Source organism: Azomonas agilis (assembly GCF_007830255.1).
In the GTDB taxonomy this organism is placed as follows: Bacteria; Pseudomonadota; Gammaproteobacteria; order Pseudomonadales; family Pseudomonadaceae; genus Azomonas; species Azomonas agilis.
The window spans coordinates 1-57671 of the sequence record NZ_VLKG01000004.1; the positions used below are offsets into that span (position 1 = coordinate 1).

52 protein-coding genes (1 of these 52 running past the window's edge) are annotated in these 57671 nt (G+C 47.3%); 23 read left to right on the plus strand and 29 right to left on the minus strand.

All coding sequences use genetic code 11. From position 1 onward, the window contains the following. A partial coding sequence (locus LX59_RS15590) for a hypothetical protein (RefSeq protein WP_211354829.1) occupies positions 1-293 on the plus strand: 293 nt, incomplete at its 5' end. Between the two features lie 29 nt (positions 294-322). On the opposite strand, the gene phaR is transcribed toward LX59_RS15590, so the two are convergent. Further along, positions 323-829: a polyhydroxyalkanoate synthesis repressor PhaR gene (gene phaR / locus LX59_RS06340; RefSeq protein WP_144571014.1), complete on the minus strand. Its 507-nt coding sequence runs from the start codon at positions 827-829 to the stop codon at positions 323-325. A 141-nt stretch (positions 830-970) separates the two neighbouring features. Between phaR and phbB the strand changes: the two genes are divergently transcribed. From phbB to LX59_RS06370, 6 genes are all read left to right on the plus strand, one after another. Next, positions 971-1711: an acetoacetyl-CoA reductase gene (phbB, locus tag LX59_RS06345; protein ID WP_144571015.1), complete on the plus strand. Its 741-nt coding sequence runs from the start codon at positions 971-973 to the stop codon at positions 1709-1711. A 95-nt stretch (positions 1712-1806) separates the two neighbouring features. Next, positions 1807-3510 (plus strand): class I poly(R)-hydroxyalkanoic acid synthase, encoded by a 1704-nt coding sequence (gene phaC / locus LX59_RS06350; protein WP_144571016.1) that lies wholly within the window; start codon positions 1807-1809, stop codon positions 3508-3510. A 26-nt stretch (positions 3511-3536) separates the two neighbouring features. Then, positions 3537-4607 (plus strand): HlyD family secretion protein, encoded by a 1071-nt coding sequence (locus LX59_RS06355; RefSeq protein ID WP_144571017.1) that lies wholly within the window; start codon positions 3537-3539, stop codon positions 4605-4607. Further along, a complete protein-coding gene (rbbA, locus tag LX59_RS06360) occupies positions 4604-7339 on the plus strand; it encodes a ribosome-associated ATPase/putative transporter RbbA (protein ID WP_144571018.1) in 2736 nt (911 codons plus the stop codon). The genes LX59_RS06355 and rbbA overlap by 4 nt, the downstream gene beginning before the upstream one ends. Position 7340: 1 nt before the next feature. Next, positions 7341-8462, plus strand: coding sequence for an ABC transporter permease (locus LX59_RS06365; protein ID WP_144571019.1), 1122 nt, complete (start codon positions 7341-7343; stop codon positions 8460-8462). 31 nt (positions 8463-8493) lie between these two features. After that, a complete protein-coding gene (locus LX59_RS06370; protein WP_144571020.1) occupies positions 8494-8685 on the plus strand; it encodes a hypothetical protein in 192 nt (63 codons plus the stop codon). Positions 8686-8725: 40 nt separating this feature from the next. Here the strand turns inward: LX59_RS06370 and LX59_RS06375 are convergent, their stop codons facing one another. After that, the gene (locus LX59_RS06375) at positions 8726-10381 is read right to left on the minus strand and encodes a Na+/H+ antiporter (RefSeq protein WP_144571021.1); all 1656 of its coding nucleotides are present in this window, start codon (positions 10379-10381) and stop codon (positions 8726-8728) included. Between the two features lie 284 nt (positions 10382-10665). Between LX59_RS06375 and LX59_RS06380 the strand changes: the two genes are divergently transcribed. Then, a complete protein-coding gene (locus tag LX59_RS06380; RefSeq protein ID WP_144571022.1) occupies positions 10666-10971 on the plus strand; it encodes a hypothetical protein in 306 nt (101 codons plus the stop codon). Between the two features lie 65 nt (positions 10972-11036). Here LX59_RS06380 and sohB read toward each other — a convergent pair whose 3' ends face one another. Continuing rightward, on the minus strand, positions 11037-12047 hold the full coding sequence (sohB, locus tag LX59_RS06385; RefSeq protein WP_144571023.1) for a protease SohB: 1011 nt from the start codon (positions 12045-12047) through the stop codon (positions 11037-11039). A 1-nt stretch (position 12048) separates the two neighbouring features. Between sohB and LX59_RS06390 the strand changes: the two genes are divergently transcribed. Continuing rightward, positions 12049-13851, plus strand: coding sequence for a transglycosylase SLT domain-containing protein (locus LX59_RS06390; protein ID WP_246118695.1), 1803 nt, complete (start codon positions 12049-12051; stop codon positions 13849-13851). Positions 13852-13913: 62 nt separating this feature from the next. Further along, positions 13914-14594, plus strand: coding sequence for a glutathione S-transferase family protein (locus LX59_RS06395; RefSeq protein WP_144571024.1), 681 nt, complete (start codon positions 13914-13916; stop codon positions 14592-14594). Here LX59_RS06395 and LX59_RS06400 read toward each other — a convergent pair. Next, on the minus strand, positions 14591-15490 hold the full coding sequence (locus LX59_RS06400; protein WP_144571025.1) for an ATP-binding protein: 900 nt from the start codon (positions 15488-15490) through the stop codon (positions 14591-14593). The genes LX59_RS06395 and LX59_RS06400 overlap by 4 nt on opposite strands. 119 nt (positions 15491-15609) lie before the next feature. On the opposite strand from LX59_RS06400, the gene LX59_RS06405 reads away from it, so the two are divergent. Next, positions 15610-16203, plus strand: coding sequence for an RNA polymerase sigma factor (locus LX59_RS06405; RefSeq protein WP_144571026.1), 594 nt, complete (start codon positions 15610-15612; stop codon positions 16201-16203). Further along, a complete protein-coding gene (locus LX59_RS06410; protein ID WP_144571027.1) occupies positions 16200-17207 on the plus strand; it encodes a FecR family protein in 1008 nt (335 codons plus the stop codon). The genes LX59_RS06405 and LX59_RS06410 overlap by 4 nt, the downstream gene beginning before the upstream one ends. An 11-nt stretch (positions 17208-17218) precedes the next feature. Here LX59_RS06410 and LX59_RS06415 read toward each other — a convergent pair whose 3' ends face one another. From LX59_RS06415 to LX59_RS06425, 3 genes are read right to left on the minus strand one after another with little or no spacing between them, the layout of a single operon-like run. Next, positions 17219-17767 carry a DsbA family protein gene (locus tag LX59_RS06415; protein ID WP_144571253.1) on the minus strand — a complete coding sequence of 183 codons (549 nt, stop codon included), beginning with the start codon at positions 17765-17767 and terminating at the stop codon, positions 17219-17221. A 45-nt stretch (positions 17768-17812) separates the two neighbouring features. After that, the gene (locus tag LX59_RS06420; protein ID WP_144571028.1) at positions 17813-18106 is read right to left on the minus strand and encodes a BolA family protein; all 294 of its coding nucleotides are present in this window, start codon (positions 18104-18106) and stop codon (positions 17813-17815) included. A gap of 12 nt (positions 18107-18118) precedes the next feature. After that, the gene (locus tag LX59_RS06425; RefSeq protein ID WP_144571029.1) at positions 18119-18619 is read right to left on the minus strand and encodes a DUF2059 domain-containing protein; all 501 of its coding nucleotides are present in this window, start codon (positions 18617-18619) and stop codon (positions 18119-18121) included. Positions 18620-18718: 99 nt separating this feature from the next. Between LX59_RS06425 and LX59_RS06430 the strand changes: the two genes are divergently transcribed. Continuing rightward, on the plus strand, positions 18719-20113 hold the full coding sequence (locus tag LX59_RS06430; protein ID WP_144571030.1) for a class II fumarate hydratase: 1395 nt from the start codon (positions 18719-18721) through the stop codon (positions 20111-20113). Positions 20114-20181: 68 nt separating this feature from the next. On the opposite strand, the gene LX59_RS06435 is transcribed toward LX59_RS06430, so the two are convergent. The 14 genes from LX59_RS06435 to LX59_RS06500 form a co-directional block, all read right to left on the minus strand. Then, entirely contained in the window at positions 20182-20886 is a 705-nt protein-coding gene (locus LX59_RS06435; RefSeq protein ID WP_170234341.1) for an SGNH/GDSL hydrolase family protein, read from the minus strand. Between the two features lie 29 nt (positions 20887-20915). After that, positions 20916-22085 (minus strand): OpgC family protein, encoded by a 1170-nt coding sequence (locus LX59_RS06440; RefSeq protein ID WP_144571032.1) that lies wholly within the window; start codon positions 22083-22085, stop codon positions 20916-20918. 79 nt (positions 22086-22164) lie between these two features. Continuing rightward, the gene (gene hemJ, locus LX59_RS06445) at positions 22165-22593 is read right to left on the minus strand and encodes a protoporphyrinogen oxidase HemJ (RefSeq protein ID WP_144571033.1); all 429 of its coding nucleotides are present in this window, start codon (positions 22591-22593) and stop codon (positions 22165-22167) included. A gap of 73 nt (positions 22594-22666) precedes the next feature. Then, positions 22667-24154 (minus strand): polyphosphate:AMP phosphotransferase, encoded by a 1488-nt coding sequence (gene pap, locus LX59_RS06450; protein ID WP_144571034.1) that lies wholly within the window; start codon positions 24152-24154, stop codon positions 22667-22669. Positions 24155-24762: 608 nt separating this feature from the next. Continuing rightward, positions 24763-26142, minus strand: coding sequence for a siroheme synthase CysG (cysG, locus tag LX59_RS06455; protein WP_144571035.1), 1380 nt, complete (start codon positions 26140-26142; stop codon positions 24763-24765). Positions 26143-26144: 2 nt separating this feature from the next. Then, positions 26145-27425: a serine--tRNA ligase gene (serS, locus tag LX59_RS06460; protein ID WP_144571036.1), complete on the minus strand. Its 1281-nt coding sequence runs from the start codon at positions 27423-27425 to the stop codon at positions 26145-26147. Positions 27426-27605: 180 nt separating this feature from the next. Next, positions 27606-29828: a catalase/peroxidase HPI gene (gene katG, locus LX59_RS06465; RefSeq protein ID WP_144571037.1), complete on the minus strand. Its 2223-nt coding sequence runs from the start codon at positions 29826-29828 to the stop codon at positions 27606-27608. Positions 29829-30045: 217 nt separating this feature from the next. Then, positions 30046-30597: a gamma-glutamylcyclotransferase family protein gene (locus tag LX59_RS06470; RefSeq protein ID WP_144571038.1), complete on the minus strand. Its 552-nt coding sequence runs from the start codon at positions 30595-30597 to the stop codon at positions 30046-30048. 41 nt (positions 30598-30638) lie between these two features. Next, positions 30639-31382 (minus strand): Fe-only nitrogenase accessory protein AnfO, encoded by a 744-nt coding sequence (anfO, locus tag LX59_RS06475; RefSeq protein WP_144571039.1) that lies wholly within the window; start codon positions 31380-31382, stop codon positions 30639-30641. 158 nt (positions 31383-31540) lie between these two features. After that, positions 31541-32929 (minus strand): Fe-only nitrogenase subunit beta, encoded by a 1389-nt coding sequence (anfK, locus tag LX59_RS06480; protein ID WP_144571040.1) that lies wholly within the window; start codon positions 32927-32929, stop codon positions 31541-31543. Between the two features lie 14 nt (positions 32930-32943). Then, positions 32944-33345 (minus strand): Fe-only nitrogenase subunit delta, encoded by a 402-nt coding sequence (gene anfG / locus LX59_RS06485; RefSeq protein ID WP_144571041.1) that lies wholly within the window; start codon positions 33343-33345, stop codon positions 32944-32946. 22 nt (positions 33346-33367) lie between these two features. Further along, the gene (gene anfD / locus LX59_RS06490; protein ID WP_144571042.1) at positions 33368-34924 is read right to left on the minus strand and encodes a nitrogenase iron-iron protein, alpha chain; all 1557 of its coding nucleotides are present in this window, start codon (positions 34922-34924) and stop codon (positions 33368-33370) included. Positions 34925-34965: 41 nt separating this feature from the next. After that, positions 34966-35793: a nitrogenase iron protein gene (nifH, locus tag LX59_RS06495; RefSeq protein WP_144571043.1), complete on the minus strand. Its 828-nt coding sequence runs from the start codon at positions 35791-35793 to the stop codon at positions 34966-34968. A gap of 562 nt (positions 35794-36355) precedes the next feature. After that, positions 36356-37969 carry a sigma-54 interaction domain-containing protein gene (locus LX59_RS06500; protein ID WP_144571044.1) on the minus strand — a complete coding sequence of 538 codons (1614 nt, stop codon included), beginning with the start codon at positions 37967-37969 and terminating at the stop codon, positions 36356-36358. A 326-nt stretch (positions 37970-38295) separates the two neighbouring features. Between LX59_RS06500 and LX59_RS06505 the strand changes: the two genes are divergently transcribed. From LX59_RS06505 to fabI, 7 genes are all read left to right on the plus strand, one after another. After that, positions 38296-38577: a NifU family protein gene (locus LX59_RS06505; protein ID WP_144571045.1), complete on the plus strand. Its 282-nt coding sequence runs from the start codon at positions 38296-38298 to the stop codon at positions 38575-38577. Between the two features lie 25 nt (positions 38578-38602). Then, entirely contained in the window at positions 38603-39274 is a 672-nt protein-coding gene (locus LX59_RS06510) for a pyridoxamine 5'-phosphate oxidase family protein (protein WP_144571046.1), read from the plus strand. A gap of 286 nt (positions 39275-39560) precedes the next feature. After that, a complete protein-coding gene (locus LX59_RS06515) occupies positions 39561-41345 on the plus strand; it encodes an extracellular solute-binding protein (RefSeq protein WP_144571254.1) in 1785 nt (594 codons plus the stop codon). Position 41346: 1 nt separating this feature from the next. Beyond that, complete coding sequence (locus LX59_RS06520; RefSeq protein ID WP_144571047.1) at positions 41347-42411, plus strand: microcin C ABC transporter permease YejB; 1065 nt, start codon at positions 41347-41349, stop codon at positions 42409-42411. A gap of 2 nt (positions 42412-42413) precedes the next feature. Beyond that, positions 42414-43433, plus strand: a complete 1020-nt coding sequence (locus tag LX59_RS06525) for an ABC transporter permease (RefSeq protein WP_144571048.1) — start codon at positions 42414-42416, stop codon at positions 43431-43433. Between the two features lies 1 nt (position 43434). After that, on the plus strand, positions 43435-45078 hold the full coding sequence (locus LX59_RS06530) for an ABC transporter ATP-binding protein (protein WP_144571049.1): 1644 nt from the start codon (positions 43435-43437) through the stop codon (positions 45076-45078). Continuing rightward, positions 45065-45856: an enoyl-ACP reductase FabI gene (fabI, locus tag LX59_RS06535; protein WP_144571050.1), complete on the plus strand. Its 792-nt coding sequence runs from the start codon at positions 45065-45067 to the stop codon at positions 45854-45856. Before LX59_RS06530 ends, fabI begins: the two co-directional genes overlap by 14 nt. A gap of 77 nt (positions 45857-45933) precedes the next feature. Here the strand turns inward: fabI and LX59_RS06540 are convergent, their stop codons facing one another. The 6 genes from LX59_RS06540 to tig all read right to left on the minus strand — a co-directional run bounded on the left by LX59_RS06540 (position 45934) and on the right by tig (position 54499). Then, positions 45934-48054 (minus strand): SurA N-terminal domain-containing protein, encoded by a 2121-nt coding sequence (locus LX59_RS06540; RefSeq protein ID WP_144571255.1) that lies wholly within the window; start codon positions 48052-48054, stop codon positions 45934-45936. 120 nt (positions 48055-48174) lie between these two features. After that, positions 48175-48447, minus strand: coding sequence for an HU family DNA-binding protein (locus LX59_RS06545; protein WP_144571051.1), 273 nt, complete (start codon positions 48445-48447; stop codon positions 48175-48177). A 115-nt stretch (positions 48448-48562) separates the two neighbouring features. Then, positions 48563-50959, minus strand: coding sequence for an endopeptidase La (lon, locus tag LX59_RS06550; RefSeq protein ID WP_144571052.1), 2397 nt, complete (start codon positions 50957-50959; stop codon positions 48563-48565). A 123-nt stretch (positions 50960-51082) separates the two neighbouring features. Further along, positions 51083-52369 (minus strand): ATP-dependent Clp protease ATP-binding subunit ClpX, encoded by a 1287-nt coding sequence (gene clpX, locus LX59_RS06555; protein ID WP_144571053.1) that lies wholly within the window; start codon positions 52367-52369, stop codon positions 51083-51085. 88 nt (positions 52370-52457) lie between these two features. Further along, complete coding sequence (gene clpP, locus LX59_RS06560) at positions 52458-53078, minus strand: ATP-dependent Clp endopeptidase proteolytic subunit ClpP (protein ID WP_144571256.1); 621 nt, start codon at positions 53076-53078, stop codon at positions 52458-52460. Positions 53079-53188: 110 nt separating this feature from the next. Next, complete coding sequence (tig, locus tag LX59_RS06565; protein WP_144571054.1) at positions 53189-54499, minus strand: trigger factor; 1311 nt, start codon at positions 54497-54499, stop codon at positions 53189-53191. A gap of 249 nt (positions 54500-54748) precedes the next feature. On the opposite strand from tig, the gene LX59_RS06570 reads away from it, so the two are divergent. Beyond that, the gene (locus LX59_RS06570; RefSeq protein ID WP_144571055.1) at positions 54749-55246 is read left to right on the plus strand and encodes a peptidylprolyl isomerase; all 498 of its coding nucleotides are present in this window, start codon (positions 54749-54751) and stop codon (positions 55244-55246) included. Next, a complete protein-coding gene (lpxH, locus tag LX59_RS06575; protein ID WP_144571056.1) occupies positions 55246-55971 on the plus strand; it encodes a UDP-2,3-diacylglucosamine diphosphatase in 726 nt (241 codons plus the stop codon). Before LX59_RS06570 ends, lpxH begins: the two co-directional genes overlap by 1 nt. Before the next feature lie 7 nt (positions 55972-55978). Here lpxH and LX59_RS06580 read toward each other — a convergent pair whose 3' ends face one another. Both LX59_RS06580 and LX59_RS06585 read right to left on the minus strand, forming a co-directional pair. Continuing rightward, positions 55979-56581 carry a MiaE family protein gene (locus LX59_RS06580; RefSeq protein WP_144571057.1) on the minus strand — a complete coding sequence of 201 codons (603 nt, stop codon included), beginning with the start codon at positions 56579-56581 and terminating at the stop codon, positions 55979-55981. 76 nt (positions 56582-56657) lie between these two features. After that, positions 56658-57125 (minus strand): DUF1289 domain-containing protein, encoded by a 468-nt coding sequence (locus tag LX59_RS06585; RefSeq protein ID WP_144571058.1) that lies wholly within the window; start codon positions 57123-57125, stop codon positions 56658-56660. A gap of 408 nt (positions 57126-57533) precedes the next feature. On the opposite strand from LX59_RS06585, the gene acnB reads away from it, so the two are divergent. Further along, positions 57534-57671, plus strand: the 5' end (the start) of a protein-coding gene (gene acnB / locus LX59_RS06590) for a bifunctional aconitate hydratase 2/2-methylisocitrate dehydratase (RefSeq protein ID WP_144571059.1). It continues 2472 nt past the right edge of the window; only the first 138 of its 2610 coding nucleotides appear in the window; its start codon is at positions 57534-57536; its stop codon lies beyond the right edge, outside the window.

Below are 57671 nucleotides of genomic sequence, written 5' to 3' on the forward strand. Positions count from 1 at the left end.
CCGAAGCGACCGAAGCGACCGAAGCGACCGAAGCGACCGAAGCGACCGAAGCGACCGAAGCGACCGAAGCGACCGAAGCGACCGAAGCGACCGAACAGCCTGAGGACTTGGAAAAACCACTGTCAAGTATTGTTGCTGGTGACCAAAACACACCGATTGAGGCCGCTGCAACACCTCAAGCTAATACTTCAGCGAAGCTGAATGCTCGTAAAACACCCCGAACACCTACAACTCGCAGGTCTCGGACTCGAGCTAAGCCTCTAACAACTCCACCTTCGGATTCAGATATCTAGTCACACAGGGGCTGATAAACAGCCCCTTCTCATTTATCGGACGATTTATTATCGTTATTAAAGGTAGGAAATAACCCAAACAACCGATGTGTATTCAAATACAACTGCTTGGACTGCTCCATATAACGACTGAGTAAATCGCCCATCAGAGGGGTTTGAGTGCGCAAAAAATCAGCCCACGCCTGAGTAGAGTGCAATCCACTTTTGCTCTGAATGTCTAACAGGGTCTGGATGCTGTGCTCTAAGTAACGACTCCAAACGCCCTGCCAAGGCCCATAACAGCGGATAATATTTTTCAGCATATCGCTAGAAAAAATAGGCTCTCCCGTACCACTTTCAGCTTCTTGAATAACTTGTAACAACACAGAACGGGTTAAATCCTCTCCGGTTTTAGCATCAAGGATTTGAAAAGTGACATCATCAACAACCAATTGGCGCACATCAGCCAAAGTAATATGCGCACTTAGTTGAGTGTCATATAGGCGGCGATTAGGGTATTTCTTGATTAAACGAATTGAGCTGGGCATCTCAGACATGCACGGGGTTTCCAAAGAATACTTCAGTACCTGCATCCTAACAGATGCCGAAGTGACACAAATCAAATAAGGGTCATGGTCTATCCTTATTCTGAGCAAAGATTTAAATTCACCTGAATCAAAAAAGGGAGTGTATCTAGCATGGCAAAGCGTATTGCAGTCGTTACCGGAGGTATGGGCGGGATTGGGACTAGCATCAGCCAACGCCTGTACCGCGATGGATTTGTAGTAGTGGTTGGCTGTACGGGTAACAGCACCATTGAGGATCAATGGCTAGAGGATCAATTGAAGCTGGGCTATGAATTCCGAGCAATGCCCTGTGATATCACTGACTGGGATCAAACCGTGCAAGCCTTCGCCAAGGTAGCTGCCGAAGTGGGCCCCATTGATGTACTGGTCAATAACGCGGGTATTACTCGCGACAGCACCTTCCGTAAAATGACCTTGGATCAATGGCAAGCGGTCATTAATACCAACCTAAGTAGCCTGTTCAACACTACCAAACAAGTGGTTGACTCCATGCTGGAGCGTAACTGGGGACGGATCATCAACATCTCTTCCGTCAACGGTCAACGCGGCCAGTTCGGCCAAGCCAACTATGCAGCAGCTAAAGCGGGCGTACATGGACTCACCATGTCTTTAGCTAGGGAGTTCGCCAGTAAAGGTATTACGGTTAATACCATCTCCCCCGGTTACATCCGTACCAGCATGACCTCAGCCATTAAAGAAGAGGTACTGGAAAAAATCGTTTCAGGTATTCCTGTGGGCCGCTTAGGACTGCCGGAAGAAATCGCCTCTATGGTTGCTTGGCTAGCTTCAGAAGAAGCTGCCTACGCCACAGGTGCTGACTTCTCAGTAAACGGTGGTCTCAATATGGCTTAAAGCCAATCACGACAGACACTACGACTGGTCATAGGATAAACCTGTGGCCAGTCTTGCTGAGCTAGATTTCCCCTTTCCTCTACGAAGATCTTGCAATGGATAGTGCCTCCCCTTTTCCTGCTTTGCTCGCCAACCCTATGCCTCTAGTCATTCGTTCCACACTGGAACAACTGCGTTTTTGGGTTCGAATGAACCCTTGGTTTAAAGACAGCTACCGTGATAGCTGGTTTGAGGTTGAAACCTCCGTTTTAGAAGACCTGCAAACAGAATACAACCGAGAATGGGGGCAAATTAGCGTACGCAGTATGACGCTACAACCCTTCTCATTCAGCGATCGGCGGTTTGCTGATAAAACTTGGAGCCAGCCTTTTTACGGCAGTATTGCCGCGCTCTACCTACTGAACGCACAGACGCTGACAAAACTGTTTGGAGTGCTTTCCATTGACGACCACAGGTCATATCGACGACTGCGCTTTATTTTGGAACAGACTATTGCAGCCTGTGCGCCCAGCAATTTCTTAAACCTAAACCCTGAAGCTCAACATCGCTTGGTAGAAACTCAGGGCGCTAGCTTATTTACTGGATTGATGCATTTAGCCAGTGATATGCAAGAAGGCAAATTGCGCCAATGTGACAAAGGTGACTATGAAGTAGGCGTAACCTTAGCGACTACTCCGGGCGCGGTGGTGTATCAAAACCCAATATTTCAACTAATTCAATACACACCAACCACTGAGCAGCAGTTCAAAAAACCAATATTGATCGTGCCGCCTGCGATTAACAAATTTTACATTTTGGATCTGCAACCCAAAAACTCCATGATCCGCTATTTGGTGGCTCAGGGACATCCTGTGTTTGTCATATCATGGCGTAATGCTGATGAAAGTATTGCCAATGCCTCTTGGGACGATTATTTAGAACAGGGCATTATCGAAGCCATCCGTGTCACTAAAGACATCAGCGGCAGTGACCAGATTAATGCTGTGGGTTACTGCGTTGGCGGTACACTACTCTGCACCGGACTGGCCGTTTTAGCTGCCCGCAATGACTATCCGGCTGCCAGCCTTACCTTGCTCGCCACCCTACTGGACTTTGAAGAAACGGGTGAGATCAGCATCTTTATCGACGAAGAATTGGTTAGCTACCGTGAGCGAACCATCGGTGGGCAAGAAGGTGGCCCTATCGGTGTATTCCGTGGTGAAGATATGGCTAATACCTTCTCGTTACTGCGCCCTAACGAGCTTTGGTGGAATTACAGCGTCGATAAATACCTAAAAGGTATGAAACCGCGCTCGCTGGACATGCTGTTTTGGAACAATGACAGCACCAACCTCCCCGGCCCCTTTTACTGCTATTACCTACGGCACACCTACCTGCAAAACGACCTGAAAAAAGGTGTTCTAAAATGTTGTGGTGAACGGGTAGATTTGAGCAAGCTTAAAATGCCGGTCTACCTACTGGGTACGCGAGAGGATCACATCGTACCCTGGGGCAGCGCTTTCGCTAACAGCCACTTGCTTTCAGGCCCCGTCCACTTTGTGCTAGGTGCATCAGGGCATATTGCAGGTGTGGTTAACCCTCCAGCTCAAAACAAACGCAGCTATTGGACGGCTGAGCAGATGGAGGATACCCCAGAGCAATGGCTGGCTAAAGCTACAGAGCATCCCGGAAGCTGGTGGCCGGACTGGATGACTTGGTTAAGTAACCTAGATGCAGAGCAACAGCCCAGTGTTACGCAATTAGGCACCCCAGAGTACCCCGTCTTGGAAGCTGCACCCGGCCAATACGTTAAAAGCTGAACCTATTAAGTTGTGAAGGATTGCCCATGACCCTTAGATCTTGGCTTAAGGCCGCAGGGATTAGCCTAGCTATAGCTACTGCCCTTGGTTTTAGCCTGTGGCAAAAATTACAGCCTGATCCCTTGGGAGATCACTTTGCTAAGGGAAATGGGCGCATTGAAGCCACTGAAATCGACATCGCCACCAAGCTAGCGGGTCGTTTAGTAGAAGTTCTGGTGGATGAAGGCGACTTTGTACAACCGGGACAGATTTTAGCCCGTATGGACACAGACACCCTGACTGCCCAGTTAAACCAAGCCAAAGCCCAAGTACGCCAAGCCGAAACAGCTATTCTCACCGCCCAAGCCAAGGTGGCACAGCGAACCAGTGAGTTAGCCGCTGCTGAGGCAACGATCCAGCAGCGTCAAGCAGAACTTAATGCGGCAGAGAAACGGTTTAAACGCACGGCTTCGTTAGTTAAAGATCAAGCTATGTCACGTCAACAATACGACGATGATTTAGCCAATCGACTCAGTGCCCAAGCCGCTCATACCTCTGCTAAAGCTCAAGCGTTATCAGCTCAAGCCGCCATAGAGGCTGCCCGTTCGGAAGTCACCGAGGCTCAAGCTAATCTGGAAGCCGCTAAAGCTAGCGTACAGCGCTTTCAAGTCGATATTGATGATAGCCAGTTGAAAACCCATAGGGTTGCTCGTGTGCAATACCGAGTGACTGAGGTTGGAGAGGTATTAGGCGCAGGCGGAAAAGTCCTGAATTTAGTGGATCTAACCGATGTGTACATGACCTTCTTTTTGCCCACTCAGCAGGCAGGTCGAGTGGCTCTGGGTGCAGAAGCTCATTTGATTTTAGATGCTGCCCCCCAGTATGTTATTCCGGCCCGAATCAGCTATGTGGCTAGTATTGCCCAGTTCACACCTAAAACAGTCGAAACAGCCAGTGAGCGGGAAAAGCTTATGTTCCGCATCAAGGCGCGCATTGACCCACAGCTATTAAAAAAACATCTGGAACAAGTTAAGACCGGCCTACCTGGTACTGCCTATGTAAAGTTAGATGCCCAGACAGACTGGCCTGAGCATCTACGCGCTAACGTCCAGCTATGAAGTCATCCATTGTTGCCAGTTTGCAACAAGTCAGCCTAGAGTACGGAGAAACTCAAGCTCTACGTGACCTCAGCTTAGAAATTCCTGCTTACTGCATGGCGGGTTTAATCGGCCCCGATGGTGTCGGAAAATCCAGTTTAATGGCACTCCTAGCGGGTGCGCGCAAGATTCAAACGGGCTCAGTTCAGGTACTAGGCGGGGATATGGCGGATGCCCAACACCGCCAGCAAGTCTGCCCACGCATTGCCTATATGCCACAAGGATTGGGAAAAAACCTCTACCCTACGCTCACTGTTTTTGAAAACTTAGAGTTTTTTGGCCGCCTGTTTGGGCAAGATAAACAAGAACGCGCCGCACGTATTGCTGATCTGGTACAGAGCACGGGCCTAGCGCCTTTTACAGAACGACCTGCGGGTAAATTATCCGGCGGAATGAAGCAAAAGCTCGGTTTGTGTTGCGCCCTGATCCATGATCCTGACTTGCTTATTCTGGATGAGCCCACTACCGGCGTTGATCCGCTTTCCCGTAATCAGTTTTGGGAGCTGATCGGGCGTATTCGCCAAAATCGTCCACAAATGAGCGTATTGGTAGCCACCGCCTATATGGATGAAGCCCAACGCTTTGATTGGCTAGCGGCGATGGATGAAGGCCAACTACTGGCCTGCGACAGTCCTGAAAATCTACTTAAGCAAACCCACTGTGACACCTTAGAACAAGCTTTTATTCAATTACTGCCCGAACATAAACGGGCTCAACATGAGGTTCTATCCATTCCTCCCCATAGCTCCGATGGGGTGGTGGCCATCGAAGCACGTCAATTAACCCGATGCTTTGGCGACTTTGTGGCGGTTGATCATGTGGACTTTCGCATCGAGCGTGGAGAGATCTTTGGATTTCTAGGCTCCAATGGTTGTGGAAAATCCACCACCATGAAAATGCTAACGGGCCTACTCCCCTTTAGTGCAGGAGAGGCTTTTTTATTTGGCCACCCGATTGATCCCCATGACTTAAGCATTCGCCATCGCGTGGGCTATATGTCGCAGGCGTTTTCTCTGTACACCGAATTAAGTGTGCGACAAAACTTGGAACTGCACGCTCGGCTATTCCATATTCCCAAAGCCCAGCGTGATCAACGCATCGAAGAAATGCTAACGCGCTTTGATCTACATAGCGTCGAGCATATTTTACCCTCCAACCTCCCCTTGGGTGTGCGCCAACGCTTATCCTTAGCAGTCGCCGTTATCCATCGACCAGAGATCCTCATTCTCGACGAACCCACCTCAGGCGTAGACCCTATAGCCCGAGATAATTTTTGGGAACTTCTGGTGCAAATGTCCCGCGAAGAAAGGGTCACTATTTTTATCTCAACCCACTTTATGAATGAAGCAATGCGTTGTGATCGAATATCACTAATGCATGCAGGTAGCGTGTTAGATAGCGATAGTCCGAAAAACTTAATGAAAAAACGTGGATTATCCTCACTTGAAGATACTTTTATCGCTTACTTGGAAGATGTGCAAACGAACGAAGAGTCAAAATCTACAGAGCCCATTAGTTTGACAGTAGAAAATGCAGTAAAACACAACCTAAAATCCTCCAAATATAAATCTTTCAGTTTACAACGCCTCTTAAGTTATAGCTTAAGAGAAGGGATGGAGTTACGCCGCGACCCAGTACGTGCCTTACTTGCTTTAGCAGGAACCATGTTACTGATGTTCATTATGGGATACGGTATTAATATGGACGTTGAAAACTTAACATTTGCAGCTTGGGATCAAGATCAAACTACCGCCAGCCAAAAATATTTATTAAATATATCCGGGTCTCGTTATTTTATTGAGAAAAAGCCCATTTATAGCTACCAAGATATGGAGCAAAGACTACGCAGTGGCGAAATAAGTATGGCAATAGAAATCCCACCAAACTTTGGTCGAGACTTAAAGCGTGGGGCAACACCTAAAATTGGTATATGGGTTGATGGAGCCATGCCTACTCGTGCAGAAACCATCAAAGGCTATGTGCAGGGAATTCACAGTTTATATCTTAGTGAATTAGCTCGTGAATCAGGAGTAACTAACCAAATGGGCTTGGTTGATATAGCCCTACGCTACCGCTATAACCCAGATGTACAAAGTATACCGGCTATGGTTCCTGCGATGATTCCCATATTACTTATGATGATTCCAGCCATGCTTACTGCCTTAGGCGTAGTACGAGAAAAAGAACTAGGGTCAATTACCAATTTTTATGTAACTCCAGTAACTCGTTTAGAGTTTTTATTAGGGAAACAGATTCCCTATATCTTGTTAGGAATGTTTAATTTTTGCCTATTAGTTGCATTGGCTGTTTATATATTTGGAGTACCTGTTAAAGGCAGTTTACTTGCGCTAACTTTTGGAGCACTGCTGTACGTTATTTGTTCTACAGGTTTAGGCTTGCTGATGTCATCTGTACTGAATTCACAGATTGCAGCTATTTTTGGTACTGCTATTGCCACATTACTACCTGCTTTGCAGTTCTCTGGACTTTTGTATCCTGTCTCCTCATTAGAGGGGGCTGGCGCTTTCATGGGGCAAATTTATCCCACCACGCACTTTATGATCATTAGCAGAGGTGTATTTTCTAAAGCCTTGGATTTTTCTGAGCTTTATTCTTATTTTATTCCTATGTTACTGGCTATTCCCATACTGACCCTATTGAGTGTAATAGGCTTGCCCAAACAGGAGCGCTAGTATGCTCCTGCAAAAAACAAGCAACATTATCCAACTGGGATTAAAAGAATTACGCAGTCTATATCAAGACCCTGCGATGCTACTGCTTATTTTATATTCATTTACTGTAGGAATTTATGCCAGTGCCCATAGCATCCCAGAAACACCCTACCGAGCAACATTAGCCGTCATTGATGAAGACCAATCTACCGCGTCTAATCGAATTATTGATGCTTTCCAAATGCCCTATTTTTTAAAGCCAGAGCACATCGGTTTAGATGAGATGGATCATGGCTTGGACTCTGGGCTTTATACCTTCACCCTAAATATTCCACCTAAATTTCAACAGGATTTGTTAGCAGGACGTACACCCAGTATTCAATTGAATGTTGATGCTACCCAAGTGAGTCAAGCCTTTACTGGAGCTGGATATATACAACAAATTATTAATACTCAGACCAGTGAGTTTATTGCTCGCTACCGCAACATTGAGTCCTCCTCAATTGAAGCAGTAGTACGTATGGAGTACAACCCCAACCTAATTTCAGCTTGGTTTGGTGCTGTCAATGAAGTAATTAATCAAATAACTATGCTGTCCATCATATTGACTGGAGCAGCGGTCATTCGCGAACGAGAGCATGGAACCATTGAGCATTTACTGGTAATGCCTTTAACACCAGTGGAGATTATGCTGGCTAAAGTTTGGTCTATGGGATTGATTGTTTTAGTAGCAGCTATATTTAGTTTATTCCTTGTGGTGCATATTTGGTTAAACGTACCTTTATATGGTTCTATAACCTTATTCATATTTGGCACTACTTTATTACTGTTTACCACTACATCAATGGGTATTTTTTTAGGCACAGTAGCACGCTCTATGCCTCAACTGGGTCTACTGATTATATTATTGCTTATTCCATTACAAATATTATCTGGTGGAAAAACCCCGCGAGAAAGTATGCCTGAGCTTATTCAGCATATTATGCTGATTGCCCCCACAACACACTTCGTCATACTCGGGCAAAGCATTCTATTTCGAGGAGCCGGTATATCTACCGTATGGCCACAGCTAGTTGCTTTAGCCGGTATCGGTAGCCTATTCTTTTTTAGTGCATTATCAAGGTTACGCAAATCCTTGCAATAACATTATCAAAATATCCAAAAGTGAGAAAACTATGAGTTGGATAACTAAATTGCTTAACTTAAGCAAGCCTAAAAAAATCATGCTTGCAATATTGGCAGCCCTTATGATTTTCAATGATATTGGGCGCATTATTTCCATGCTCACTGACTTAGCTTTACTCAGCGCTTTTATTTTTATTTTGGCTAAAGGATTGGCCGAGGTAGAGCAAAAAAATAATCCTTAAAAATAAGCGACTCTAAATGAGTCGCTTATTTTATGCATAATCAGCGTATATTTTGTGCTTCCATTAAATCAATTTTTCTAATTAACTTACGTGCCAACTGCTCATCCAGCTCCTTAGTTCGAGCCATTCTAAAAAGCTCGGCACGCTCAGCTCGTAACCCAATTAAGCGTAACTGTTGTTCTATTTCCTCCAAAGCTCTTGGTGTCATAGGACCATCCACTGGCGCTATTTGGCTATTAATTCTATGCCGGTAGACATCAGTTACTCGTGCTGCTGCTTCAATATATAAACTAGCATCAGGCAGAGTCTCACTCATTTTATACTGGGCATTTTCAATAGCACGAATAGCTGCTTCTGCTGATTTATTTCGTGCTAAGTCCTCAGTTTGCTCTTCTTCAGGTTCTGACGGAATAAATAATCCACGAACTAATAGAGGAACGCCAATACTAGCTACTATAAGTGAAACAATGATCACTCCAGCGGCCAAAAAAATTACTAAATCACGTGCAGGGAAAGGATATCCTGCACTAATGAATAATGGTAAAGTTAATACACCTGCCAAACTAATGGCACCACGCACACCCGCTACTGAAGTCACTGCAGCAATATGGATAGCATTGCCTATTCTAAAGTTATTGGCATCTTTCCCAGTAAAAATGGTGAATCTTAACGAAATAAAAACCCAAATAAAGCGCAAAGCGCCTAAGGCCAAATTAATAACCAAAATATAATAGAGTAACAATAACCAAAAACCATCATCTTGGGGCTGCCCTGCCTCTCCTAAAATCTCACTTAAATTTGCTACAATTCCTGGGAGTTGCTCTCCCAGTAAAACAAACATTAATCCATTTAGAGCAAACTGTAACATATCCCAAACAGCAGTACGTCGAACTCTTGTTAGGGCTAAAGCCTGACCTGATAGTTCGCTATACCCCATAGTAATTCCAGAAGCCACAGCCGCTAAAATACCCGAGCAATGCAAGTGTTCAGCTGCAAGATAAACAATAAATGGAAGTAATAGGCTAATCAGAATCTGAGCAGAAACCTCTTCTCCAAAGCGCTTTGAAACCCATATTTTGGCTTTGGTAATAATTAGAGTAATAGTAACGCCAATGGCTACTCCACCAAGAGATAGCTTTAAAAAATCAACGACTGCATCAGAGAGAACAAAGCTACCGGTCAATACTGAGGCAATCGCAAAACGTAAACACACCAAACCTGATGCATCGTTTAATAGAGATTCACCTTCCAAAATATGCATTAAGCGCTTAGGTATGGGGATACGCGAAGCAATAGCAGACACAGCCACAGGATCGGTAGGTGAAATTACTGCCGCTAACGCAAAAGCTACTCCTAAAGGAATACTAGGAATAAGCCAATGAATAAAATAACCAGCACCAATAACTGTGAACACCACTAACCCGATGGCTAAGGATAAAATGATACCTCGATCACGAAACAAGCCTTCTTTAGGAATTCTCCAACCGTCTAAAAACAAAAGTGGCGGTAGAAATAATAAGAAAAATACTTGAGGATCTAACTCTAGGCGCCATTCAGCTACCATGCTGATACTGGCCCCTAAGGCAATTTGTATCAAAGGTACTGGAATTTGTAGCCGGAAAGGCAGCATTCGCACTATGATGCTGCTAAACAACACAGCGACAAACATGATTAAGATTAGAGAAAAGGTTTGCATGCAGGCCTCTGAAAACCCAAGTTAAGCCGGTTGAATACTCTCATACCCTTGTTAATAAAATCTGCTTAATGGTTGTACTTTATTAGGATTCAGTGTTGCCACTCCTACCTCTTGACAAACCAAAAAATTATTGCATGGATACCGGAAATCGTTTTTGAATAAGTGTATTTCGATGAAATGTTGACCTATCTCATATTCTATCGGAACACAGGGGTCGCCCTATCTAAAGCTTAGGCGTAGGATTGCAGCTAGAAAGATTGATTAACTGGTGGAAGTAGCTACAGATGAAACAACAAGTTACCCGACTCTCCCCTCATCAAAACGGCAAAGTATTCGCTATCCTGATGGCTAACACTGCGTTGGTTGTTTTCGTACCCATGTTGCTCATCGCATCTATGTTTGCCCCTGAAGAGAATACTCCTCATCCTTTAATGGTGTTTTTAATTCCGATTCTCTACTTAGTAATGGGTTATATTGCAGTAGCAGCAGCTTGCGTACTCTATAACATCATGTGTCGGTTCATTGGTGGTGTAGAATTCGAATCTAATGCTGTATCTGATAAGCACGATCATTTGAAAGAAAATAGCTAATATTTTAAGAGTCTATGTATAATAACCCCATACAGCATTGACTGTTATGGGGTTATTTTTTTCAATCACCAAAAGCGTTGTTCATTAATTTTAGACAAAACCTTAGTTAAGGATTGCTCCAAAGTATTAGCTACTAACATAGATATTTTTTGTGTAATTGGTTTTTTCTCAACATAACTTACCTGAAACACGTCAGCCTCTTTAGAACGCTGCAATAAATACTCATCACTGGTTTTTAGCTCATCAACAAGTCCATGATTTAAGGCTTGGCTGCCTAGCCAAACTTCTCCTGTTGCTATTTTATCAATTAGCAAATTAGGGCGATGGCTAACTACAAACTCTTTAAATAACTGATGAGTGGTATCCAAATCTTCCTGAAATTTTTCTCTACCTTTTTGAGTGTTTTCTCCAAAAACAGTCAGTGTTCTTTTATACTCACCAGCAGTAAATAACTCAAAATCAATATCGTTCTTTTTCAACAGCTTGTGTACATTAGGTAGTTGAGCAACTACGCCAATAGAGCCTAGGATTGCAAAAGGTGCTGAAATTATCTTATTTCCGATACAAGCCATCATGTATCCACCACTAGCGGCTACTTTATCGACACAGATAGTTAGCGGAATTCCTGCTTGCCGAATACGTATCAATTGAGAGGCTGCTAGTCCGTAAGCATGAACCATTCCTCCAGCACTTTCTAACCTAACGACCACCTCATCATTGGAAGTTGCACTGCTTAATAATGCACTAATACAGTGTCTTAATTCTTGTACAGCGGATGCTTTGATATCCCCATTAAAATCCAGAACAAAAACCCTTGTATTAATTGTTTGTTTTCTATCTGTTTTTTCTTCTTTAGTTGTTTTTTTAAGCTCTTTTTTAGTCAGCATAGCACTTCGTAGCTGGAGTTCTAGGTTTTTGTAACTCTCATTTAATTTGAGTACTTTTAATTTTCCCTGCTCTCTACTACTTTGCGTATTTTTTAGAGCGGATGCTGCGATCAATATGATTAGGATACAAGCTAAGACTGTTAAGACTTTGGCCAAAAAAATAGCATACTCGTAGGATAAGGATTCCATTGTGACGGGGATCTCATTTCAGTGGATGAGAGGGCTCAGGCTTAGTTTTACAGTTTGTTTTGTTTCGTTCAATGGTTTACAACCCTATAATTATGCGAATAGTAATTTAATAATTTTATTGCTTGACCCATATAAAGCTTGCTTATTAGAATTCATTCCATTTTTAATTTTAGGTCTAGGAATATCATCAACCATGCCGCCAGCTCCTCCTCGATCGTCCTTGTCTACTGGAAAATGCTTTGTGCTGTTAGCTGGTTTTTTACTACTTGCGGGCTGCCAAAGTCGATCAGTTCAGCCAGACCCGGACACTAGAGTTTCCCATAAGACTACTCGATCAATGCCCGCTTATTGGACCGAGCATTCTCCTAGCCCTATTGCTCATCGAGATATTTGGGAACGCACACGCGCAGGCTTCCAACTTCAGCATTTAACAACTGCTAACGCTCGTGTCAGCCAACATCGGCAGCGCTTTTTAAACAATCCTGCTTCACTAAAAACGATCACTAAACGCAGCGCTCCTTACATTCACTACATCGTAGAGCGGCTAGAAGAACAGAATATGCCGCTTGAGCTGGCACTACTTCCTGTTATCGAAAGCTCTTACAATCCTTTTGCGTACTCCTCTGCGCGGGCTGCAGGTCTTTGGCAGTTTATTCCTTCGACCGGAGAGTATTACAACTTACGCCAAACGCGATGGTACGATGGCCGTCGCGACATAACCGCCTCCACCAATGCAGCCCTGCGTTATTTAAGCTATTTACACGACTTTTTTAATGGAGACTGGTTACTGGCGTTAGCTGCCTATAATGCGGGTGAGGGCACGGTAGGTCGTGCAATTGAGGCTAACCAGAGAAAGGGGTTACCCACAGATTATTGGAGCTTACCACTGCCTCAAGAAACCCGTGATTATGTCCCTAAATTATTGGCCGTTTCTCAGTTAGTAATGTCTCCTCAGAATTATGGAGTTAGTCTTACTCCCGTTCCGAACAAACCCCATTTTGAAATTGTACGTCTTGATCGTCGTTTGAACTTGGCTCAAGCCGCTCGTTTAGCGGATCTGGATGAACAAGAGCTTTATCAGCTAAATCCAGCTTTTACGCAAGGTGGTATCAATAAAGATGGCCCGAAACACTTATTAATTCCTACCGATAAAGTAGATACTCTGGTATCTAAACTGGCTTCACTCTCAGAGCAAGATCCCATTGCTTATCAAGATGCTGACGAAATTCCAGAACCTACATTAAGTTGGGATATTCCTAAGCGTCCGATTAATCGCTATAGCACCAACCAACAAGTTAATGCGGTTAATCGTGCCATTGAGCAAGAAATACGCTCTACTCAAATTCTGAATGCAGTACCAGGTAGACGCATTGAGCATGTTCTAAATCCTATCGCAAGCAGACCTAGTGCCGTTATAGTCAGTAACGTGGTCAATGACGCGGGAGGTAGTGGCAAATCTAAGACTCATAAAGTTAAGGGCGGCGAAACACTGCACCGCATTGCCACAACCTATGGTCTTGATATCAACGAGCTTAAGCGTTGGAATAAACTGCCCAATAACAATATAAAACCGGGACAAGTACTCAGTTTACAGGCTCCAAACACCACGACTGCTCAGGCTAGTAAAGGAAAACAGGCTAGCGCATCTGTAGCACCTGCAACACTATACCGCGTGAAAAAGGGCGACTCTATCCAGCAAATTGCCAAGCGCTTCAATGTACAGCCTAAAACCCTAAAAAGCTGGAATCCAGGTAGCCAAGATTTAAAACCCGGCCAAATGCTCACTCTATATTTACCACGTTAAATCAAACCTTCTGCTCCAGAATGCTATGCTGAACTAAATTCAGCAGCATTCTGGAGTTTTTCATGTCCTCTCAAGCAACGCTATATGGCGCACCTCTATCACCTTTTGTACGTAAAACTCAGGTGTGCTTACATGAAAAGGGCTTAGATTATCAACTAGAAATCGTCATGCCCTTTAACACCCCAGACGGGTATCAGGATATTAGCCCCTTAAAGCGAATTCCCGGATTTCGGGATGAGCAGGTGTCTTTAGCAGACTCCAGTGTTATTTGTCAGTATTTGGAAGACCAATATCCGCAAACCCCTCGGTTATACGGTACTAATGCTCAAGAGTCTGCGAAGATACGCTGGTTTGAAAAGTATGCCGATTACGAGTTAGCGCCTTTAACTACCTTTTGTATTTTCGTCAATAGACTGCTTCGCCCTGCCCGAGGTGAGCCTTGTGATGAGCAGGCTATAGAGCTGGCCTTAACTCAAAAGCTTCCCCCACACTTTGATTATCTGGAGCAGCAGTTAGGCACACGCAATTATCTGGTTGGCTCAACCCTGAGCATGGCTGATATTGCCCTTAGCTGCCAACTCATCAGTTTAGAATATGCAGGTGAATCTTTAGATGCCAATTGCTGGCCCGCTTTAGACGCACTCCATGCACGCACTAAAGTTCACCCATCCTTTAGTAAAGTGCTCAGCAGCGAGCAAGCAATCTTGGAAGGCCTGTATGCTGCTGTAGGTAAAAAAGGCTAAACACCCTTCTGCTCCGATAGTTTTACACCAACCCAGTGGCGGGCGAACTGATAGGCACAGCGTCCGCTACGATTACCGCGCCCCAAAGCCCAACGGAGCGCCTCTTTTTCGTCCGAATCATTCCAAATCCAATTCAGGCTAGAGGCTTTGGCTAATTGATTTACCCAGTGGCGCACTGCATCCAAATACTGGTCTTGGCTAAAGGAATAAAAAGATAGCCATAAACCGAAACGATCAGATAGAGCTATCTTGTCCTCAACCGCTTCATTAGGATGCAACTCTCCTTCTACCATCTGCCAATGATCGTTGTCTGAGCTTTTTTCTGGCACCAAATGACGACGGTTTGAAGTGGCATACAGCAGTAAATTATCAGGAGCTTGTTCTAAAGATCCGTCTAAAACGGATTTCAAAACACGATAATCGCCCTCTCCTGCTTCAAAAGATAGATCGTCACAAAAGACAATAAAACGCCAACGTGCATTGTCTTGCCCTAAGGAAGCTACTAAGCGCGGTAAATCGGTTAAAGCATCCCGCTCAATTTCAATCAGGCGCAGTCCCTGAACAGCAAAACGGGCAAGTAAAGCACGAACAAGAGAAGATTTTCCTGTACCTCGCGCTCCCCAGAGTAAAGCGTGGTTAGCAGGAAAACCTTGGATAAACTGTTGCGTATTTGCGGTCAAAATACTGCGTTGACGTTCAATGCCTAACAAATCTTCCAACTCCAAAGCTAAATTAACGCTTAGAGGAGCCAGATAACCACCCTGAGCATCAGGTTGCCAACGAGCGGCTAAAACCTGTGACCAATCGGGTGTACCGTGCTTTTTAGGCAAGAGTGGTTCCAAACGTTCAAGCACGTGTTGGGCTTTTTGCAAAAAAAGGCTTAACTCAGCACTCATAAGGTGTCTTCCTGATCTCGTCTGGGTAAACACACTAGCTGGTTGGAGTATTGGGTATATATGATAAGTATTATCATCTGATAGCATTCCGACTCCGACTGCTTTATCGCGTCTATCCTATGCCCGAGTCTCAATCTCCTACCGCTCCTAGTGCGGACAACAACGGCGAACATTCTACCCCGTCAGAGGAGGATTTCTTGCGCATTTTTATGGCTCGTCGGCAACAAATGGAAGCGTTGGTACAACGCCGAGTACGTTGTAAAGCAACCGCAGCAGATCTGATTCAAGACTTGTTTTTGCGCTTTTGGAAGCGTCCCAAACAACCTATAGAAGCCTTGGACAGCTATTTAATGCGTAGTGCTCGTAATCTGGCCATAGATCATCTGCGGGCAGAACAAGCACGGCTAAGATCATTAGATCATTTAGAACATCTGTATGACCTTCCAGAAACAAGCTCCATTGATCATGCTTTACAGGCACGCGAAGAACTGCAATATATAGAACGTGCACTACAGGCCTTGCCAGAGCGGACTCGGCAAATCTTTTTGCTTAACCGTGTTCATGGTTGTACTTATGCAGATATTGCATACAGTATGAACCTATCCCAAAGTGCCGTAGAAAAACATATGATGCGCGCCTTAAATGCTTGTAAGGCTTGTCTGGAACAGCAGTATTCGGACTTTGCTGCTCCATCAGGGAATCCTCGTTCATGAACTCATCGCTTTCTTCTCCCGCTTCCGATCTATCTTGCTCAGAACAAGAGGCTTGGCGTTGGGTAATGCAACACCACAAAGGCTCGAAGGTTCTATTGGATCAGGATGAGGCATTTTTAGATTGGTTAGCGGCAAATCCTCAACATCCTCATCTATACGCTAAAGCAGAAACTGTATGGTATATGACAGCCATTCCAGCTCATTCTTTGGCTCAAAAGGATGTTGCTCTTTTAGGGCTGATTAAAAAAACGCATAGGGTAGCAAATCAAGGTCGTAGGTTTCGCTATGCTAGCTTTGCCTTAGCCAGTGCAGCCAGTATTTTGTTGATGTTGTGGGTTGGATTGAGTGGGAATCCAGAGAATTGGTTGGATGATTGGCAAGCTAATTATTTAACTGAAAACAAATTATACGAAGTATCTTTATCAGATGGTTCCCATTTAACCTTGGATGCTGATACGGCTTTGGTGGCTTATGTAGATGCTCAGCAACGCCGTCTAAAATTATTACGTGGCGCTGTCTGGCTACGAGTTAAATCTAATCCAAACCTACCCTTTATTGTGGAAACTCATCAAGGTGAGGTTCGGGTTTTAGGCACTGATTTTGAAGTTCGCCAAGAGGGTGAGCAAATCCGTGTAACCTTGGCTCAAGGGAAAGTCAGCGTACAAGGATATGCAGAACACCAAGCAGCCATTACGTTGCATCCGGGACAGCAAACACTTTTAAAGCACAGGATGGCCAGTCTACCTTATAACGTCGATGTAGAAGCTGTAAAAAGCTGGCAGATGGGCTGGCTTAGCTTTTATCAAGTCCCTTTAAAAGAGGTGATTAAACGCCTCAGCCCTTATTACCCCGGCCGTATTTTGTTATTAAATCAGTCATTGGCTGAACGTCAGGTATCAGGCACCTTCCCCAGCCAAAACCCTCAAGCAGCTTTGGAAGCATTGCAAGCCGTTTTAGGCTTTCAAAAACAAGAGTTTCTAGGGCATTTGATGGTATTGCACTGATATGACTGAACTCATTTATTCTGCACCAGCCAACGCTTGAGTAAGGGTTCAAGCTGCTCTAAAGGCTGATAACCGTTGGTCAGAAGAGCCAATTGTCCCTTAGCTTCAGCCAGTAGTGTTGGGAAACCCGCAATGCCTAAATTCTCAACCCAGTGGAAGTCATCTAAGGTCGCGTTACGCATTTCCTCACTGTCAAACAGTTGCGCAAACTGCGCTGCTTCCAAACCTACGCGCTCAGCCAACTTAACCAACAGGTTAGGGCGCATGATATCCATACCCTTTGAATGAAAGCCTTGTTGTAGCTGAATCACAAAAGGCAATACTTTGCTTGGATCCAAAGAGCGAGCACTGACGATGGCTCGGCATGGTGGCTCATTATCATAGATGGTCAGCTCAATAGAACCTGTTCCCTTCTCACCTTCATGACGCAAACCACCTGCAACAATCTGTAGAGACATACCTTCTGCCTCCGCAATCTCGGCTAGCCTTTGCAATACCGGCATAAACGCAAAGCACCAGGAGCACAGTGGGTCCATAACATAAATTAAACGACGGGCCAGCATGTGAATCTCCTAAAACAGACAACAAGGCAAAGAAAAATAACCCTAATGGCTTCCAGCACACACTGGGGATTCAGGAGCTGAGCTACGAGCGCTCCACTCCTCCAAAGTGTAAGCATGGATAGCTAGGGCATGTATTTTTGACATCCAATGCCCCAAAGCTGCGTACACAACCCTATGCCTCTGCACAGGGTTTAGACCAACAAACTTAGGGCTAACCAGTGTCAATTTATAATGGGACTCATGGCCATTGGCGTGGCCATCGCTTTCATCGACCAGATCAATATACTGTGGGTTAAGCGCCTGTAGTGCCGAGAGCAGATGTTCACGCCGAGACATAATGTTTCTCCGTTACTTTTTCTTAGGACTCAGCTCAAGCACCATCTCATCTAGCAACTTATTAACCTCGGGGGCAATACCCTCCAAGCGGCTTTGGGCCATTTGTGCTGAACGATGATTTAATTCAGGCAAGCGTGCCAACATCTTGCGCCCCAAATCAGACTGGTAGAAATCCACCATTTGTTTTAGTTCTGACTCGGTGAACTCGTCCATGTACAACTTAACCAGACTGGGCTTTAACTGATCCCAACCAATGGCTTTATCCAAGGTAGCATTCGCTTTAGCCTGATAGCGCTCTAACACAACACGCTGATTATTGGCCGCCTTCGCTTCCGCAAAACCTTTAGCAAACATCTGCTGCACTTGGGCATATACTGGAGTAGCAAGATGCTGTGCATTGGTCAAGGTTAATAAACGCTCTGCATTGGCCGCATGGTTAGCAGCATCAGCCTTCACTTGCACACTAAACAGAACTACCAATACAGCAATAAGACTCTGCTGGATAACACGCATAACAAAACCCTAGGGGACAAAGACTGCATTGTGCGCTTACCCCTTGTTAGGCTCAAGGTGAATACGGAGCCTAGATACCCCGACTGAAGGAGAATAATCATGGTCCGCATTGAAAGCGACAGTCTCGGTACGGTGGAAGTCTCAGAATATGCTTACTGGGGAGCACAAACCCAGCGCTCGTTGAGTAACTTTGTTATTGGTGATCAATGCATGCCTTTGGAGGTCATCCACGCCCTAGTACTGATCAAAAAATCAGCCGCTCGCATCAATGCCCGCTTAGGACTCATCCCTCCACAGGTGGCTCAATTGATTGAGCAAACCACAGATGAAATTCTAACGGGCCAACATGACACTCAATTTCCACTCCTAGTTTGGCAAACCGGTAGTGGTACTCAAACGAATATGAACGTAAATGAGGTGATTGCAGGTCGCGCTAACGAGATAGTGACTGGCGAACGCGGGGGTAAAAAACCGGTACACCCCAATGACCATGTAAATTTTGCTCAAAGCTCAAATGACTGCTTCCCCACTGCGATGCATATCGCAGCCGTGAGAGCTATACATCATCACTTACTGCCCACATTGGCTGAATTGATAGAAGGTTTAGATGCCAAGGCCACGCAGTATAAACACCAGCTAAAAACAGGCCGCACCCACTTGATGGATGCAACCCCCATTACCTTTGGCCAAGAGCTGTCGGCCTTTGTCAGCCAACTGAAGGGATCTGAACAAGCCATTCAACGAGCACTCACTCCAGTCTATGAGTTAGCTCAAGGAGGCACTGCTGTGGGTACAGGGCTTAATGCCCCTCTTGGTTTCGGGGAAGCCATCGCCCACGAGCTGGCCATGCTTACCGGTCTCCCCTTTACTTCCGCGCCTAACAAGTTTGCAGCTCTAGCAGGACACGAACCGCTGGTTAATCTATCAGGAGCGTTAAAAGCGCTAGCAACTACTCTGATGAAGTTGGCAAATGACCTACGGTTACTGGGTTCTGGCCCGCGCGCAGGATTTGCTGAAATCCGCTTACCTGCTAATGAGCCAGGTAGCTCCATTATGCCGGGTAAAGTGAACCCAACCCAGTGTGAAGCCCTATCTATGGTGGCCTGCCAAATTATGGGAAATGATGCAGCGCTTAGCTTTGCGGCAAGCCTAGGCCAGCTTCAACTCAACGTCTTCAAGCCCGTTATTATTTACAACTTACTGCAGTCCATCCGACTGCTAGCGGACAGTTGTCACAATTTTAACCTGCATTGCATTGAGGGAATGGAGCCTGATCCTAAAAAAATGGAGGAATATCTGGAGCGCGGCTTAATGCTGGTCACCGCACTCAATCCTCACATTGGCTACGACAAATCCGCCGAGATTGCCAAAAAAGCCTACGTTGAACACCTAACATTGCGAGAGGCAGCCCTACAGTTAGGATACCTAAGCGAACAGCAGTTTGATCAATGGGTGCGGCCTGAAAAAATGCTTGAAGCGGGACAATCTGGTTAACCCATGCTGTGTGCTGTTACCAACACGGCTGAGCCAAAAGCTCAGCCGTTAATAAACATCCCAAGACTTTAGTGGTTGTTTTTTAGCAGACCGTTAGAAATTAGTACTGCTAAACACTGATTATGTTTCTCGGTTAAACGTAGCATGTCTGGGCCTGCAAATTCCGGTAAGGCAAAATCGCCTGATAAAGCCATAGCTTTCATCAGCTCATAGCGTGGAATAATGGGGACATTCATACGCTGCGCCAAACTAAGCAGCATTGATCTATACTGCTGATAGTGCGGATAGCGCTCTTGACGTGGAAACCAAGGCAAGTCCATCAAAGCTACATCAATACCTGCAGCCTTAGCTTGCTCTATGCCCTTTCGTAATACTCTGGCCAAACGGTCTCGCCCGGTATTGACCAACATATCCATAACCACCGTATCCCAAATCAATAAAGTAGGACGCTCCTCTAAAACATCTTCATCCAAACGCTGGAGCATATCGTAAGCAGTCTGCCCACCAATCCCCTTATTCACCACCACAACTTTATAAGTAGGCAAAGCATCTTGTAGCTCCTGAGCAAGCGCGGCTGGATAGCTGCCATCGTTTGAGTCCGGCCCAGCCCCTTCAGTAGTCGAAGACCCTAAAACCACAATTTTTAGTGCATTGTGTTCTCTAAACTCACGCGCTGTAGTAGGAAATGAAGGCTTAAAGGTTTCCTCTGCTTTTCCTAACCAATTACGACACTCATAAGCAAAATCAACATCGCCTGACTCAGCCGCAACCACTGCACCACTAAAAAAAACTGATGCTAATACTAAGGCTTGGACAGCACAGGAGCTAAGGGCAAAGTACGACGCGCCCCTCCCAACCCTGGCAGTGATTGATACCATGACAGAAAGGCTCCTAACCCAAACAATAAGGTGCCGCCAGTTATACAAATAATAAGCTGCATCTCAAGACTATAAGCGGTTTCTGCCATCAAAATCTGGCCCATAATGGATAAAACCGTTCCAACACAGAAAACGGCCAAAGAATGTCGCCCCATGCTGGCTAAACCTCGGCAGACCCAAGAGCGTAAAAACAAAGCGTGGCTTGATATCAAGCTACAAAAAATCCAAACTAACGCTAAAAGATGGACAATTCGCACCACGGATTGATTCATTTTATCATTACTTAAATGAATAACATCAACCCAGTGCTCAAACAACGGCCAATTTAAAGAGCCCATTGTGTAGGTTTTAATAAACCCCAATCCTAATACTACAAGTATGGCAAGCGCTGTTAATAATCGGGATTTAATTAATATATATCCTTGATCCATAGCATGGCCGATCAAAACCCCAAAAGTAAAAACCAACTGCCAAGCCAAAGGATTAAAGAACCAGCCACCTCCAAAACGATCAGGAAAATTAAGGCTCCAATGTACTGCTGCTTGCCAAATGCTTAAAGAAACCAACAACCCAAAAATAGGATGAATACGAACTAACCAATAAACCAATGGAAATACAGCAAGTAGCACTATGTATAAAGGTATGATATTCAAAAAGCTGGGCTGATAGACTAAAGTCAAAACATCTAATAATGCACTGACAGGATCAATCAGAAACGGCTGAATGTTGATTACCTCAACATAAAGGGGGTTTTGTGTTTTGCTAATAGCAAAGAATATAACCCCGCAAGCGATTAAAAACACCATTAAGTGCGCAACATACAAAGTCCAGACCCGTGCAACAATCCGTAAAACACCTACAGCTAATCCACGCTGATTAATAAGACGACCGTAAGCCAATACCGCAGACACTCCTGCCAAAAGCACAAAAACCTCTGATGAATCTGAGAATCCAAAATAATAAGGTGTATATTGAGATATAATATTGCCCGGCATATGGTTAATAAATATAATTAACAATATCAAACCACGAACCACATCAATTCGTAAATCCCTAGCAGGTTTATTAACAGTAGCTTCCGGCAGGCTTTTCATAAAATACACACTATTAAATAAAAAATCGAAACCTTAAATTAACCAGCCTAACAGCCCTAATCAGGCTGGTCTTAAGATATTAAAACGGCTTAACCACCACCAAAATAACTATAACCAATAAAAACAATACGGGCACTTCATTAAACCAACGATAAAAAATATGCCCTTGTGTATTATTTTCTTGTGCAAACTTTTTGACCATCTGCCCACATATAAAGTGATACCCTAATAACAATGCGACTAAAAGCAGCTTTATATGCAACCAAACCCCCATCGAAAAAAAAGCAGGGTTTATTTTCACAATAGCCAAACCAAAGACTAGGGTAGCGATCATAGAAGGCATCATAATCCCCCTATATAACTTGCGCTCCATAATGCAAAAACGCTCACGGCTTGGCTTATCTTCAGCCATCGCGTGGTACACGAATAAACGAGGTAAATAAAAAAGCCCAGCAAACCAGCACACCATGGCAATAATGTGTAATGCTTTTAACCAAAGGTACAGCATATCAGAATCCTTATACATTCATCTGTAATAAACCAGGCACAAAGAATGCCTTGATTTGGTTTTTTCTGCTGTATTAATCCTTTTCAAAAGCCTTCTCTAAGGCATCATTTAAAGCCCGCAGTACCTTTACACGCGCAAAGCGCTTATCGTTAGCCTCAACCAAAATCCAAGGCACTTTATCGGTACTGGTTCGCTCTACCATATCTTCTACGGCATCAATGTAAGCGTCCCATTTTTCTCGATTACGCCAATCATCTTCGGTAATCTTAAAACGCTTAAAGGGAATTTCCTCCCGCTTTTTAAAGCGTTGATACTGTGTATCTTGGTCGATAGCCAACCAAAACTTAAGCAAGACTACCCCTGATCGGGTCAAACTCTCTTCAAAATCGTTGATTTCACTGTAAGCACGCAGCCAGTCTGCCGGGTCGATTAACTCCTCAACACGCTCTACCAAAACGCGCCCATACCAAGAGCGATCAAAGATGCTAAAGCGGCCGAGTGGCGGAATATGCCGCCAAAAACGCCACAAATAGGGTTGAGCTCGTTCTTCATCCGTTGGGGCACCAATAGGGACAATGCGATATTGACGCGGATCTAAAGCAGCCGCGACTCGTCTGATAGCACTTCCTTTACCCGCAGCGTCATTGCCTTCAAAAGCAGCTACCAACGCATGTTTCTTCATTCGTTTATCACGCATTAAGGATGCTAAACGAGCTTGTTCTGCTGCCAAGAGTTGGTTGTATAAACTTTTTTCTAAACTCTGCGTTAAATTGAGGCTATCAAGTAAGCGTTTTTGGTTCAGGCTAGAGACTAAGGGAGCTGTATGTGGCTGAGGTACGCGCCTTTGCTGGGTCTTTAAAGCCGCTTGTAGGCCATCTAACAAAATCCTACCCACTGATAGGCTGCGGTAATAATGATCTACCCCCTCGATCACATACCAAGGTGCGAAATCTCGGCTAGAACGTTGTACAACCCGTGCCCCATGTCGTACAAACCTATCGTAGATTTTTGACTGTTTCCAATCCAGCGGACTAATACGCCAACTGTGCAGAGGATCGTCTTTTAACTCTTTCAAGCGTGCATTCATCTGCCGCTTGGAGAGATGAAACCAAAATTTGAAAATCAGAGCGCCTTCATCACACAGCATCTGCTCCATAACCATGGAGCGATCAATGAGTTGATCCAACTCTGTATTATCAATATTGCCTTCAACTCGATTGTGGAGCATCTGGCTATACCAGTTACCGAAAAAAATCCCCATGCGGCCTTTGGGAGGTAACTGTCGCCAATAACGCCATGCGGGTGGGCGTGCTAACTCTTCATCGGTTGGCCAATCAAAGGTACTTACTTGAATTAAGCGAGGATCCATCCACTCATGCAGTAGCTTAACCGTCTCGCCCTTACCTGCCCCCTCAACACCATTAATGAGGATCAGAACCGGAAATCGAGCCTGTTGTTTTAATTCGTACTGCGCCTCTAATAAAGCCTCACGCAAGACGGGAACCTGCGTTTCAAAAATATGCTTATCAATGGCATGGCCTAACTCAGCAGACTCAAACATTAAAAACTCCTCAGAAGCCAAGGTATGACCCTCGACTAGCACACAAGGTTCAGTGTGCCACCTTAATGCAGAAATCAACCTAAGCACCAGCCTGGCGATCTAGCACGGGAATTTAATCACAGATTAATGAGTAAGCTGTAAGCGGCCTGCTTAGAACACACCAGCAGAACTAAGCTCTGAGGAAGAAATGGCTTTCTGACTTTCAAGCAGAAAAATAGGCTTCATAAAAGACAATAGGGCGGAGAAACTCCGCCCTATACTTCCATGTTCCCTTTATATCCTACAGTCAATCCTGACCACTCCAAATCCTTTATGGAGTCCTGATACAGTGAACTTTCCTGTTCACCCGGTTATCCCTGACCACGTTTTTAATAATAAAGATTTTATATGTCTCTGCAATGACAGAGATCACAGTTTTAAGGTTTGGCCAAAAGGCCCTAGCATCAATACATAAAATAATTAATCATATAAAACAATAACATAGATAAAAAGCCAATCCGTTTCCGACACAGCAATCAGCATTTTACCTACAAAAAATGTAGGGTTTTACCTACAAAAAAGAGCGTATTTATGTAGTTATAGATACAATAAAAGACATCTATTTAACATCACTTGCCTTGAAACCATGCCAGCTTGCTACGCAACTGAACCACTTCACCAATAATCAATAGAGTGGGAGCCTTAACAGGGTGTTGCGTAACCAGAGTAGGTAGCTCCATTAACGTACTGCATAATACCTTTTGGTCGGGGGTCGTTCCCTGCTGTATCAAAGCTACAGGGGTAGTCGCGGCTCGACCATGGGCTATCAGCTGCTGACAGATTTCTGGCAAGCCCACCAAACCCATATAAAAGACCAACGTTTGCCCAGATACACTTAATTCAGCCCAAGGCAGATTGCAGGTACCGTCCTTAAGATGGCCCGTTACAAAACGCACAGACTGAGCATAATCACGATGCGTTAAGGGAATACCGGCATAGGCTGCACAGCCACTGGCAGCGGTAATACCGGGAACGACTTGGAACGGAACTCCGTAAGCGGCCAGCTCTTCGATTTCCTCACCGCCTCGGCCAAAGATAAAGGGATCCCCGCCTTTTAGACGCAGCACTCTTTTTCCTTGCATAGCGAGTTGCACCAACTGCTGATTGATTTCCTCTTGAGGCAACGCATGTTCAGAGCGCTGTTTTCCCACATACAGACGATCCGCGTCACGCCGACAGAGATCCACAATAGCTGGGTTGACCAAACGGTCATACAGCACTACATCAGCCTGCTGCATTAAGCGCAGAGCCCTGAAGGTCAGAAGATCAGGATCACCGGGGCCAGCCCCCACCAGATAAACCTCTCCAACTGATTGATTTTTAACGCCCTCTAGCTTAGCCAAGAGCTGTTGTGCGGCCTCATCCAATTGCCCTGCAAAGACGCGCTCGGATATGTCGCTTTGAAACACTTCTTCCCAAAAAATACGGCGCTGCTTCACCTCAGGAAAACGGGCTTTCACTTGGGCTCGGAAACGTCGGGCAAGCTCAGCCAAGTGTCCGTAAGCCGCAGGGATCAAGGTTTCAAGACGCGCACGGACTAAACGGGCCAATACCGGAGCATCCCCCCCGCTGCTGACCGCTACCATCAAGGGAGAGCGATCAACAATAGCCGGAAAAATAACACTGCATAGGGCCGGAGCATCCACAACATTCACAGGAATTCCTAGCGCTTGGGCTTGGGCTGATACTTGAGTATTTAGCGGGCCATCATCCGTAGCAGCCACCACCAAACTACAACCCTGAAGGTCATCCACCACATAGGCACGGACATGCACCTGTCCCTGGTCTTGCAATAGCTCCTGCACAGCGGGCAGCACAGAAGGTGCTATAAGCCGTACCCAGGCACCCGCCTCAAGCAACAGGCGGGCTTTACGCAAAGCAACTTCGCCGCCGCCCACCACCAATACCGTGCGACCCCTGAGGTTATGGAACAGCGGTAAATACTCCATGCTTAGCCAATTACCTCTAAGCCACCCATATAGGGCTTCAGCACTTCAGGGATACGGATGGAGCCATCCGCTTGCTGATAATTTTCCAGCACGGCTACGAGGGTACGACCCACGGCTAAACCAGAACCATTGAGGGTATGCACCAGCTCAGCTTTTCCAGTTTCAGGGTTCCGATAACGAGCTTGCATACGCCGCGCTTGGAAGTCTCCACAGTTAGAGCATGAGGAAATTTCGCGGTATTTATTCTGGCTGGGAATCCAGACTTCTAAATCGTAGGTTTTGGTCGCACCGAACCCCATATCTCCAGTACACAGTGCCAGCACGCGATAAGGCAGCTCCAGCAATTGCAGTACACGCTCCGCATTACCGGTCAAAGACTCAAGGGCGATAAAGGACTGGCTAGGCTCGACGATCTGTACCATCTCGACCTTATCGAACTGATGCTGGCGAATCATGCCACGGGTATCCCGCCCAGAAGCCCCCGCCTCACTGCGGAAACAAGGCGTATGAGCCACGAACTTTAATGGCAGGGTTTTAGCATCCAGAATTTGATCCGCTACCAAGTTGGTTAAGGATACTTCTGCCGTAGGAATCAGATATAAATCGGCTTCTTGATCCCGCTGGATCTTGAACAGATCTTCTTCAAATTTCGGCAATTGGCCGGTACCCTGCAAAGCAGAGGCTTTCACCAAATAGGGTGTATAAGCCTCTTCATATCCGTGCTCAGTAACGTGCAAATTGAGCATGAATTGAGCCAAAGCGCGATGCAAACGGGCGATAGGGCCACGCATGACCGCAAAACGTGCGCCGGATAACTGAATGGCGGCATTAAAATCCAGATGACCTTGCTGTTCACCTAAAGCCACATGATCTTTGACCTCAAAATCAAAGGTACGCGGTGTTCCCCATTGGCGAACTTCCAGATTATCTGCCTCATCCTTACCCACAGGCACTGACTCATGGGGCAAGTTAGGCAGGTTGAGCATCAGCCCATCCAAATCCGATTGAATCTGATCCAGCTCACGCTTGGCGGAGTCTAAATCAGAACCCATACGATCCACTTCAGCCAACAGAGGGGCAATATCTTCTCCGCGCTGCTTCGCCTGCCCAATGCTTTTGGAACGGGCATTGCGCTCAGCCTGTAACTGTTCAGTGCGGGTTTGCACGGCTTTGCGCTGAGCTTCCAGCGCCTCGATGCGCGCAACATCCAAAACAAACCCACGGGTAGCCAGTCGAGCAGCAACCTCGTGCACTTGGGTACGCACCAGTTTTGAGTCAAGCATGGGGCATTCTCGTCTTATAAGTCAGCTAAGCGATAAAAACTACGGTTAGCTTATCAGTTTAGCGAGTACCTGCCCTAGATTGAATGCCGTTGCAGCGGTAGGAAGATTTAGAGGGGATTCCTGCAAATCCGACAGCAACCCTCTATGAGCTGCTGTCAGATTCAGTAAAGTGCACCAGCATTACAGATCAAAGCGATCCAAGTTCATCACTTTATTCCAAGCCTGCACAAAATCCTTGATAAAGCGTTCTTGGCCATCTTGCGCTGCGTAAACCTCAGCGACCGCTCGCAGCTCAGAATGTGAGCCAAAAATCAGATCCACCGAAGTGGCCGTCCATTTAGGTTGGCCTGTTTTACGGTCAGTGCCCGCATAAAGGCCCGGCTGCTGCTCAGATTTAGTCCATTGGGTAGACATATCCAGCAGGTTTACAAAGAAATCATTGCTTAAAACCCCCGGTTTAGCCGTGAATACTCCGTGCGGACTATCAGCACTATTGGCATTCAGTACCCGCATACCACCCACCAACACAGTCATTTCAGGTACCGATAGGCTCAGCATGCTAGCTCGCTCAATCAAACTTTCAGTCGGAGACATGGGGTTATTTTGAGCATAGTAGTTACGGAAGCCATCCGCCGTAGGCTCTAAGACCGCAAATGAAGCCACATCGGTTTGCTCTGCGCTGGCATCCATACGTCCGGGTTGGAATGGCACCTCAATGTTCATCCCTGCATCCTTAGCCGCTTTCTCGATGGCTGCATTGCCCCCCAATACGATGACATCGGCCAGTGAAACCTTTTTGCCGCCTTTTAATGAGCTATTGAAGTCTTTTTGAACCCCTTCCAGCGTTTTTAATACCTCAGCCAACTCTTTAGGGTTATTAGCCGTCCAATCCTTTTGCGGAGCCAAACGGATACGCGCACCGTTAGCACCACCCCGCATATCTGTACCTCGGAAACTGGCAGCAGAAGCCCAAGCGGTTTTTACCAACTCCGATACGCTTAAACCTGAAGCCAGAATCTTCATTTTTAGGCTGGCAATCTCCTCCGCATTCAATACGGGATGATCCAAAGCTGGGATAGGATCTTGCCAAATCAGCACCTCTTTAGGCACCTCTTTACCCAGATACCGTGCTTTAGGGCCCATATCTCTATGGGTTAATTTAAACCAAGCCTTAGCGAACGCCTGTTCCAACTCTTTCGGATTTTCCTTAAATCGCAGGGCAATCTTGCGGTAGGCCGGATCTTCCTTCAGGGCTAAGTCCGTGGTGAACATAATAGGCGCATGCCGCTTGGTTTTATCATGGGCATCTGGGACAAGATTGGCGGCTTGGTTGTTGGCAGGAATCCACTGAGTAGCCCCCGCAGGGCTCTTAGTTTTTACCCAATCAAAAGCAAAGAGGTTATCCAGATACTGGGTACTCCAAGCAACGGGTGTTGCCGACCAAGCACCTTCAAGGCCGCTGGTGATGGTGTCTTCGGAGTGGCCTTTACCGCATGTGTTTTTCCAGCCAAATCCTTGCTCCTCAATACCCGCAGCGGCAGGATCTGGGCCTAAACATTTTTCGGGGTTGTGGGCACCGTGGGCCTTACCAAAGGTATGCCCGCCTACGATCAGCGCTACAGTTTCCTCATCATTCATGGCCATGCGACCGAAGGTATCGCGAATGTCTTTGGCGGCTAACAGTGGATCAGGCACACCGTTAGGGCCTTCTGGGTTGACGTAAATAAGGCCCATCTGCACGGCTGCCAATGGCTTAGCTAACTCTCGGTTACCGCTGTAGCGTTTGTCATCCAGCCATTTAGTTTCGCTACCCCAGTTGACGCGCTCAGCTTCCCAATCGTCTATCCGGCCGCCGGCAAAACCGAAGGTTTTAAAGCCCATCGACTCTAGGGCTACGTTACCTGAGAGCACCATCAGGTCACCCCAAGAGATTTTGCTGCCGTATTTTTGCTTCACTGGCCACAATAAACGGCGGGCTTTATCCAAGCTGACGTTATCCGGCCAACTGTTTAGGGGCTCAAAGCGCTGTTGGCCACCATTAGCCCCGCCACGACCGTCAAAGATTCGGTACACACCGGCTGAGTGCCACGCCATCCGAATAATGAAAGGGCCATAATGGCCATAGTCTGGGGGCCACCAATCCTGCGGGGTGGTTAAAACTTGCTTGAGGTCTTGTTTAACCGCGTCTAAATCCAGCGTATTGAATTGTTTGGCGTAATCGAAGTGACTGCCGTAGGGATTTGAGGCTATTCCATGTTGCCTGAGCGGGGAGAGATCCAACTTATCAGGCCACCAAAATTGATTGGTAGTCATAGCCTTATCGGTTGCGGCGACAGAACCGGCGTGTAAAGCCAGTGATATCAGCGCAATAGCGGAAAAAAGGGGCGTTATTGTTCTAATCATATCGCTTACCTATCCTCACTTATTGTTGCCATTTTGTAGAGGAATACAGTCCCTACAGCCAAGGAAATCCGTTGGCCTATACTTTAGTTAAGTCGCAATTGTCGGGGCTGGAGGTAATTTAAATTTATAAGATAGATCAGAAAAACTAATAGCCTGATAAGGATGGGCAGGACAGGTGATGATGCCTTAGATCAGCACCCATCCATCCTCAGACTAATCAACCGCAGTTACAGGCATGTCCGCCGACAAGCACCTTGCTGATGTCCGTCTTTCTGGGTAAAGACTCTGTGGTGTGCTTATTTTCAGTCGCTTTCAGGGCTTCAATGTAGTCTTGAGGCAAACCACAAGCCACCGCACCCGCCACGATGTAATCCACGTAACCGCTACTTGGGAGCGTGGTTTGCCCTAAGGTGGATTTTTTGTAGGTAAAGACCGAATAAGTCTTTCCATCTTCACCGATCACTTCTACAGGAAACTGAAAATAAGGGCCGGTTCCATCTAAGCGAGCACCCTGACAGGCATCTAAATAGTCCGCGTCGCTATAATTAACCTTGTACAGCACGCCGTACACTTTATCGCCGGGAGACTCCACCACACTTTCTAAACCACCGTCCCAGCGATCGGCATAGCCAAAAAACTTGAGGGCATATTCAGGTAGGTGAGCCACCATAAAAACCTTGGGTTCATCGCAACGTGATGAAATCTGTTCAGGGTTCATGTCTGGGCCATAAGCAAAATACAACAGGTGATCATCGAGAGCATCGCCCATAAAAACTCCTTATTCATCATTGAGGGTAAGCGTTGAGATATTCAGTGCGCCGCTTCAGCAACTTCTTTAGGCAAGATACGAATCTTCAATGCCGCTCTGGAGCCATTCAGCTCCTCAAATTCGGCTACTAGGCTGAGCTCCTCCAGCTTCTTGTTGAGCCAGCGCGGAACGTGGCCACATAAGACCTCAAGCTCTTGGAATCGAGTATTTTCTAAGAAGGGAATCAACAATTGTTGAGAGTTAAAGTGCTCGTGCTTGGCCAGAGTGCCTTCAAGATCGAAGCGATATAGACCTTCTGCCACGCATTCAGGCTGTGGGAGCTGGGTTGCGTTGTCTGAGCAAGATGAGGAGCGTTTCTTTCTTCCACCCACTCCACCGCCACCACAACAACTGGCGAGGGCTTCTTCAGCTAAGCGTTTGGCTTCAGCTGCTGCTTCAGCTAACTGCTTCACCCAACTGGGATCATTCTGGGCCACTTGGTTGAGCTGCTCTTGCAAATCGCCTTTGGACTTCCAAGTGGTAAACCCCATTTCCTCTTGCAGGATGGAGTACAGCAAACCCCGTACTTCAGTTGAGAGCAGGATTTTACAGCCCTCTAACTCAGCTACCGCCGTGTACAGGACATTTTTAACAGCCGCTATATCCATCTCGGCAGAGATATTTATGGGAACTTGCCGCGTGAGTTGCCACAAAGCTTCCTGTTCACGCTCATACAGATGGAGGCTTGCACCTGCATACAGGCCCGCCATATTTCCGTTGGAATCCACACATACCGCAATTTTCATAGAGGCCTCGTATATCCAACCTGCTCGTATCATTAAAAAAGTGTATTCAGCCTACAGGCGCGAGCGAATGCACAAAACGACACATGGATAGCTCAAAGGACAACACCGAAACCTCGGTGCTGCCCAGCCACACAAGAACTACAAACCCTAAACGATCCTTACCAAACGTTTAGCAGCCACTCTTTGTTTTTCTTGTGCTCCATATCAGCGAACAGCAGGTTAGCCATTTGCTCAGCCAACCAAATTGCACCGCCATAGCCTACGGTGGGGTAACGGTAGAGACCGGCACGATCGTAGGTTGGGAAGCCAACGCGCAACATGGGGATGTTGTAGTCGATGGAAATGAAGCGGCCTTTGGAGTGACCCAGAATCAGATCCAGCTCCAGCCCTTCATTTTTAATGCGGTTTTCCAGCTCCCAGAAATCCGCATTGGTGATGATTTCCATATCGAAATCGACATTTTCTTGGATGGCTTTGATACGAGCGTCATCCACATACTTGCTGTTGTCATCGCCCAACAGCAGCAGTACAGGCTTCATCTCTAAGTCCAAGCAGAACTCAGCCAGACCAATCACCAAGTCAGCCGCACCGTAGATGGCTACACGCTTATCGGCCAAGAACATGTGGGTCAAATCGGTCAGCGCATCAATGGCCACACCACGCTCACGAGACAAAGACTCAGGGATAGGTTTGCCCGTCACTTTGCGCAGGTTTTGCAGGAAGGTATCGGTGTTACGGATGCCAATTGGAGTTGGGCCAATCACCGCAGGAATCTTGAATTTCTTTTCCAGATACTCAGCAGCCTTAGTGCCTTCGTAGCGGTTCAGTGCGAAGGTCGCTTGGGCATTGCCGGTATCAATCAGATCTTCAATGGTGGTGTTGCCGTGGGAAACCGCACTGCCATCGGGCATAACCGGAGAGTCGAAGCTTTCGATCTCAAACAGCACGTTAGCTTGGATGTCCATTTCCTTGAGCAGGTGTTTCAGCTCTTTGACATCACCCGGATTCACCCAGCCGGTCAGCAAGTTGATTTTTTCGCTAGGCGTGGTGCGTTTAGCAAAGTGCTTAACCACGTCACGCACGGCTACATCGTAGCCGCTGATCATGCTACCCACGAAGCTCGGAGTGTGCATGGCGATCAGGTGTACTTCCCGATCGGGATACTTCTCAGCCAGCAGTTCGTCCTTGAGCTTGCGGATCACCCCATCCACGTCATCACCGATGATTTCGGTAGAGCAAGTGGTGATGATAGGGATCACTTTAACGTGCGGATAACGAGCCAACAGCACATCAACCGCTTCTTCTACCCGTCCGCACGCACCGAATACAGCGCCGTCTTCGTGCAGCGAGGAGGAAGCCAGCTCAAAACTTTCCTTGTAGTGCTGGGAGAAAATCAGGCGTACGAACATGACGCAGCCTTGTCCGCCGTGCACGATACCAATGCAGTCCTTGATGCCGATACTGACAAACTGAGCACCGGCCGGCTGGCAGGTAAAGATGGGATTGATCGTGCCAACCCGTCCTTTTTCCTTAACTTCGCAGGACATAATCAAGTCCCCTCTTAATAGTGTTTGTCAGTCAGCTCTTCGTTCAACGAGCCGGTAATGGTCAGATAGTCGATGCGGTCTTTCAGTCCTTGCATCACTGAGGCAATTTCGTCCTTGGACAGGCCGTTGATCCAAGGGTAATGAGCCCGAAAATCCTCAGCCATACAGACCGCATCCACCCAATAAACGCGATCATGAGGCGTACTCAGATCTACGGGCTCACTGCACAGCAGCTCTTTGGTTTTCTTCAGAATTTCTGCATTCTGGCGCTCACGATCCCAAGAGCGGGAGTGAAATTGCCAGAGGCAGTTTTTCATAATGAAGTCGGTCAGCTCGTCAATCTGTGCATCCATAGGATGCACAGGAGCTTCGACCTTCTGTTTAACTACCGCAGCAGAGGCGGAAGCGCTTTTCATGGATCATCTCCTCGGCTGGACGTTAGCTGGCTTTACGCTCGAATGTGGGGTACTCGCGCTCACGCAGCTTGGTCACGCTGTCGAATCCGCCGCTGTACTGGCGCAGGGTGGTGGAATTGCGCACTTCGTCACTCAGCACACTATCGGACAGCATGCGGCTGGTACTAAAGCCGGTATTCCAAACAGGTGCGTCATCTTTAGTGATATCTACGCCCGACAGTTGGTGAATCGGGGAATAGATGGCGTTGTAGATGTCGCGCGCGAAACGTACCCAACCTTCGAAGCCTTTGTACGGACCGTTGTGGTAAGCATGGGCGTTCAGGTAAGGAACACGCACTTTCTTAGCCACTTCGCCTGGACGCTTGCCGGTGAAGATGATGTCAGGCTTGAGCATTTCCAAAGCCTCTAGGCCTTCCAGCTCGTTCGGGTCGTCGATGGCCAAAGTGCCTTCCTGAACCCGTGCGATGCCTTTTTCCATGTCGCCTTGGTGACCGAACTTGGTGTATACCGATACCACTCTGAGGCCCATTTCTTCCTCAATGCAGTGAGCCCAGTGCCACAGCTTAGAACCACCTGGCCACAGGCAGACTTTCTTGCCCATCAGGCGCTCTTTGTACCAGTCCAACTCAGGCTGCCAACGCGCGATTTCTTCGTCGATGATGGCCTTAGCGCGGTCTTCGATACCGAAGAACATACCGATTTTACGCAGGGAGTCCGCCAGCGGTTTGAAACCAAAGCCGTCGATATCCAAACGTGGGATGTCGTAACGAACGCGCAGTTCGTTAGCGATGTACTCCGCAGAGCGAGCACACTCCAGTACGTTCAGTTGGGCTTTGTGCATGGCACGCAGACCATCGTACGAACCGTTACCGGTGAAGGTGGACAGTACTTGAATCCCCATGCGCTTGAAGTAATCAGTCATTACTTCTTGGTCGCCTTGGATGTTGTACTCACCGACGTAGTTCATCACGTAATCGCTGGTGATTTCGGGTTCAACCGTACCTACTTTTTGGTTGATCCACGCGATGTTGATTTTGTGGTGACCACCAGACTGGCTGGGGCCTGCGAAACCGGGAGAGTTACATACGAAGATATCGACTTCGGGCAGCTCTTCCATCACTTCAGCCGCTATCGCATTGATGTCATCACCAATCAGCGCTGTGGCGCAGGTTTGGTAAATGGTCATCCGCTTGATTTGCGGGAACGCTTTGAAGGCTTCAAGGATGTTTTGCTTCAGCAGCTTCTCAGCACCGAATACGATGTGCTTTTCCTTCACATCCGTAGCGTAGGTGTACTTGAGCTGGAAGTTGTCATTGTCACTGATATAACGCTTGGTTTGCCAAGTGTCATAGGTGCAACCTACAGGGCCATGACTGATGTGAATTACATCCTTCATGGGAGTTCCGATGACGTGCTTAGCACCGCAGTAGGCGCAACCACGCTCGGAGATAGAGCCGGGGATGGTGTTCAGATATCCCTGAGGCAGGGCATCAGCCAGAGTCTCGCCTTTGCCTTTGATGACCGCGTGCTGCTTGCGCTCAGGAATAACCTTGCTGCACTCAAACTCGTGAAGCGGCATAACGCATCTCCTTTAATAAAGAGTGGTAAGTGAGCAGGTAATCAGTCAGCGATGCCGTACTTAACAACCATCTCTTCCAGCTCATCCATGGTCAGCGGCTTAGGGATAACGAATTGCTCGTTTTCGATGATTTTACGCGCCAGCTCACCGTATTCCTTGGATTGATTTTCTTCAGGGTTCAGCTCAGTAACGGTCTTTTTGTTGAACTCAGCTTTCTGCACGATGTTGTCGCGAGGCACGTAGTGGATCATCTGGCTGCCCAGAGCCTCCGTGAACTCCATCATCAGCTCCAACTCACCGTCTACTTTACGGCTGTTGCAGATGATGCCGCCCAGACGCACACCACTTTGCTTGGCGTATTTCACCAAGCCTTTGCAGATGTTGTTGGCCGCGTAGATCGCCATCATTTCGCCAGAAGCTACGATGTACACTTCTTGCGCTTTACCGTCACGAATGGGCATGGCGAAACCACCGCACACTACGTCACCCAGTACGTCAAAGAACACGAAGTCCAGATCCTCAGTGTAGGCACCGTTTTCTTCCATCAGGTCAATGGCCGTGATTACACCACGGCCAGCGCAACCAACACCTGGCTCTGGGCCACCAGACTCAACGCACTGAATGTCCATAAAGCCGACTTTAATCACGTCTTCGTTGGTGATTTTTTCCAGACCACGGTCACGCAGCATGTCCATCAGGGTTTCCTGAGGCTTACCACCGAGGATCAAACGGGTGGAGTCTGCTTTAGGATCGCAGCCATGAATAAATACTTTCTTATTATGGAAGTAAGCCAGAGCAGCGGCTGTATTTTGGGTAGTGGTGGATTTGCCAATACCGCCTTTTCCGTAGATAGCTACTTTGCGAGTCATATGAGTACAGCTCCTCTATTAAAAACTCATCAAGAACACATGAGACATTGTCCGATCATCACCTGAACCGGAGTGATGCTCAGCCAAATTAACTTGGTGACGTTTTTATATAGAGCAATGCATATGCCAAGTTTTAACAGAGAAATAAAAGAATCTAAAACAAAGCCATTAAATTAAAAAATAAATCTATTTTATTGAAATACATGAATTTTATTTTTAGCTCCATTTTATAAAACCATCCAAATATGTACTCTGAACAAAATCGTTTATATTTACCCAAGCAATCACATCAATTGAGCATTCAGTAAATTTACCGGTTTAGTATTTTTCTAGTTTTACTATTCAAAGGACGTAAATTTATAAAGCCCAGTATTAAAGAGCACAGACTAAAACAATAAAGAACATAGAACCACCTAGAACATTTAAAAATAAAAATCAAAAAAATAGGCAGCGCTAAAGCTGCCTATTAATTAGGTAGTTATAGTTAATTCAATTAGGAACACTGAACAAAACGGAAGCTTGAGTAACACTTAGAACTACCAAGAATGAAACAGATCAGCCGTTAATCATCCGAGTTCTGCGTACCACGAAAGCTTTTATAGCTAATACCATAGCGCTCCATCCGTACCCCCAACATACGCCGGGTTAAGCCCAACTCCTCGGCAGCCTCGCCCATATGCCCGTTGGTATTTTTTAATGCTTCCACAATCATTTCATATTCTACAGCGCGCACTTTATCTTCAAGGGTAAGGCCAAAAGCGGTGCCACTTTCTTTAGACGTCTGTAGAGATGGCGGTAGGTTATAGCTATGAACTACATCATCATCGGAGAGGATAACCGCCCGCTCCATCACATTTTCCAGCTCGCGGACGTTACCCGGCCAATGGTAGCTCATCAGCATATTTAGGGCTGGCGTGGAAATACGTTTGATGCTCTTAGCGTTTTCTTCAGAAAAGGTACTGACAAAATGATCTGCTAAGGCAATCACATCACTGCCCCGCTCTCGTAAAGGAGGCACGGTGATGGGGAATACATGCAAGCGATAGTACAGATCCTCACGGAAGGTTCCTTGCTCCACCATCTCCGCTAAATTGCGGTTGGTCGCTGCAATGATACGCACATCAATCTTAACCGGCTTACTGCCACCCACCCGTTCAAAGGTTCGGTTCTGCAACACACGCAGCAGCTTAGCTTGCACCGTTAGGCTCAATTCGCCTACTTCGTCTAAAAAGATGGTGCCGCCATCAGCCTGCTCAAAGCAGCCTTTATGCATGGATAAAGCTCCAGTAAAGGAGCCCTTCTCATGGCCAAACAATTCACTTTCAGCGAGATTTTCCGGTAAGGCGGCACAGTTGGAGGTAATAAAGGGTGCTTCTGCATTCGGGCTGTTGTAATGGATTGCATTAGCCACCAACTCTTTACCTACACCGCTTTCACCCAGAATCAATACCGTTGCTTTGGTGGAAGCTACTTTATGAATCAGCTCGTACACCTCCTGCATAGGCTTGGAGTTACCAATGATGTTGGTCGGCTTAAAACGCTCTTTCAGGGCGTGTTTAAGGCGACGGTTTTCATTTTCCAAACGTACTTTGTCGATGTTTTCAATCAGGTACAGCTCCACCACCGGCGCAATCATGGTGGCGATCATGGTCAATAATTCCACGTCCTGCTTAAGTAGACGCTGGTTCATATACACCCGCTCTGCGGCAATGGTGCCTAACACCTTACGGGCGCGCATAATCGGCACACAGAAAAACGCTGACTTGGCTTTGGAGGAACGTTGTGCCTCGGTGCGGTCTGAAAAGTCGGGATGGTCTTGCACACGGCGCGCAATAATGGCTTTACCGGTCTCCACCACTTTGCCGGTAATGCCTTCTCCAAGGGTATATACGCCCCGTTTTTGCTCTTCCTCCGTAAGCCCAAAGCTGTCATGGATAAAGATATTTTCTGCAGGCATGTCGTATAGGGTGACGATACCCCGCTCCATCTTTAAATGCTGCTGCATAATGCCCAGTATTATCGACAAAGCATTCGCTAGATTGGCACTGTCGGTAATAATCTGACTGATCTTATAAAGAAGAGGGAGCATCTTCACCCGGCATTCGCCGGTGAAGCAGTGGCTAAACTCCTCGACAAAGTAATCCATATCCAATTCGAGGGTTGCCTGATTGTTCATGCCAATCCACCTTATCGTCAGTAGTTTTCGACTAGAGGCGGCCTCAACGCCACCTCCATTTTTAGATATATTTTTCTATATAACGATATCCTAGGGATAAGTATCAAGGCCTGATAAAATAGGCCAGTCCAGAAAATACACTCAGGGCGAATAGCATCGCTATTTAATGTACTTTTAGGTAAAAACCATTGCTTTTATAGGGATATTCTTACTCTGAACTTAAGGTTTTAAATGGAACGGCATGCTTATTGCGCTATGGGATAGGTCTTCTATAAAGACAGCCCTTTTTCCTATACCAGATGCCAGGTTCAATTGAAGGAGTTGCTATGGATACCCAGCCTGATTGTGCAGAGAACACACTAACGGAAGAGCAGCGCATTGCGATTATTAGTGAAACCATTGAGCGACTACGCCCTGGCCTCCAAGCAGATGGAGGAGATATGGAGATCGTTGCGATTGAGGGCTACAAAGTCCGTCTGCGTTTGAAGGGTATGTGTGCTGGCTGCACCTCCTCTGGAGAAACCTTGGGAGGCATTCGTCGCCAATTAATGCTGGCATTAGGCGAAGACCAACCCATTCTGGTCTTACCTGAGTTAAGACCTATTTAACTAGAAGTAATAAGGAATTGCTGTAATGACCGATCAAACTGATGAGGAATACCGGGAAGCCCCCAGTGACCGCACCCACGTTAAGCGTTATCACTGGCTAGCCCGTTACGATCAGGAAACGGTGAAAGCCATTTTAGATGCAACCCCCCTCGCCCATGTGGGTTGCATGATGAATGGCGTTCCCTTTGTAACCCCTACCTTCTTTTGGCGTGAAGGGGATCGAGTGTACTGGCACGGCTCTAGCGCAGGCCGAATGTTCCATGCTTTAGAGCATCAAGACATTTGTTTCACCGTTTCCATGCTGGACGGTTTGGTAATTGCTCGATCTGCGTACAATTTTAACTGCAATTTCCGCTCAGTGATGCTGCTTGGACGAGCTGAGCTGATTAAGGATGAAGACGAAAAAGCCGAAAAATTGCGCAATTTTGTAAATGGACTGATACCAGGCGAATGGGAGCGCTTACGTCCTGTATATCCCAAGGAAATCAAAGCCACCGCGATTGCTTCTATGTCCATAGCCGAAGCTTCTTGCAAAGTACGCACAGGCCCGCCCATTGATGATGATGAAGACTATACCCACCCCTCTTGGGCTGGAGTGATTCCTATACGTTATCAAGTTCTGCCTCCTGAGCCTGATCCCCGTAATCTTCCGGATGTTTCTATGCCGGAAGATGTTCTGAAATTCCGTTTAGGTTAGGTATTGTTAGCGAAGGATAATCTTATCCTTCGCTGTTTTTGAGTATTTGTTTTACTGATTTATGATTATGCGAACTAATGTTCTATCGACAAGAGTTCGCAAAAGACCATCAAGCTGTTACTGTACCGAACCTTTTAAATTAACCACTTAGGATCAATTCGCTTAATGCGTTTTTCTTATCCTTATGCGTTTATATTTCCAACAAATCGCGACTGTACGTTCTGGAGATTGACTGATGAGCGTCATTAGATCGCATATCCCCCTAAGGTGGTGGTACTTCATCGGCATGCTATTGATCAGCTTAGGATCCATGCAGAAAGCCAACGCAGCACCACAGCACGCTCTGACGCTGTACGGAGAGCCACCAAAATATCCCGAAAATTTCAGCCATTTTGAATACGTTAACCCAGACGCACCTAAAGGTGGCGTTATGCGGCAAGCAGGCATCGGCAGTTTTAACACCCTTAATCCTTTCATCAATAAGGGCGTTGCGGCTGAAAATATTGAACTGTTGTACGACACTCTGACCAAAAACAGTCAGGACGAAGCCTTCACCGTATACGGCCTACTGGCCGAACGCATTGAAAAAGCACCCAATAACCGCTGGGTACGTTTTTATCTACGCCCAGAAGCTAAGTTTCATGATGGCCAGCCAGTCACGGCAGAAGATGTAGCCTTCAGTTTTGAAATCCTCACCACACAGGGGGCTCCCCAATACCGTGCCTACTATGCAGATGTAGAGCGAGTGGTTGTAGAATCTAAATCCCGCGTGCGTTTTGAGTTTAAGCACGGTGGCAACCGAGAGCTGCCGCTGATCTTGGGCCAACTCCCCGTACTGCCTAAGCACTGGTGGGAAAATAGAGAGTTCAACTCAGGAAGTATGGAGCCCCCATTAGGCAGTGGCCCCTACCGTGTTGAGCGCGTTGACCCCGGTCGATCCATCCACTACGCACGAGTCCCTGATTATTGGGGCAAAGACCTAGCGGTCAACCGAGGTTTGGACAACTTCGACCGCCTCATCTTTGATTACTACCTTGATACCGACATTGCACTACAAGCCTTTAAAGCCGGTAAGTTCGACTACTGGCTAGAAATCATGGCTAAAAATTGGGCAACAGCGTACGACATTGATGCGGTACGCAGTGGAAAGATTAAAAGAGAAGAGTTGCCCAACCATAACCCTAGTGGCATGCAAGGCTTCATCTTCAATACTCGCCGCCCTCAGCTACAGGATCGGCGCGTGCGTGAAGCGCTCAGTCTGCTGTTTGATTTTGAATGGGCTAATCAGCGCCTATTCAATAATGCCTATACCCGAACCATCAGTTATTTTGATAACTCCGAGCTGGCTTCTAGTGGCCTTCCCAGTCCAGAAGAGCTCAAATTACTGGAACCCTTAAGGGCTCAAATTCCACCCGAAGTTTTTGAACAACCCTTTGTACTTCCAGTGACTCAGGGCAATGGCATCATCCGCGACCAACAACGCCGGGCCTATCAACTCTTAACCCAAGCCGGTTACCGAGTTGAAAACGACCAAATGGTTAATGCCCAGCACCAGCCTTTGGTTCTGGAGTTTTTGCTCACTCAAGCGGGCTTTGAACGCATTTTGCTCCCCTATAAACGCAACTTAGCGGATTTAGGCATTGAACTGAATATTCGCCGCGTGGACATATCCCAATACATCAATCGCCTGCGCTCGCGTGATTACGACATGATCGTCTCAGGCTTTAGTCAATCCAACTCACCGGGCAATGAACAACGCGAATACTGGCACTCCAGCACAGCAGATAATCCGGGTAGCCGTAACTTCATTGGCCTTAAAAGCCCCGCCATTGACCAACTGGTTGACCAGCTCATTCAATCTGACTCACGAGCTGAACTCGTTACCCGTACCCGTGCCTTAGACCGTGTACTGCTGTGGGGATACTACGTCATCCCAAACTGGCACATTAAAACTTGGCGAGTCGCCTACTGGAATCACCTAGATCGCCCCGCCGTTACGCCACTATACGACATTGGCTTACGGGGCTGGTGGTATAAAGCTTCCCCTGCTCAACCAGCTCAGGAACCCTAAGATGCTGTCTTACATCCTGCGGCGCTTGCTGCTGATTATTCCGACCCTGTTTGGCATCTTGCTGTTAAATTTCATTATTGTACAAGCCGTTCCTGGTGGCCCAGTAGAACAGGCCATTGCCAAACTGGAAGGCTTAGATGGCGCACTGGTCGGTCGTGGCGGAGCAGATCAAGTTTCTGGGCCCCACTACCGAGGCCGGCAAGGACTTGATCCTGAGCTGATTGCCAGTATCGAACGTCAATATGGCTTCGATAAACCTCCGACTGAGCGCTTTTGGCTCATGCTTACTAATTATCTAACTCTTGACTTCGGGGAAAGCTTTTTCCGAGACACCAAAGTCATAGACCTCATCTTAGAAAAAATGCCGGTCTCCATTTCCTTAGGGTTATGGAGCACTTTGATCGTATACCTTATATCCATCCCGCTGGGGATTGCCAAAGCCACTCGGCACGGTAGCCCCTTTGATGTCTGGACTAGCTCCATCATCGTGGTGGGCTACGCGGTTCCAGCATTTTTATTTGGCGTACTGCTGATTCTGCTGTTTGCGGGGGGAAGTTACTGGAATTGGTTTCCTTTACGCGGACTCACCTCCGATGACTTCGATGAGCTGAGTTTTTTGGGGAAAATCCTCGATTACTTCTGGCATCTCGTACTGCCCACGACAGCCATAGTGATCGGCAACTTCGCTACCTTGACGCTGCTCACCAAAAACAGCTTTTTGGATGAGATTAACAAACAATACGTGATGACCGCGCGGGCTAAGGGTTTAAGTCCCAACCGAGTGCTGTATGGGCATGTATTCCGCAATGCCATGCTGATCATCATTGCGGGCTTCCCAGCCGCTTTTATTGGCATGTTTTTTACCGGAGCCTTACTGATTGAAGTGGTGTTTTCTTTAGATGGCCTAGGCCTGCTCAGTTTTGAATCGGCGATCAACCGCGACTATCCGGTGGTATTTGGCACCCTATTCTTATTCACCTTAGTGGGCTTACTGCTCAAGCTGGTGGGAGATTTGACCTATACCCTCGTCGATCCACGTATTAACTTTGACAGTCGGGAGCAATGAAGATGACTTTATCGCCCCTTAATGCTCGACGCTTTGCGCTGTTCAAAGCCAATCGCCGAGGCTGGTGGTCACTGTGGATTTTTCTGGTTTTATTTGTTTTCAGCCTCGGTGCTGAGCTGATCGCCAACGATAAACCCCTAGTCGTTAAGTACGATGGAGAATGGTTTTTTCCCATCTTCAAACGCTATCCAGAGACGACTTTTGGGGGTGAGTTTCCTCTGCAAGCTAATTACAAAAATCCCTATATTCAAGAGCTTATCGCGGCTAAGCAGGGCTGGATGCTTTGGCCGCTGATTCCCTTTAGCCACGACAGCGTAAATTACGACTTAGCCGTCCCAGCCCCCGCACCTCCCTCTTTCAGCAATTGGTTAGGAACCGACGACCAAGCCCGTGATGTCTTAGCTCAGGTGATTTACGGCTTTAGATTATCGGTAACCTTTGCCCTAGTGCTCACCTTGTTCAGCTCCATACTGGGCGTATTGGCTGGAGCCGTTCAGGGCTTTTACGGCGGCTGGGTTGATCTGATGGGCCAGCGGTTTTTGGAAATCTGGTCAGGTCTTCCGGTGTTGTATTTAGTCATCATCATCACCAGTTTTATCCAGCCTGACTTTTGGATTCTCTTAGGCATCATGCTGCTATTTTCTTGGATGACGCTGGTGGACGTAGTACGCGCCGAATTTTTACGCGGACGTAACCTAGAGTACGTGCGCGCGGCCCGCGCCCTTGGGATGCCAAATACGGGCATTATGTTCCGACATATTTTACCCAACGCGATGGTGTCTACTCTGACCTTTCTGCCCTTCATCCTCACCACCGCCATCGGAACCCTCACAGCGCTGGACTTTCTGGGCTTTGGCTTGCCACCGGGAGCCCCCTCTTTAGGCGAGTTAGTAGCTCAGGGTAAAAATAATCTGCAAGCGCCTTGGTTAGCTATCACTGCCTTTGCGGTATTAGCTTTGATGCTCAGCCTATTGGTTTTTATTGGCGAAGCGGCCCGTGATGCCTTTGATCCAAGGAAATGATATGCCCGACGTTTTACTTGAAATTCAAGATCTTAGCATCGAGTTTGTCAGCGGTCAGCAGATCAATCCTGCGGTGACTCAAGCCAGTTTCTCCATTTATAAAGGAGAAACTTTGGCCTTAGTGGGCGAAAGTGGCTCTGGTAAATCCGTAACGGCTCATGCACTGCTTCGGCTGCTCCCTATTACTGCTCAGCTCAATGGGAAAATCCTCTACGGCCAAGAGGATTTGCTTACCGCCAAAGAGTCTCGCCTACAAGCCTTGCGCGGCAATAAGATCTCTATGATCTTTCAGGAGCCCATGACCTCGCTGAATCCGCTACATAGCGTTGAGCGGCAAATAAACGAAGTGCTCACACTGCACAAAGGATTACGCGGTCAGGCGGCCACAGAGCGCACCCTAGAGCTACTCAAGCTTGTCGGTATTACACGACCCGAGCAACGCTTAAAAGCCTACCCTCATGAACTGTCTGGCGGGCAACGGCAAAGAGTCATGATCGCTATGGCGTTGGCCAACGAGCCTGAACTGCTGATTGCTGATGAGCCAACCACCGCCCTTGATGTCAGCGTACAAGCCAAAATCCTAAAGCTGCTGAAGGAGCTACAAGATAAGCTGGGCATGGCTCTACTGCTGATCAGCCACGATCTGAATCTGGTTCGGCGGATTGCTCAGCGGGTATGTGTCATGCAAAAAGGGCAGATCGTGGAGCAAAATGACACTGCCCGTCTGTTCAGCCAACCTCAGCATCCCTACACTCAAGAATTATTAGCCTCAGAGCCCAAAGGTCGGCCCAATTACGCCACGACTAAAGCGGCCCCTATTTTAGAAGTCAAAAACCTACAGGTTCACTTCCCGATCAAAAAAGGGCTCTTCCAGCGTGTTTGCGATTATGTGCACGCTGTGGATGGTGTCAGCTTTGGTATCCCCAGCGGTCAAACCTTGGGCATTGTGGGTGAAAGTGGCTCGGGGAAAACTAGCCTTGGTTTGGCCATTCTGCGATTACTCAACAGCCAAGGAAGTATTCAGTTTCAAGGACAAGCTCTAGACCAGCTTAACCAGAAGGATATGCGCCCGATTCGCCGCCAAATGCAGGTGGTATTTCAAGACCCTTACGGTAGTTTGAGTCCACGGCTATCCATTGGGCAAATCATCGCGGAGGGCTTAGAAGTCCACCGAATCGGGACTACTGAGGAGCGTGAGCAGGCCGTGATACAGGCTCTGACCGAGGTAGGCTTAGATCCGGCAATGCGTCATCGCTATCCCCATGAGTGCTCTGGTGGACAGCGGCAGCGGATTGCCATTGCTCGTGCGTTAGTCTTAAAACCTGCTTTGATTTTGCTGGATGAACCTACCTCCGCACTGGATCGCACGGTACAGGCACAAATCGTCGAGCTTTTACGCCAATTGCAGCAGAAATATAATCTGACCTACCTATTTATTAGCCACGATCTGGCAGTTGTGCGTGCCTTAAGCCATCAGCTTATCGTCATAAAACAAGGTCAGGTGGTGGAACAGGGCTCAGCCGAGACCCTGTTCGATGCTCCGCAACATCCCTATACCCAGCAACTGCTTGAGGCGGCTTTTATGAATGCCCCTCCAACGGCTGGACAACCAGAAAAAGAGGAACACATCCATGGCTTTTCTTAGTGGCAAACGCATTTTGATTGTTGGCGTTGCCAGCAAGCTCTCCATCGCCTCTGGCATCGCGGCGGCCATGCACCGCGAAGGCGCTGAATTAGCCTTTACCTACCAAAACGAGAAACTCAAAGGCCGAGTTGAAGAGTTCGCCAGCACCTGGGGTTCAAGCCCTGAACTCTGCTTCCCCTGTGATGTAGGCAATGACGAAGAAATTGCCCAAGTATTTGCCGCTCTGAGCCAAAAATGGGATGGACTAGACGGCATCGTGCATTCCGTTGGCTTTGCTCCCGGTGACCAACTGGACGGTGACTTTACCCAAGCGACCACCCGCGAAGGCTTCCGCATTGCCCACGATATCAGCGCCTACAGCTTCGTTGCCTTGGCAAAAGCAGGCCGCGAGATGATGCAAGGACGTAATGGTAGCCTGCTGACACTGTCCTATTTGGGCGCTGAGCGTACCATGCCAAACTACAACGTCATGGGTATGGCCAAAGCCAGCCTAGAGGCTGGTGTACGTTACTTGGCCAGCAGCCTTGGCCCAGAAGGAATACGGGTTAACGCCATTTCTGCTGGCCCTATCCGCACCTTAGCGGCCTCTGGCATCGCTAACTTCCGCAAAATGCTGGCGGCCAACGAACGTCAAACCCCCTTACGCCGTAACGTCACCATTGAAGAAGTAGGCAACGCCGGTGCTTTCTTATGCTCTGATTTAGCATCCGGCATCAGTGGTGAAATTCTGTATGTAGACGGTGGCTTTAACACCACCGCTATGGGGCCTTTGGAGTAACCCAATCCCGAAGCCAAAAAGAACCCGCATTTTGTGCGGGTTCTTTTTTTACAGCTTATGCCAATTAATAGCCTCTGTTAAAAGCGCTTAATTTCAGCCGTTGAACGCAATAGATTCATATAAGCAGCAAAGTCCTGCTGCCCAATCCGAGAAGCCAATACACGCTTATACTCTTGACGCTGCTCTTGAGTAAGGCTTTTGGTATCCGGCTCAGCTACGCCATCCAAACGTACAATCACAAAATCCCCCGAACTCAGCACTACATGGCCATAAATCGGACGATCAGACGTAGGCTTAGGTAAGCGGAACACAACCTGCATCACAGCGGGATCTACCCCTTCCTGCACACGCCCAGCCGCTTCTAACACCTGCCACACCGATTGGGGCTTCGCCTCTTCCCCCGTAGCTGAAGCGACAACGGGAGATGGCTCATCAGATTTAGCCTCATCAGCAACCACAGCCTCTGCTGCTTCTGTTACTTCAGCAGCAGTCTCCGTTTTTTGCTCAGAAGCCTGTGCTACAACAGCGGTAGAGTCTTCTGCGGGGGCAGTTGCCACTACGGGAGTAGCCTCTGGGACAGGTGCAGATTCAGGCTGTACGGCTTCAGGAGCCTGCACCTGAGTAGCAGCTGTAGTAACCGCTGGAGGATCTTGCAGCTCTCCAGAGCGCAGCTTGGTTAAAATCGCCTCACCTTCTTGGCGCACCTGCTCAGCCGCTTTCTCAGTTTTGAGTTTCTGAGCGATCTGGTCTTTCACCTGCTCCAAAGGCAGTTGGTCAGCTTTCAGATGCTGTTTCAAATGCATCACCACAACGGTCTCTGGATCTAACTCAATCAACGCGCTATTGAGCTTCTCGTTCAGAACACCATCACTAAAAGCGGTTTGAATAAACTGCGGATTAGCTGTAACTCCCTCGCCTATTCCTTCACGCCCAAAAGCAGCCGTAGTTTGAATGCTCAAACCCAACTCCTGAGCCGGGCCTTTAAGGTCAAGCGACTCATAAGCCGCTGTTTCCAGTTGCTTAGTGGCATCTACAAAGCGTTGCTCTACTTGCTCGGTTTTGAGCTCACGCACTAACTCTGGTTTTAGAGTATCAAAACTTGGAATCTCTGCCGCTTTAACACCCAGTAGCTTAATCAGGTGCCACCCGAAACGAGATTTTACCGGCTCGGAAATTTCACCCTCTTTCAAAGCATAAACGGCTTGCTCAAAGGCAGGATCAAAAACGCCTTTACCTACAAAGCCTAGATCACCACCCTCAGCAGAAGACCCCAAATCCTCGGAGAATTCTTTGGCCAAAGCAGCAAAATCCTCACCTTGGCTCAGGCGCGTACGGATTTGCTCCAGTTTAGCTTTAGCCTCTGCTTCACCCGTAGTCGCCTCAATCAAGATATGCGCGGCACGACGTTGCTCACTCAGGTTGGCAATCTTTTGCTCGTACAGAGCCTTAACCTTGGCCTCATCCACAGTGACTTGATCAAAGAAGGCTTCTTTTTCCAAAGCAACATAATCGACAATCACCTGTTCTGAAGAGCGGAACTGAGCAGCGTGCTTGGTGTAATAATCCTTAATCTCTTCATCCGTTACAGATACCGATTGCTGGGCCACTGGAAGCGTCCAGAAACCAAAATCCCGTGTTTGACGCTCTAAGCGTGCAAAAGCTTCAACCTGCTGATCGGTTGAAAATGCAGTAGCCATCAATCCTGCACGCAATTGGCCAATCAGCATCTCTTGCTCTAGCAATTGGCGAAATTGCATGCGGGTATAGCCCATCTGACCAATGATCTGATCAAAACGGCTGGCGGCAAACTGGCCATCAATTTGGAACTCTGGCGTATCCAAAATGACTTGATCTAAAGCAGCCTGCGAATAGGCAAACCCAAAGTTACGGGTCGCCTGTAATAACAACAGACGGTCAATGATGCCGTTCAGTACCGAGCCACGTAGTAATTCATCGCGCAACAGGGTGGGATCAAATCCGGCGCCCAATTGCTGCATTAATTGAGCACGCTGGGCATTAATAGCCTGTTGCAATTCGCTCTGGGCAACCGGCTCGCCATTGACACGAGCGACCTCTTGCGCGTTCTGAGCGCTACTGAATAGGGTTTCAACCCCGGTTAGGGCCAGCAACATAATGATGAGGCCAATGATGGTCTTGGCAATCCAGCCCTGAGAGTTATCCCTGATATTTTGAAGCATGAATCCTCCGTCAGAGAGTTTGGGTTCTGCGGTAGGTACAGTGCGGATAAAAGAAAGGCGCATCATCAATGCGCCTTATCTTAATTTAAGGTTCTCTATCTACGACGAGATAGGCTCACCTCAATTGACTGCATCCTTGAGCGCTTTACCGGCCTTAAATCCGGGAATTTTAGCCGCCTCAATGTTAATCGGCTTGCCGGTTTGTGGGTTACGGCCCACACGCGCGGCACGATCTTTCACAGAAAAAGTACCAAAACCCACCAGAACCACGGAATCACCCGTTTTCAAGGCTTCAGTAACAGACTCGATCACTGCATCTAAGGCTTTACCCGCAGTTGCTTTTGGGATATCCGCAGATGCCGCAATAGCGTCGATCAGTTCCGATTTATTCACTCTAGAATCCCCTTATTCCTACTGAGTCTATGATGTTCGGGTACAAGCAAAGTGGTGCTGGAATGACGGAAGTTTGACCAGCCAACCTAACGGACTTCGAAAAGCCTAACCCTGCTTAATGCGTGCTGATTCGGTCTTTAGAATCAGCCTCACGGCTGTCCTCTTTGGCAACCAGTTCCGGAGCTGCATCTGGCAAGGGCTCCGGGGCGTATTGCAGCGCAATTTGCAGGACTTCGTCAATCCACTTAACGGGCTTAATCTCAAGGTCTTGCTGGATATTTTCCGGTATTTCTTTCAAATCCCGTCGATTGTCCTCAGGGATGATCACCGTCTTGATGCCACCCCGATGTGCCGCCAGTAATTTCTCTTTCAAACCACCGATGGCTAGCACCTGTCCTCTGAGGGTAATTTCCCCCGTCATGGCTACATCGGCACGTACCGGAATCTCGGTTAAGGAGGATACCAGAGCCGTACACATGCCAATACCCGCACTGGGGCCATCTTTCGGTGTGGCCCCTTCAGGAACGTGAATATGGATGTCTTGGCGCTCATGGAAATCCGGCGCAATACCCAAACTTTTAGCGCGACTACGCACCACAGTTAAAGCTGCGGTGATGGACTCACCCATCACATCGCCTAAAGAGCCCGTTTTCGTCATACGGCCTTTACCTGGAACCACTACGGCCTCAATGGTCAAGAGTTCACCACCTACCTGAGTCCAAGCCAACCCCGTTACTTGGCCGATCTGATTTTGTTCCTCAGCCAAACCATAGCGGTGTTTACGCACTCCTAAATAGTGCTCCAAACGCTCCGCTGTGATGTGCTCTTTGGTCTTTTTGCTGGCAATGTGCTCACGCACCACACGTCGAGCGACCTTAGCCAGTTGGCGTTCTAGGCTCCGGACACCCGCTTCGCGTGTGTAGTAGCGGATCATGTCCCGGATCGCATCTGAGTCAAACTCCAGCTCAGATTTCTTCAGACCATTGGCCTGAATTTGCTTAGGTGCTAAGTAGCGGCTAGCAATGTTAATTTTTTCGTCTTCGGTATAACCAGGCAAACGGATGATTTCCATACGATCCAGTAAAGGCGCTGGAATATTCATCGAGTTAGCCGTACAAAGGAACATTACGTCCGAAAGATCGTAATCAACTTCTAGGTAATGGTCGTTGAAGTTATGGTTTTGTTCAGGATCCAAAACTTCCAACAAGGCAGAGGCCGGATCACCGCGCATATCACTGCTCATTTTGTCGATTTCGTCCAACAAAAATAAAGGATTACGCACCCCTACTTTGGTCATCTTTTGAATTAATCGACCAGGCATGGAGCCAATATAAGTACGGCGATGGCCTCGAATTTCTGCCTCATCACGCACACCACCTAAAGCCATGCGTATGAATTTGCGATTAGTGGCTCGCGCAATGGATTCTGCCAACGAGGTTTTACCGACTCCGGGTGGGCCTACTAAGCACAATACTGGCCCCTTAAGCTTCTTAACTCGTTTTTGTACAGCAAGGTACTCAAGGATGCGCTCTTTAACTTCCTCCAATCCGTAGTGCTCTTCATCCAAGATTTGCTCGGCTTTATCTAAGTCTAAGCGAATCTTGCTGCTGGCTTTCCAAGGCACATTGGTCAGCCAGTCGATATAGGAGCGCACTACGGTAGCCTCAGCAGACATGGGGGACATCTGCTTGAGCTTGTTTAGCTCAGCCATTGCTTTAGTATGAGCTTCCTCAGTCATACCCGCATTATCGATACGCTTTTTCAGCTCATCGACTTCATTATGGGCTTCATCAATATCGCCTAGCTCTTTTTGAATAGCCTTCATTTGCTCATTCAAATAGTACTCGCGCTGGCTACGCTCCATTTGCTTTTTAACGCGACCGCGAATGCGTTTTTCCACTTGCAGGAGATCAATTTCAGCATCCAGCAGTGCCAAGACGTGCTCAACCCGTGCTGCTAAATCTGTGTTTTCCAGAATTTGCTGTTTTTGCTCCAGCTTCAGCGCCATGTGCGCCGCTATGGTATCGACCAAGCGGGAAGGATCGGTGATGCCGGTCAGTGAGCTTAAAACCTCGGCGGGGACTTTTTTACCCAACTGGGCATATTCTTCAAATTGACTGAGTAAAGTACGCACAAATACTTCAGCTTCACGCTCGGAGATTTCGGCCTCTTGAACGAGCTGAACTTCAGCTTGAAAGTAATCACCGGCATCTGAGAAATGCTCTATAAGAGCACACTGCTCACCCTCTACCAGCACTTTAACTGTACCATCCGGCAACTTCAGCAGTTGCAGTATGGTCGCCAAAGTACCTACCCGATAAAGATCTTCTTCTTTAGGGTCATCGTCGGCTGGATTTTTTTGGGCAACTAACAAAATCTGTTTGTTACCCTGCATGGCGACATCCAAAGCCTCTATAGAGCGCTCACGCCCCACAAATAAGGGGATAACCATGTGTGGGTAGACCACGACATCACGCAGCGGCAAAAGAGGCAATACGGTAGTTGTATTCATAGCGTTCACTCTACCCGACTAGTGGCCACAGGTTAACTGCTTGACCTTAATATAGGAACTTACCCAAAAAGATAAGTTATATGTGGGTATTTAAGTACAAAGGGGCCATCAGGCCCCTTTGTATCAGGCTTCCGGTGCCGCTTTAGCAGGTGGCTCGGTGTTTTCGTACATCAGTAATGGCTTGGAGCTTCCATCAATTACGGATTCATCCACAACCACTTTGCTGACATCTTTTTGTGACGGAATGTCATACATAGTGTCAAGCAATACGGCTTCTAAGATAGAACGCAGACCACGAGCACCCGTTTTACGCTCTAACGCACGCTGAGCTACAGCTTTCAGTGCATCAGGGCGGAACTCTAGGTCAACACCTTCCATTTCGAACAGTTTGCCATACTGCTTAGTCAAGGCATTTTTAGGTTCTGTCAGAATCTGAATTAACGCAGCTTCATCCAGCTCATCTAAGGTTGCAATAACTGGCAAACGGCCCACAAATTCTGGAATCAAGCCAAATTTAACCAGATCATCAGGTTCTACAGAGCGTAAAGACTCACCCAACTTCGTATCAGCTTCTTTGCTACGAACCTGTGCATGGAATCCAATACCTCCTCCTTTTAAGGAGCGGCTTTGGATGACTTTTTCTAAGCCAGCAAAAGCTCCGCCACAAATAAACAGGATATTGCGGGTATCTACTTGCAAAAACTCTTGCTGAGGATGCTTACGGCCACCTTGGGGTGGCACAGAAGCAACAGTGCCCTCAATCAATTTAAGCAAGGCCTGTTGAACACCCTCTCCCGATACGTCACGAGTGATTGAGGGGTTATCAGACTTACGAGAAATCTTGTCGATTTCATCAATGTAGACAATCCCGACTTGAGCTTTTTCTACATCGTAGTCACATTTTTGCAACAGCTTTTGGATGATATTTTCTACGTCCTCACCCACATAACCGGCTTCAGTCAAGGTCGTAGCGTCAGCGATGGTAAAGGGGACGTTTAGCAGGCGCGCTAAGGTCTCTGCCAATAGGGTTTTACCAGAGCCCGTTGGGCCAATCAGCAAGATGTTGCTCTTGCCCAGCTCAACCTCTTCTTTTTTATCACGTTGCTGATTAAGCCGTTTATAGTGGTTATAAACAGCAACGGCCAAAATTTTCTTAGCACGCTCTTGACCAATGACATACTGGTCAAGGATTGCGCTGATTTCACGGGGCACGGGCAACTTATGCGCACTGCTTTCAGCCTGGGTTTCTTGCACCTCCTCACGGATGATGTCATTACACAGGTCGACGCACTCATCGCAGATAAAAACTGAGGGACCAGCAATCAGTTTGCGTACTTCATGTTGGCTTTTGCCGCAGAAGGAGCAATAAAGCAGTTTGCCGGTTTCCTCACCGTTGCGGGTATCAGTCATTCGATCGATCCAATCCGGAGGGCTTAGGAACAAGATAAGGTATTCGTGGGCTTTTTCAAGCCCACAAGAACCTCTAGCGTCAAATACATCAGCCCGCAGTCTGACGATGGGTTAGAACTTGATCAATCAAGCCATATTTTACGGCTTCTTCACCGCTCATAAAGTTGTCACGGTCTGTATCGCGGGCAATGACGTCCAAAGGTTGGCCGGTATGATGGGCCAAAACTTTGTTCAAACGCTCGCGAATACTTAAGATTTCCCGGGCGTGGATTTCAATGTCAGAAGCCTGACCTTGGAAACCACCCAAAGGTTGGTGAATCATAATGCGCGAATGAGGCAAGCAATAACGCTTACCCGCAGCACCACCCGCCAATAACAAAGCACCCATGCTGCACGCCTGACCAATACAAATGGTTGAAACATCAGGCTTGATAAACTGCATAGTGTCATAAATCGACATGCCTGCTGTTACGGAACCCCCGGGAGAGTTGATGTACAGATGGATGTCTTTTTCTGGATTTTCAGCTTCCAAGAATAAGAGTTGCGCCACAATCAGGTTGGCCATGTAGTCTTCGACTTGGCCAACCATGAAAATCACGCGCTCCTTAAGAAGACGGGAGTAAATATCAAAAGCCCGCTCGCCACGTGCGGACTGTTCAATCACCACGGGTACCAAACCACCAGCGGCCTGTGTTTCCAAAGCTTGCATTTGCATCATTAGATCGCGGGACATTTACTGCGGTACTCCCTTGTCATGCCTAAAAAACATAAGCCAGCTCTAGGCTGGCTTATGTCTATGTCTACATAGAGGAGAGAAGATTAACCTGCCTTAGGTGGGGCAACGGGTTTCACCGCTTCCTCATACGAAACCGTTTTGTCGGTAACTTTTGCCTGCTTTAGGACAGTATCCACAACTTGCTCTTCCAGCACAACAGAGCGGACTTCGCCCAGTTGCTCGCTGTTTTCATAATACCAAGCAACTACTTGTTCCGGCTCTTGGTAAACAGCGGCCATTTCAGCAATCAAAGCACCCACTCGGGCCTCATCCGGCTTTAACTCAAACTGTTTTACCAGCTCAGCTACCAGCAATCCCAAGGTAACGCGGCGACGGGCCTGCTCTTCAAACAATTCAGCGGGCAGGTTTTCAGGACTCATTTTGCCGCCAAACTGTTGTACGGCCTGAATGCGCAGGCGATCCACTTCGTTAGCAATCAAAGCCTTAGGAATTTCAATCGGATTGTTGGCCAGCAAACCATCCATCACTTGTGTCTTAACTTTAGACTTCAGTGATTGGGTGAGCTCACGCTCCATGTTCTTACGCACTTCGGTTTGGAAAGCTTCTAAATTGCTTTCAGGTAGACCAAATTGCTTGAAGAAATCTTCGTTTAATTCAGGCAAAACAGACTTGGCAACCGCCTGAACCATCACACTAAACTCAGCTTGTTTACCGGCTAAATCAGCGTTTTGATAATCCTCAGGGAACACGGGGTTGATGACGCGCAACTCACCCGCTTTAGCGCCTACCAGCGCCTCTTCAAAGCCTGGAATCATACGGCCAGAACCTAAGACTAGCTGTACTCCATCCGCAGAGCCGCCTTCAAACACTTCGCCGTTGATACGTCCCACAAAGTCAATAGTGACTTGATCGCCGTCAGCGGCTGGCTCTTCAGAAGGCTCAAAACGAGCGCCCTGCTTGCGCAATACTTCCAGCATTTTTTCAACGTCTGCATCTACTACTTCAGCTTGCAGACGTTCAACTTCGATGTTTTCCAGTCCAGTTACCTGAAACTCAGGAAATACTTCAAAGGTGGCAACGTATTCGAAGTTTTGTCCCTGCTCAAAGGACTTCGGCTCTACAGAGGGCATACCAGCAGGCCTTAAGTTTTGCTCTGAAATAGCCTTGTAGTAGGTCTCTTGGATCACATCACCCAGAGCCTCTTGACGAGCAGACTCTTCATAACGTTGACGGATCAGCTTGATGGGCGCTTTACCAGGACGAAAGCCCGGAATTTTGGCACGGCTAGCAGTCTGCTGTAGACGCTTATTGACTTCAGCCTCGATACGCTCAGCCGGGACGCCCACCGTCATACGGCGCTCAAGAGCAGAAAGGGTTTCAACAGAAACTTGCATGGATTTTCCTCGTTACACAGAACGTAAACCGGGCATCCCGGAGCCAGAAAGGGCCTGCATTCTAGTGTTTCATAAAAAATAAGTCACCCTGCCCCATCAATAGATCAAGCAACTTAGTTTGTTTTTGCATAGGCAAAATATTCAAGTTCGCTTCTTAGGTGTCAAATTGCTTATTATGCTTATAACATCGCACAGGCTCGCTCCGACCTGTACTTTTGGCGATCACTCACCAAAACAAGGATAGCGCTCATGATCAAGCTGCATACCAACCACGGCCCCATCACCCTAAAACTGGATGCAGAAAAAGCCCCAGAAACGGTGGCTAATTTCATCGAATACGTAAAGTCTGGCCACTATGACGGCACTATTTTTCACCGCGTTATCGGTAACTTTATGATTCAAGGCGGTGGTTTTGAGCCTGGCATGAAGCAAAAAAGCACTCGCGCTCCAATCAAAAATGAGGCTAACAACGGACTTTCCAACAAAACGGGCACTATTGCTATGGCCCGAACTATGGAACCTCACTCTGCTTCAGCCCAGTTTTTTATCAACGTGGCGGACAACGGTTTCTTAGACCACTCTGCACCTACCATTCAAGGTTGGGGTTACGCGGTGTTTGGTGAAGTGGTTGAAGGTATGGAAGTCGTTGAAAAAATCAAAGCAGTTCCTACTACTTCTCGGGCCGGCCACCAAGATGTACCGGCTGAAGACGTGATCATTGAGCGCGCTGAGATCATCGCTGACTAATGATTACACTCTTCATCTCCGATCTGCACCTAGACGAATGCCGAGACGATATTACTCAGGCATTTTTGCGCTTTTTGAACGAACGCGCACCACAGGCACAAGCCCTTTATATTTTAGGGGATTTGTTTGAGGTATGGATCGGAGATGATGGGATGAGTCCCTACCAGCGCCAGATTGCACAGGCGTTGCGCCAATTAGCCGATCAAGGCACCCAGATTTTTTTGATGCACGGCAACCGAGATTTTATGCTTGGTAAGGGCTTTTGCCGTGAAGCAGGCTGCCAACTGATCCGAGAGCAAACACTGATCAACTTATATGGCCAATCGGCACTATTGATGCACGGTGATTTACTCTGCACCCAAGATCGTGAATATTTACGCAAACGCTGGCGACTGCGTAATCCTATTTCTCGCTGGTTATTGCGTCACTTACCCTTGAGTACAAGACACCAGCTAGCCCGAAAACTGAGGGCAGCCAGTCAATACCATACCCGCAATCAAGCTCAGAAAATTACCGACGTAACACCCGAGGCCGTACAAAGCTATATGGCTCGTTATGCCGTACAGGTGTTGATTCATGGACACACCCACCGTCCTACTATTGAACCACTTAAGGTGTTAGGCCAACCTGCACACCGCATAGTACTCGGCGATTGGGATCGCCAAGCATGGGTATTAGAGGTCACAGAGAGGCATCAGTATCGTCTCAAAGCCTTCCCACTTTAAAGATCAGCTAAGCAGCCGCTCCACTATGAAAGCGAAACTCCGTATCCACCGTTAAAACAGCATCTCGCTCTACTTGGGCGAACAGGGCAACGCGCTCTGCAATAGGCGCATCTGAATACATCTCAGCCATCGTCAAGTAATCCTGATAGTGCCTTGCTTCTGACTCCAACAGCGAAAGATAAAAATCCTGAAGCTCTGGATCCAAATAGGGAGCCAAGCGATAAAAACGCTCGCAAGAACGCGCTTCGATATAGGCCCCGACAATCAAACTATCGATCAACCGGCCCGGCTCTTGTTTACGAATATGGGTGTGTAAACGCTGGGCATATAACGAAGCACTAAGAGGCCGATACTGAACACCTCGCTTTTTCATTAATGCAGCTACTTGTTCAAAATGCCGCAACTCCTCACGGGCTAAACGCGATAACTTATCCTGTAAATGCTCACGCTCTACATAGCGGAACAACATAGTTAACGCCGTTCCCGCTGCTTTTTTTTCACAATTAGCATGATCAATCAGCAGAATTTCCACATGATTCAGTGCTTGATCAATCCAAGATTGAGGCGTTGAGCAGAGTAAAAAGTGGTTGATTTCAGGTAACAAAGACATGAATACAGGCAACCTAAACCGGTAGTAAACAAGCTCTTATTATAAGGGGCAAGCCCGCAAAATCTCGCCTTTCACACTATAAATCACTGGATACTGCTCTCAACCCAGCACAGTGCTGCTGATAATGGATTTCAGAGCTTTGAAAAAACACGCGATCTACCTCAGTCAACAACACCCAAAGCTCCTTCCCTTGATGCTCCTGCACCACAGCCAAACCATAGGCTTGCAAACGCTGAATAAAACGCGCGCCCTTAACCAGCAAGGGATAGGCTGAACAATAGGGTGATCGGTTTTTATGGAATATCATCTCTCGCCGCGCTAACTGCTGTTGCAGCAAGCTCACGTCAAAAATCTGGAACCGCGACTGCATAGCCTGAACCAGTAAATCATCTAAGCGCTGTCGTATCCGCTGTTGCTCCAAAATATTTTGGGCATTCCAACCCACCACCTCATGATGAAAGCGTTTACAACCTCGACACACCAAATCCCCATACACAGTCGAGCACAAACCAATACAGGGCGTGTTAATAGAACGAATACTCATTAAACCTCGTATTTAACCTTAGATGTAAAACATAAAACACAGAGAGCTCATCAATTATCCTTTTAGACTTTCGTTCTATTTTTTAGAAAAAATCAGAAAAAAAGCCGCTAAAAGCAACGAAATATGGCAAAAAATAGCTCATCAGCATCACTACCAAGATAGCTAATGAACTATGAACCAAAGTATGGATCAGCTTAACTTTGAGCGGAGCTTCCAGTACACTCATCGCTGCCTGATAAAGGCATCATAAATGTCCAAAAGAAGCTGTTTTCAAAGCGTCACGGGCACAGTTTATAAAAATCGAAGACCGAAGCGCCGTCCTTCGGTCGCGATCAGCGTAAAACTTTGAAAACAGCTTCTGGACGCGCGTCCCGTGATCTCCACGGGGACAAAGATGAGGGAAAAACTGTGCTTGAAGCCTACCGCAAACACGTAGAAGAACGTGCCGCACTGGGTATCGTGCCCCAGCCGCTGAACGCCGAGCAAACCGCTGGCCTAGTCGATCTGTTGAAAAACCCGCCGGCCGGCGAAGAAAACTTCCTAGTT

Excerpts from the sequence above, each read along its gene's own strand:
- LX59_RS06355 (WP_144571017.1), top strand. The coding sequence starts at position 3,537 with ATGACCCTTAGATCTTGGCTTAAGGCCGCAGGGATTAGCCTAGCTATA.
- lon (WP_144571052.1), bottom strand. The coding sequence starts at position 50,959 with ATGAATACAACTACCGTATTGCCTCTTTTGCCGCTGCGTGATGTCGTG.
- phbB (WP_144571015.1), top strand. The coding sequence starts at position 971 with ATGGCAAAGCGTATTGCAGTCGTTACCGGAGGTATGGGCGGGATTGGG.
- LX59_RS06515 (WP_144571254.1), top strand. The coding sequence starts at position 39,561 with ATGCTATTGATCAGCTTAGGATCCATGCAGAAAGCCAACGCAGCACCA.
- katG (WP_144571037.1), bottom strand. The coding sequence starts at position 29,828 with ATGATTAGAACAATAACGCCCCTTTTTTCCGCTATTGCGCTGATATCA.
- LX59_RS06365 (WP_144571019.1), top strand. The coding sequence starts at position 7,341 with ATGCTCCTGCAAAAAACAAGCAACATTATCCAACTGGGATTAAAAGAA.
- anfK (WP_144571040.1), bottom strand. The coding sequence starts at position 32,929 with ATGTCCTGCGAAGTTAAGGAAAAAGGACGGGTTGGCACGATCAATCCC.
- LX59_RS06525 (WP_144571048.1), top strand. The coding sequence starts at position 42,414 with ATGACTTTATCGCCCCTTAATGCTCGACGCTTTGCGCTGTTCAAAGCC.
- fabI (WP_144571050.1), top strand. The coding sequence starts at position 45,065 with ATGGCTTTTCTTAGTGGCAAACGCATTTTGATTGTTGGCGTTGCCAGC.
- LX59_RS06530 (WP_144571049.1), top strand. The coding sequence starts at position 43,435 with ATGCCCGACGTTTTACTTGAAATTCAAGATCTTAGCATCGAGTTTGTC.
- LX59_RS06400 (WP_144571025.1), bottom strand. The coding sequence starts at position 15,490 with ATGAGTGCTGAGTTAAGCCTTTTTTTGCAAAAAGCCCAACACGTGCTT.
- LX59_RS06520 (WP_144571047.1), top strand. The coding sequence starts at position 41,347 with ATGCTGTCTTACATCCTGCGGCGCTTGCTGCTGATTATTCCGACCCTG.
- anfG (WP_144571041.1), bottom strand. The coding sequence starts at position 33,345 with ATGAAAAGCGCTTCCGCCTCTGCTGCGGTAGTTAAACAGAAGGTCGAA.
- LX59_RS06410 (WP_144571027.1), top strand. The coding sequence starts at position 16,200 with ATGAACTCATCGCTTTCTTCTCCCGCTTCCGATCTATCTTGCTCAGAA.
- LX59_RS06540 (WP_144571255.1), bottom strand. The coding sequence starts at position 48,054 with ATGCTTCAAAATATCAGGGATAACTCTCAGGGCTGGATTGCCAAGACC.
- nifH (WP_144571043.1), bottom strand. The coding sequence starts at position 35,793 with ATGACTCGCAAAGTAGCTATCTACGGAAAAGGCGGTATTGGCAAATCC.
- pap (WP_144571034.1), bottom strand. The coding sequence starts at position 24,154 with ATGTTTGAGTCTGCTGAGTTAGGCCATGCCATTGATAAGCATATTTTT.
- LX59_RS06420 (WP_144571028.1), bottom strand. The coding sequence starts at position 18,106 with ATGTCTCGGCGTGAACATCTGCTCTCGGCACTACAGGCGCTTAACCCA.
- hemJ (WP_144571033.1), bottom strand. The coding sequence starts at position 22,593 with ATGCTGTACCTTTGGTTAAAAGCATTACACATTATTGCCATGGTGTGC.
- LX59_RS06580 (WP_144571057.1), bottom strand. The coding sequence starts at position 56,581 with ATGTCTTTGTTACCTGAAATCAACCACTTTTTACTCTGCTCAACGCCT.
- lpxH (WP_144571056.1), top strand. The coding sequence starts at position 55,246 with ATGATTACACTCTTCATCTCCGATCTGCACCTAGACGAATGCCGAGAC.
- LX59_RS06440 (WP_144571032.1), bottom strand. The coding sequence starts at position 22,085 with ATGAAAAGCCTGCCGGAAGCTACTGTTAATAAACCTGCTAGGGATTTA.
- clpX (WP_144571053.1), bottom strand. The coding sequence starts at position 52,369 with ATGACTGATACCCGCAACGGTGAGGAAACCGGCAAACTGCTTTATTGC.
- LX59_RS06510 (WP_144571046.1), top strand. The coding sequence starts at position 38,603 with ATGACCGATCAAACTGATGAGGAATACCGGGAAGCCCCCAGTGACCGC.
- anfO (WP_144571039.1), bottom strand. The coding sequence starts at position 31,382 with ATGAAAATTGCGGTATGTGTGGATTCCAACGGAAATATGGCGGGCCTG.
- serS (WP_144571036.1), bottom strand. The coding sequence starts at position 27,425 with ATGCTTGACTCAAAACTGGTGCGTACCCAAGTGCACGAGGTTGCTGCT.
- rbbA (WP_144571018.1), top strand. The coding sequence starts at position 4,604 with ATGAAGTCATCCATTGTTGCCAGTTTGCAACAAGTCAGCCTAGAGTAC.
- LX59_RS06425 (WP_144571029.1), bottom strand. The coding sequence starts at position 18,619 with ATGCGTGTTATCCAGCAGAGTCTTATTGCTGTATTGGTAGTTCTGTTT.
- clpP (WP_144571256.1), bottom strand. The coding sequence starts at position 53,078 with ATGCAAGCTTTGGAAACACAGGCCGCTGGTGGTTTGGTACCCGTGGTG.
- phaR (WP_144571014.1), bottom strand. The coding sequence starts at position 829 with ATGTCTGAGATGCCCAGCTCAATTCGTTTAATCAAGAAATACCCTAAT.
- LX59_RS06405 (WP_144571026.1), top strand. The coding sequence starts at position 15,610 with ATGCCCGAGTCTCAATCTCCTACCGCTCCTAGTGCGGACAACAACGGC.
- LX59_RS06470 (WP_144571038.1), bottom strand. The coding sequence starts at position 30,597 with ATGGGCGATGCTCTCGATGATCACCTGTTGTATTTTGCTTATGGCCCA.
- cysG (WP_144571035.1), bottom strand. The coding sequence starts at position 26,142 with ATGGAGTATTTACCGCTGTTCCATAACCTCAGGGGTCGCACGGTATTG.
- tig (WP_144571054.1), bottom strand. The coding sequence starts at position 54,499 with ATGCAAGTTTCTGTTGAAACCCTTTCTGCTCTTGAGCGCCGTATGACG.
- phaC (WP_144571016.1), top strand. The coding sequence starts at position 1,807 with ATGGATAGTGCCTCCCCTTTTCCTGCTTTGCTCGCCAACCCTATGCCT.
- LX59_RS06570 (WP_144571055.1), top strand. The coding sequence starts at position 54,749 with ATGATCAAGCTGCATACCAACCACGGCCCCATCACCCTAAAACTGGAT.
- LX59_RS06430 (WP_144571030.1), top strand. The coding sequence starts at position 18,719 with ATGGTCCGCATTGAAAGCGACAGTCTCGGTACGGTGGAAGTCTCAGAA.
- LX59_RS06370 (WP_144571020.1), top strand. The coding sequence starts at position 8,494 with ATGAGTTGGATAACTAAATTGCTTAACTTAAGCAAGCCTAAAAAAATC.
- LX59_RS06585 (WP_144571058.1), bottom strand. The coding sequence starts at position 57,125 with ATGAGTATTCGTTCTATTAACACGCCCTGTATTGGTTTGTGCTCGACT.
- LX59_RS06395 (WP_144571024.1), top strand. The coding sequence starts at position 13,914 with ATGTCCTCTCAAGCAACGCTATATGGCGCACCTCTATCACCTTTTGTA.
- LX59_RS06500 (WP_144571044.1), bottom strand. The coding sequence starts at position 37,969 with ATGAACAATCAGGCAACCCTCGAATTGGATATGGATTACTTTGTCGAG.
- LX59_RS06375 (WP_144571021.1), bottom strand. The coding sequence starts at position 10,381 with ATGCAAACCTTTTCTCTAATCTTAATCATGTTTGTCGCTGTGTTGTTT.
- LX59_RS06380 (WP_144571022.1), top strand. The coding sequence starts at position 10,666 with ATGAAACAACAAGTTACCCGACTCTCCCCTCATCAAAACGGCAAAGTA.
- sohB (WP_144571023.1), bottom strand. The coding sequence starts at position 12,047 with ATGGAATCCTTATCCTACGAGTATGCTATTTTTTTGGCCAAAGTCTTA.
- LX59_RS06505 (WP_144571045.1), top strand. The coding sequence starts at position 38,296 with ATGGATACCCAGCCTGATTGTGCAGAGAACACACTAACGGAAGAGCAG.
- anfD (WP_144571042.1), bottom strand. The coding sequence starts at position 34,924 with ATGCCGCTTCACGAGTTTGAGTGCAGCAAGGTTATTCCTGAGCGCAAG.